Below are 55954 nucleotides of genomic sequence, written 5' to 3' on the forward strand. Positions count from 1 at the left end.
TTTACCACCTACGCGATTTTTGGCATCAATGATGGTGATATTTTTATATCCAAGATCATGTAATTCTTCGGCAGCTGTTAAACCAGCGCATCCAGCACCAATGATACCAATACGGATTGAAGGTTTATAGGTTAAACGATTAATTCGCATGAAACTGTAGTGAGAATTTCAGTCCAGCAATTCTCATTATGAGAATGATTGTCACTATCACTGTCATCTATGCAAAGTTTTCAGTTAAAGGTATGGTTTTTATATCCTTTAACTCGTAAGTGCAGGGGCTTTTTTGAATCAGCCAGGAATTTTTGATGAAATAGTGCAATACTTTCACTCAATCCTGAAAGATTTACCTGATAAACGAACAGGTAAAAACAAGTATTATCAGATGAGCGATGCAGCATTAAGCGCATTTTCAGTATTTTTTACTCAAAGTCCTTCATTTCTGGCTCATCAAAAGTCAATGGCACAGAAAAAAGGGCATAACAATGCTCAAAGCTTATTTGGAGTACATCAGATTCCCACAGATAACCATATCAGAGACTTGCTGGATGATGTGGAACCATCTGTAGTATTTCCGGTGTTTTATGAGATTTTTAGAGCATTGGAGCAAGGTAAAAACCTGGAAGCGTTTCGCTCTTTGAAAAATAATTTATTGATAGCCTTGGATGGGACAGAATATTTCTGCTCTAATCAAATTCAATGTCAACATTGTTCAAGTAGAACTTTTAGAAACGGAACAATACAGTATTTTCATGCAGTGGTAACGCCAGTAATTGTTTGTTCTGGTAATTCCAAAGTCATCCCCTTGATACCAGAATTTGTAGTGCCTCAAGATGGATACCAAAAGCAAGATTGTGAAAATGCAGCTGCAAAGCGTTGGATTAAAAAATATGGTCAACAGTATGCATCTCTTGACATTACCATCTTAGGAGATGATCTTTATTGTCATCAACCATTGTGCGAACTACTTTTACAAGAAAAGCTAAATTTCATTTTGGTGTGCCAGCCAAAATCTCATAAAACACTCTATGAATGGTTAGAAGGAATGCCTCTTGATACATTCAGTATCAAACATTGGAAAGGCAAAATCTATGAGATTCATAACTACCGCTACGTCAATCAAATTCCCTTACTGGATGGAGAAGATGCTTTATTCGTCAACTGGTGCGAGTTAACTATCACTCGTGATGATGGTACGCTAATTTACAAAAATAGCTTTGCCACAAATCATCAAATTACTGATATTAACGTCGAGGAAATTGTATCGGCTGGCCGCACAAGATGGAAGGTTGAAAACGAAAATAACAATACACTAAAGACTAAGGGTTATAACTTAGAACACAACTTCGGACATGGTAAAAACCATTTATCTTCTCTATTAGCAACCTTTAATATTCTGGCATTTCTATTTCATACTCTACTTGACCTCACTTCGGAAAAATATCAATTTATTCGCCAGCATTTACCAACGCGCAAGACTTTTTTTGATGATTTACGAGCTTTAACTCGTTATCTTTACTTTGATAGTTGGGATAATCTACTCGATTTTATGATCCAAGGACTGGAGTTGAAGTTTCATCCCAACACAAGCTGAAAATATTATTTTTTGAGAATATTCACAATTTTGTGTAATACATGGAATCAGGTAGATTTCCATATATTACATGGTAAATTCTTGTACCTATTAATTTGTTTTAAATAGCCACACATACTTTCAATTTATTATTTAGCAATATTTTCAATAGATATCAGCTTCTATCAGTTAGTTTTACACTTAAAATTTTGAGAATCATTGTCATAATGAGAATTGCTGTGGAGCGCCAGTTGTGTTTTGGAATTGTTTTGTTCTATGGTATCATCTTTTATCCTAGTGATTAATGTAACCTTCTGGACTGCTGCAAGTAAATCTACGGCAGTCAGGAGGGGTTTTTTTGAGATGCGATCGCTGATCTAAATAACCTCAAAGCGATCGCAATCAACACCACTAAGTTATCAGGAAGGGAATTAAAGATAAAAATTCACTCCTCCAGAATACATCCGTCATAATAGTCAAGCGATTTTAGTTCAGCTAATAGGTTGGTTGTCTTAAGTCAAAAGGATTATTCAAATGTGCATCTAAGTACAAACTAGTAATCACCTGACCTCCGAAAGCATTGATATAGACAGTTGCACCAAATTTAAATCATTTGAAATTCTCGGTGGTCAGTTGGTGGTAAGAGTAAAAAGGTAGAGGAATTGCCACTTTAGCCACCAAACACTTAATGAACCTTGAATCTTTACTTAGACTCAATCGTACTATTCGCGTTATCGGTTTTGATGATGCTCCTTTCATTCGGGGTGCTGGTGGCAATGTTTCTATAGCTGGGGTAGTGTGTGCGGGAACCCGATTTGAAGGTATGGTGTGGGGTCAAGTACAACAAGATGGTTTTGATGCCACAGAAGTGATCTGCAAGTTGTTGATCGGAAGAAAGTTTTTACCGCAACTACATATTTTGCTCTTAGATAGAATTGGCTTTGGTGGGTTTAATCTTGGCAATCTTCCAGAACTAGCCAATAACCTGCAATTACCTTGCGTTACTGTCATGCGTCGCCAACCTGATTTAGCTGCTGTTGAAGAGGCGATGAGTCGTCTGCCAAACTTCAAGGAGCGACACAAACTTTTACAGCAAGCTGGCCCAATTTATAACTATTCACCGTTTTTCTTCCAAGTTAGCGGTGAAGAACCTGATGTCATAGCTGGAGTGCTTCAACGCTTAACTGACTGTGGCAAAGTACCAGAAGCTTTACGTCTGGCACATTTAATTGCAGCTGCTGTCATAACTGGAGAAAGCTCAAGCTCGGCATAGAACAAAGAAAAACCAATCAGGCGATCGCTCCTGGCTTACCTTCTCCTGATTACCCCCGCCCTTCCCAAGATTTCAGTTGAGCCTTCCGCGTCCTCCAGTCTGGCATGACGCACCAGACGGCTTGCCAAAAAGCATCGCCATGATTGCAGTGCAGATTTAGCCATGTATCAGCTTATATTTGTCCAATACTTTCAAGTTGCATCTGAGTTGCATATGAGTTGCAATTGAGTATCTCTCCAGATAAAATGATGTCCATAAATCAAAACTGCCAATCAACAAACAGTTGAAATTGGTAGACTCGTGATGCATAAATCCCCCGTAATTTATGCGGGCGATACAAGCAAATAGCCGAATAGATTGAGCTTAATCCACGAGACCTTAACACAAGGAATAGCTAATTGATTGGTTGATTATTAACAATAAGGGGGTGATTTATTTGTACGGTTGTCAACAAGTATTGATTTATGCTGACAAAGACTTAAAATCAATTTTAGAATTTATTTGTTCAGAATCAAATAAATTATCAAATTACGCTATCTACTACGCTCGTCAAATATGGTTCAAGGCGAAACGCTATATAACCAAATTTGAGCTAGATAGTGAGATGAAATCAACCCGTCACTTTCAAACCCTGTACTCTCAAGCAGCACAACAGTTATGCCGTGCTGTGTATGAGTCGTTTGCATCTTTTAAGCAGCTTAATGCTTCTTATAGAATCCATTTGACATCTTTACGGGACTGAATTAAGGTACACACAACCCTTTAATCCATCCACGATGACGTATTCCAGCAGCCTCACTGATGCAGAATGGGAAATCCTTGAACCACTGTTGCCTCAGATATTACCGACCAAGAAGCGGACACGACCAAGTAATTGGACAAAGCGAGAGATCCTTGATGGTATTTTCTATCAACTCAAGAATGGTTGCAATTGGGAAGACTTGCCCTTCATACTTACCTCCCTACTCAACAGTGTATTGGCACTACAAACAGTGGCGAAGTGCAGGCGTAATTGAGCAACTCATGAACACTTTACATGAACAAGTACGTGAGCAGGTAAAAAAAAGCCCAAGTGGACGACGTTAATCATCATTGACTCCCAAGCTGTGAAAAATACCTGCAATGCGAGTGTGGAGCCGAAAGGATTTTGTTTCTACAAAGCAACAAATGGGATTAAAAGGCATCTAGCCGTTGATACCCTTGGGTTTCCCTTCTTTACTCACTGCACAAAAGCCAATGTTTCAGATGATGCGGGATTGATTGAGATGTTGACGCTCAACATCGATTATTTCAAATCAAAACCCGTTACTATTCCCAAGATTACTATTCTCCTAGACCATGGTTATCACATTGACTATTTGATTGAAGCATTGGAGAAGGTTTATCTTCAGATCATGACAAAAATCAGGTTTGAGTTTTCGACAAAGCCCTCGAAACAAGAGAAGACAGCCCAAGGAAAATCTGGATTTGTGCCAGCGGTGGCTCGATGGGTAATAGAACGCTCGAATGCTTGGATGGAGCGTTGCAAAAGTCTAGTAAAGAACTTTGAGCGAACTCTATCTCATGCAACAACTAAGATTAACCTCTACTTTGTTAGGCTAATGCTTAAGCGGCTTGCAGCCGCTTCTTGATATCTCAAATGGGTTCTATAGACGTGGTGAACTGGCAAACAAACCAAAACCACCAAAATATAGAAAAAAAGGTTTTAACATAGTCAGCTACCAGGGCGAACGCACGCAAAACCTGAAACCCTTGGTGCATAAGGATATTGATGAAAAAATAGGCTAAATTATAAAACGCCCAAACCCTTGCTATTAAAGGATTTTTATACTTTAGATGCGTTTGCCCTGTTTTCCCCTCTGCTCCATCAAACGCCTGAAGCTTGTGAAAAATGCGGGTGATGCATTACCACCAGATCAAATTTATCCTTTCTATCGATTTCCTGCTAAGGTACGGCTGGAACAACAATCAATTTCTATTAATGGTCGTAAAGTATTTCTACAATCTGGGATGTCAGTTAATGGTAATATTAAGCTACGAGAGCGAACGGTAATGAGCATCTTCACTGATATGTTTACTTCTAGCGTCGAAAGCCTTAAATTTGTTCGTTGAAACACTAGCTTATACTTAATAAGTCAGCTTTCGTTTTATATATGACAAGCCTTTTTAAATGTGTTTTCCACATTGGAAAAGACTCGCCAGAATCTCAAAATAATTCCAATATTTTTATTACCTAATCAAGGTAATTTTCAATTGTAATTCTTTGAAAAGAGGAAATAAAATGGCAGTTTTTGATTTAACTAAATTTAACTTTACACAAAAGTCTGATGATGTTTATAACAAATATATTGGGAACATTAATGAGAGTCCCATCGTAGCTATTTCTAATACAGGTACAGTAGATGCAAAGGCTGGAAATGACGAGATTATTGGCATCGCTAAAGCTACTAATGGTACTGCCTATGGCATTGATAACAGAGGCACGATACTTGCAGGTACAGGAAATGATGAAATAAAAGGCATTGCTATTGTTAATAATGAGACTTCGATAGATACTGCCTATGGCATTTTTAACGATGGTCTGATAGATGGGGGTGCTGGAAATGACAAAATTACTGGCATTGCTACTGCTACTAACGATTTTGCCTTTGGCATTTTAAACAATGATCTGATAGATGGGGGTGCTGGAAATGACAAGATTACTGGCATTGCTAAAGCTACTAATGATACTGCCATAGGCATTTATAACAACGACACGATAGACGCAAAGGCTGGCAATGACAAGATTATTGGTATTGTTGAAGCTACTAATGGTACTGCCTTTGGCATTGATAACAGAGGTACGATACTTGCAGGTACAGGAAATGATGAAATAAAAGGCATTGCTATTGTTAATAATGAGACTTCAATAGATACTGCCTATGGCATTTTTAACGATGGTCTGATAGATGGGGGCGCTGGAAATGACAAGATTACTGGCATTGCTAAAGCTACTAATGATACTGCCATAGGCATTTATAACAACGGCACGATAGACGCAAAGGCTGGAAATGACGAGATTATTGGTATTGCTGAAGCTGCTAATGGTACTGCGTATGGCATTGATAACAAAGACACGATACTTGCAGGTGCTGGAAATGATAAGATTACCGGTTCTGCCAACAGTTTAGGAGCAGGCAGCACTGCCTATGGTATTTTCAATAACGGGGTGATTGACACAGATGAGGGTCATGACACCCTAACTGGACAGGCAACAACAAAAGTTGGTGGTGTAATATACGGTATTTTTGGAGACGGAACCATCAACACTGGTGATGGCAATGACAGAGTTGTTGCTACTAGTGACATCAATGGAGTTCAACAAAGAGTTACTATCGGTGGCGGAGGGATATTTAATTTGGGTAGTGGAAATGACTACTTCAAAGGGTTTGGTGATGCAACTGTTAATGCTGGAAGCGGTTTTGACACTCTTGATTTGAGCGATTTTCGTGCCATTGAATTCACGTTTTCTGGTATTATCCCAGGCGGAAATAACCCAACTTCCATCATTTTCAATAACAACGGAGACTTAATCACAATGACCATAACTGGCTTTGAAAAAATCATCTTTGCCGATGGGATAGCCTCTTGACACATGGAGCAGATACCCTGACTGTCTTATTAGTATATAACTACTGATTTAAAAGCTTGAATCCTACTAAAATTGTTAGTGCATAAGCTTACATGTACTGATTAGACAGTCCGGGTGCAGATAGCGTAGGCGAAATATTTCTTAACGTTGGAAATCTTTGTACTATCGTGGGAACTGCTCAACAAAAATTTTCAAAAACCCCCTTTTAATGAATTCGACAACGGTATTTTTGCTACTTTCCGCCAAAATTAATAATTGCCAAATTGGCTACCATGCAACCTGTAATTAATACATAATAATTTAGCCAAATTGACTAATTAAAGATTTGTTAGCTTTCATTTTATATATAGGAATCGTACTTAAATCTTGCTAAGTATACTGAGAAACAAAACTCTGTATAGTAAGTTTCTAGCCAATTTGGTTTTCAGAAATCAAATATGAGTCCTATATAACAAGTCTTTTCAAAGGTGTTTTCCACATTTGAAAAGGCTCGCCAGAATCTCAAAATAATTTCAATATTTTTATTACCTAATCAAGGTAATTTTCAACTGACATTCTTTGAAAAATAAGAGGATATACGATTATGACCACTTATGTAGGAACACTTGGTAACGATAGGAAACCTCAAGACTTTACCCCAACTCTACCCCCTTTCCCCAGTGCCATTAGTGATTCTCGGGTTTATGGAGATACTGATGGTGAGCTAAATGACAATCAAAGAGGTGGGAACGACCGCATAGAGATTGCTGGAGATGATAACTTTCTCTACGGCGATACTGTTTTTATGTACGACAACACCAGAGGTGGCAACGATAAGCTCACTGCTACCGGGAATTTTAACGAACTCTACGGCGATACTGTTTTTATGTACGACAACACCAGAGGTGGCAATGATAACCTCACTGCTACCGGGAATAATAACTTTCTCTTCGGCGATGCTAGAGGTAGAATGTTAGACAACGCCAGAGGTGGTAACGATACACTCACCGCTACCGGGAATGATAACTTTTCCTCCGGCGATACTTTCGATATGTTCGACAACACCAGAGGTGGCAACGATACACTCACCGCTACCGGGAATGATAACTCTCTCTACGGCGATGCTGCTTTTATGCGCGACAACGCCAGAGGTGGCAACGATCAGCTCACTGCTATCGGGAATGATAACTTTTCCTCCGGCGATACTTTAGAAATGTCGGGAAAAGCCAGAGGTGGCAACGATCAGCTCACTGCTACCGGGAATTTTAACTCTCTCTACGGCGATACTCTTTTGATGTACGACAACGCCATAGGAGGAGATGATAAGCTCACTGCTACTGGGAATGATAACAGACTCTCCGGCGATGCTAGTCTTATGACGAACAACACCAGAGGTGGCAACGATCAGCTCAGGGCTACTGGGAATAATAACAGACTCTACGGCGATGCTGGAACCATGCGCGATAACACCAGAGGTGGAGATGATATATTAATCGCCTCTGGTGGGGTCAACACCATGTGGGGGGACGCAGAGTTTCTAGGGACTGGGGTAATCACAGGGCGTGATATCTTCGTTGTGCAGAAAGGTGTGATCCCAAGCCCAAGTGGTGACATGGACTACAACATCATTAAAGATTTTCGACCAGGAGAAGATCGGATTGGTCTTTCTTGTGGTTTATTTTTCCATAAACTCTACTTTGGTGTAGACCCTGCTAACAATACTACTTTAAATATTTTTAGTGACTCGACTCAAACTGACTTATTGGCAAAAGTAGAGAATGTCACAAGCCTCTCACGTAATGATTTTGTTTATTTTTTCGCTTAGATAGTTCAAAAATCTAACGCAAAGCCTCAATTCCCTACCCACTATACCAGAGGTTGATGGGTGGGGAATTGAGGAAAAGATTCTGTAACTGAACAAAGTGAATTAGGGTAGAGTGATCCGGCACTGCTAGCTCAATCCCCATAAGCATAAACAGCGATTCTAAAAACCCCTCGGCAAGCCACCCAGCTAAATGAAATACCGATTGAATTGTCCCCATTGTGGCGATTGCCACATCACTGTAATAATTCGATGCTCCTTTTTTCCCAGTTTTCTGCTGGTTGCGCCACTGCTCTATTATCTCTTCGTTTACCCAGAAGGTTATACTGCCTCGAAGCTTTAATGCTGCATCGTAAGCGTTCCAATTCCTAACTTTGTACTGAGCTTTCGTCTTCATCGTTGGACTAGGCAGTGAGAGAACATAGGCGATAGGTAAAATTTACCATTTTCCATATTCACGCAACAACGCCAACCAAAGATACTAACTAATTGAGAGGATTTCAATTATGCCTAGACTTACTGTTCCACCCAATATTATCGGCACTCCCTTTCGTGACACCATAGTTGGCGAAGAGTCAAATGCAAATGACGCAATTGGGATTGATATTTTACCTGGAGGCTTCATTCGTACACTTTCAGGAAAAGACACTATTGCTGGTACTGGTATTAGTACTGGTACTGGCGCTTTTAGTGGAATCGGTATCAGCAATTTAAATGGCGAACTAAATACAGGTTCGGAAAAAGACACTATTATTGGTACTGGTATTGGTACTGGTACTGGTAACGGCAGTGATGGGACTGAGGGTATTAGTGGAATCGGTATCAGTAATTTCGATGGCGAAATAAATACAGGTTCGGAAAAAGACACTATTATTGGTACTGGTATTGGTATTGGTAACGGCAGTGATGGGACTGGTATTTTCAATTCCGGTGGACTGGTGAATACAGGCGATGGAAATGATACTATCACTGGTACTGGTACGGGTGGTAACAGCACTGATAGTTCCGCCGGTAGTGGAATCGGTATTGGAACAGAAGAAAAATTTAATACAGGGTATGGAAATGATACTATCACTGGTACTGGTACGGGTGGTAACAGCACTGATAGTTTCGGCGGTAATGGAGCCGGTATTGACATCCGTATTGGAACAGAGGAAATTTTAAATACAGGCGATGGAAATGATACTATCACTGGTACTGGTACGGGTGGTAACAGCACTGATAGTTTCGGCGGTAATGGAGCCGGTATTACACTTGTAATTGCATCTTCTAATCTAGAGGAAATTTTAAATACAGGCGATGGAAATGATACTATCACTGGTACTGGTACGGGTGGTAACAGCACTGATGGTGGAGGCGGTGAGGGAATCGGTATTGGCATTAGAAGTCTTAGTGGAGGGGAAAATCCAAGGGAAATTTTAAATACAGGCGATGGAAATGATACTATCACTGGTACTGGTACGGGTGGTAACAGCACTGACGGTTTCGGCGGTGATGGAACCGGTATTGGCATTGGAAATAGAAATGCAGAGGAAAATGCATACGAATTTCTTGATACAGGTGATGGAAATGATACTATCACTGGTACTGGTACGGGTGGTAACAGCACTAACGGTTTAGGCGGTAGTGGAATCGGTATTGGCATTAGAAATAGAAATCTTAGTGTGGAAAATGCAGAGGTAAGTTTTAATACAGGGTATGGAAATGATACTATCACTGGTACTGGTACGGGTGGTAACAGCACTAACGGTTTAGGCGGTGATGGAACCGGTATTTTCAATGCGGGTGTACTGGTGGATACAGGGGATGGAAATGACACTATCACTGGTACTGGTACGGGTGGTAACGGCGGTGATGGAACCGGTATTTTCAATTCGGATGACGCGGCGGGTACAGGGAGTGGACTGGTGGATACAGGGGATGGAAATGACACTATCACTGGTACTGGTACGGGTGGTAATTCTGCAAATGGTATCTACAACACAGGGGTAATTGACACAGGTAATGGTCATGACACCCTAACTGGACAGGCAACAACAACAGTTGGTGGTGTAATATACGGTATTTTTGGAGATGGAACCATCAACACTGGTGATGGCAATGACAGAGTTGTTGCTACTAGTGACATCAATGGAGTTCAACAGCAAGTCACTATCAACGGAGGTGGTATCTTTGATTTAAGTACGGGAAATGATTACTTCAAAGGGTTTGGTGATGCAACTGTTGGTGCAGGGGAAGGTTTTGACACTCTTGACTTGAGGGCTTTTAATCGTTCTGAATTGATTGTATCTGGTGTTACACCTGGCAATCCTCTTGAACCTGCCAACTTTACCTTCAACGACAATGGAAACTTAATTACATTGTCCACAACTGGCTTTGAGAGCTTTATCTTTGCTGATAGCCTTTTCTCTTACAACACTTTGACTAACGGAGCATAAGTTTGTATTAATCAGCACCCCATCAACAATCGCAACCCCCCACTGCGGAGACTTCACCAGCAACTTCTTGATCACAATCTGCAAAGCCGGGTCATCACTCCAACAATCTTGCAAGAACTCAAACCCCGGATTCTGCCCCGAATTCGCCGCAAGTTTGAGTTTCTGCATACGCCCTGGTCGCATATTTGCCCTTGCAATAATTGCCTCATGTGACCACTTTTCAGGACTGGGTACAGGTGCGCCGGAACTTTCACCCTCATCAACTGCTTTGATTTCTACACCCGAAACTGAATTTTCAGTTCTCAACTCAGCAGAGAGGCAACTCGGTTCTATTTTCTGATCTGCGATCGCAGAATTTAAAGATTTCTCATTTTGAGCAACGGGCGCGGCGGAACAAATACCCTCATGAGGGAATATCGCTTCAACACCACAATCCTGGCCTTCTCCTATCAACAAAGCAGATTCACCCTGTGTACCGTCCACAAGCGCCAGCGATGTACAGTCCGTTACCGCAGGTAACTCTTCCTCCTTCTCTGACACGCTTTCAACAATCTGAGGCGACGCGCCCCCCAAGGGCGCGTGAGCCGTCTCCTCCTCACGCGAAATCTGTGTAAGCGTGTCAGAGACACAGCTAACGAACTCTTTTGAAGAGTTCGTTAGCTGTTCCTGAACAGTTCGTGAGAGCTTTTGAAACCTTTGCTCTGACTGACTTTCACTTAAAATAGATGCTTGATTTAAAGCACCCATTTCTTCACAGCCAGCATCTTTCTCTGAATCCCCAGCATTTGGTTCTCGTTTTTTAGCATCTGGTTGCTGATTAAGAGAATTAGCTTTCTCCCAGAACTCCTTTATCCGACTGCCATGCAAATTCTGCACCATCCACTTCACTGTCTCCCGGCCATCCTGAATTGACTTGTCAGGTTTGAAAATGAATAGCCCACTGTCGGAGAGAATTTTCTTTGCAGAGATAAAAGTACTGTACCCCAAAGCAGAGGTCAAAGGCATCCACCGAGAACCATAGGGGTCAGCTGTCCAGCACTCCTGCCATAGCTGATTAACTGAAGGCTTTTGCTGCGATGCCCATAACATATCCTCTATAGGAATAATCACATGAAGCCGCTTATATGGTGACTGTGGTTTAGCGGCAGCCTTTTTGGGCTTGGGTCTTGTAATAGTTGCAGTCATTCTACAATCTCCTGTTTATGTTGACGCACGGAAATTTCCCCACTGTGATGTAGGGCTTGCTACTTCTATTTGGTTATGTAAAAAGTTACCGATTCATTAGAAGCCTATTCAGGCTGCCAAAAGCGCAACTCGTCTCGGAAATACCTATCAGCCTTTTTCGATTGCTCCCTCCAACAATCCCAGGCAACGATTACCTCATCTCCCAAATCCTGAATCACCTCGCCTCTAGCAACATACAAAGTACGGTAAGGATCAGCATGGGCAACAATAGAACCAAGCCCGATTGTGTCTGGTTGAGAGGATGCTTTCTGGAGTGCGGTAATTAACTCTGTTTCTTCACTGGTCAATTCCGCCCAGTAGTCCTGTTTGATTACCTCATACTCTTGGGCAACACTACAAAACTCTTGCCAAGTACACCCAGGCTGGGAGCGATGCGATTTTGTTAGATCCCACTTTAATTCTCAGTTACAGAGCTATATTCTCAATAAAAACAGTTATTTGGCTGCGATCGCACCCTTAAATAGGTGATTTAGAACCTTAATTTTAAGCACCTCACAAAATCGCATTGCTCCCACCCAGGCTTTGCAAGTACTTGCCGAATCTCACTAACCGCTTGGGGTAGCATTTCCAGTTGCTCGGCTCGATATGCGATCGCAGTTGGTGTCGGCTCACTTCCCAGAATTATTGCCGCAGCTTCAAGCGCTTGGGTGTTGTTCATCGCACTGGCTAAGTTTTTCAAAGCCATGCCCATGAGCCGTAAGCATTCCTGAGCATTTTCCTTGGGGGGTTCAACTGCTAGCGATCGCAAATCAATAGTTTTCTCTAACGCCTGTTTTACCTGCTTGTTCAAAGCTTTGGTCGCTTGCTGGGTCATCGTATTTCCCCATTCTTGAGAAGGGCGCTGTTCAACCGCACGTTCCAATTCCTGAATACGTTGTTGAAGTTGCTGATTTTCAATCTCCAGTTTTCGTAACCCCTCCATCTCATCCAAACGCTGCTGTAACTGAACGTTTTGCTCCTTCTGCTGCCTGTACAAGTTTTGCAAGGATTGGATTTGCTCTTGTACCTGAGCTTCGGCTCTAGCCCCTGCCTCTGCTTGCAAACCAATTCTCAATTCCTGGGAAAGTTGCTCTAACTCCTGTTTATGCTGTTCTTCAAGTGCTGCGATCGCTTCCGTATATTCTGCGGGGTAAGTGCGCTCTCTGGGAAAGGGAACGCTTGGGGCATCTAAATCAGCATTGTTAATCAGCAGCCTCTCACCATCCACAAAGGTAACAATCTGCTGCCAGCGATTTGGTGCGTCTGCCTCAATGGTTCCTTCTTCTCCATATCGTGGATGGGACTGTTGTAAAACTGTGACAATGGCTTTTTGAGGAACCACTGGTTCCTGAATAGATTGTTTTTTGCGTGGAAGTTGAGGAACCACTTTTTGGGCGGCAGCAGCAAAATCTGAAACACTTGGGTCAGGATTATCTTTCAGAGCGATCGCTACAGCTTGTTTTAGTTTCTCTGGTTCCTTGACTAAACGAAGTAAAGGACGGGCTTGGCGCTCGTTTTTGATGTGTCCCCCCAATTCGCCAACTGTGTCTATGACTTTCTTTGCCCCTAGCAGTTGGTTGATTCGTCGGTATCCACCCCAGGCGTATAATTCACGCTGGCAGTATTCTTCAAAGTTTTTATAGCCAGCTTGCAGGTAAAGCTGCTGTTCCCTCATCTGAAGGATTTCATCTACCGCTTGCCATTCAAATCGATCGATGGCGGTAAAGGTTTCCTGAATGCTGATGTTGAGGTTGCTGTAATCGAGTGCTGATGTTGTCTCGGAACGGTTTAGTGTCAGCATGGTTTTACCTATATGTGCTGCATACACCCGTAAAAAACTGCTTATATGGGCGAACAAAATTAGCCACTGTAGATGGTACAGGGCGATTTGATATTGTTTTATTGATCATGAACTGTGCAATTTGTGAGACTGACCAAAGAGCAATGTTTTTGAGGCACTAACTCAAGGGTTTAGTTTTCTCCAAATTTTGAAAGGCACAAAACATATTTTGAGGTGTATGGGAACTAGCTATACCCCCTGTTTACTGCCTGTAGCCAACTGTTCTCACAGATGGTACAGATGCGCCACTTCCATGTGGGATGTGACACTTTTACAGAATACGCTTGTTATCCCAAATGGTAGCACAGTATCATCACAAAAGATGCAACACCTTTAAAGCAGTAAACCCGCCTATTGGTTGGCGGGTTTTTCCTTGAGCATTTCTTTTAGTTTTTCTAGTAATTGCCTGAGAGATTCGTTCTCTTCTCTCAGGCGGCAGTTTCCCCCAATACTAACTCTTCTAATTTTGCGACTCTGTGCTTTAGCTCCACAATATCGCCAGACTCAGCTTTGTTACCCAGGTATTGCTCAATTAAATCAAGCAGGACATCGGTAGCGTTCTTACCTTCTTCCTTGACCTTTTGGTAAAAAGCATCCTTCTTTTCTGGTGAAATCCTGATATTTAGCCTTGATTCAGTCATAGTACTTTCCTCTTTTCTTGATCAACGCTATCAGCGAAACCCTTGTATTAACAAGTGTACTCCCAGGTATTTATATTTTGTTATCCCAGCGTGTTGACAAATGGGATAACAAACACTATACTATATTTATAAGCCTAAACAAAAGACGACCGCCGCAGTCTGGACAACGAAGCGATCGCCCTTTGTGAAAACCTAACCCAAAGCATGAGTCAGGAATATAATTATGACGCATTCAACCTATACAGAGCAAGCACCTCCAAGCTTCAATCTCAACACACTAATCACATTTGCTAATGCTCCCTTCAAAGACGAGCAAGCCCTAGCCCAAGCAGAACTGTACACCCATCTCGAAACCCAAGCCGAAGCTGTAGCCCCAACCCAAGACCCCCTGACTACTCGTGATCGTCGGATTATTGGCGAGATTATCGAAGTGGAACCCGAATCCGTCCGTACCATCTGGATAGAAGGCGGAATCACAGTATGGGTGCAGTTAATTAGTGGCGGACGGCTTCCCTTTGATAGAGACTGGTTTGCAAAAAGAGTTGCAGAGGTGAAAGCGACTTTACCAGAAACAGCACTGGAACGTAACGAACGTTTAAGCGATGAACTAGAAAAAGCCTGCACTGTTTTTGGTCTATATCACGGCGAAGTTGACTGGTTATCTTTCAGCACCAAACTCTACCAAGATGGGCGTTTTGTCGGCTTCGTCGGGTGCAATCAACAAGGTTGGTACACTCGACCAAGACAGTACGGGGTAAATCGGGTTGCTGGCAGTGCCAAAGATGTGATTGCGTTGTTGGGAGTCCGAGCGGCAGTAGCAGCGTAAGTTGCTGCAAGTGAGAAAGGGCGATTGTAGTCTAAGACAATTGCAATCGCCGATAGCTTTAGTCAAGAACAAACACAATGATGGCATAAAGTACAGCAGATAACCTCATACTTCAAGATCCGGCTTTCGATAACTATCAACTGAGAATCATGCGCCCTCCAGCAGATGCAAATGCAGAGGTGTAAGAAATCTTGAAGTGAGAAAGGCGGTTGCAGTCCAAGAGAAAAGTAATCGCCACGACAACGGAATGTAGACAATCCAAATCATCATGGCACAGAATATGATTACAACATTTTCTCTTCAAGAAGCCCAGTTAGATGAGCCAACAGAGAAAATACTCCTACCTCCAACCGACCCCAACGCAGAGGTGCAAGAGATTTCTGGCTACAAACTTGTATATGTGAATGGAGCTTGCCCCAGAACTTATCGAGTCTACACAGATGATTCAATGTTGGGAGTGATATTTCAACATATTACGCACTGGTCAAACGCTGTAGATAAGATTCGATACGCCGAGTCGGTTGATGCAGCAGTCGGGTTAGACAACTTCATGAAGGTGGCAAGGGTATCAACAACGGCTACGGGAGAACCACCCACGGAAGAGGAATTGTTCGATAAAGAATTTGACGCACTGACGAGTGACGAGTGGGAACGGCTAAGGAAGTACGTTCCACAAGCAAAACATTTGGTTACAGCGTAAAGAAAGGGGTGGGCGTTGCTGCCCACTTCCTCAATAAGACTGTTTTACTTACATCACAAATATAACAATGTCACCCATAGAAATACTACAAGAGTTCAACTCGTGCTACGTAAAGATTCAGACGATCGCTCAAGATGAAAACTGGCTTTTGTTAATTGCGGACAAGAAGATTGACCCAGAAGCAGCGACTCATTTGGGCGATGTTCTGCACTATTTGACTGAGGCAATGGGTTGTGTAGAAGAAATTGTTGAGGTCAAGTTTAATCAGGAGGTAAAATAATGCAACCAACAATCACCATTCCACACGGTTGGAAATACCCCCGCTTCACTTTGAGCCAACGTGCAGAACAAGGGCTGATTATCGGCATCAAGTATTATCCAATCGACAGTTTTTTAGCATACGAATATGGCGAAGGCTGGCTGTACATCGTCATGCCTGATATTAATTCTATTGATGAAGGAAATCACTTAGAGAACGAGATTAAATTACTGACACCGCAGGAATTAAGAGCAGAGATTCAAGCTGAAATAGAAAAATGTCTACGCCAACTTGAACTGCTTAAGTACGAGTTAAAAACAATCCCTGGCATTGTCATAAATAACTAAGTCGAACACTATCCAGTATTAACACAATTTTTAGCAACAACAACGAAATTATGGAAACCATCAAAATCAACAACAGCGTCTTTCTCATCCCACCCAGCCAACCGAAACTACAAGCGAATTGCGCTAAAGAGTACGGGCAATTTCTTCTCGATTGTCCCCCAAAATTGACAATTCTAGAAGCACAAGCAGGAGGATATCTCAAAGGTAACAAGGCTGATTTTGCGATCGCTATTTCTCGCCCTGACCGTGCCTTGACTATCAACGAGAATTTCACCAACGAACCGTTTACCGAGTTGTGGGTAATTCCTGTTGCTGGCGGACTAAAAGACCAGTTCAAGGGGCCAGCGTCGATGCTGCTTAGTTTTCTGATCCACCGCCGCAGTAAAGACAATTTTGCTGGATTGTACAACCACTTCGCCCATCGTGCCTTCCAGCAGTGGTGCGAAGAGGGGATGCCGGGAGATCCAAAAGAATTCTGTTATCAGGCGATCGCTAGCGTACTCAAAAACTACATTTTCTGTGCGGAGTTCCAGAAAGTGGAAGGGACGCTAGGAACATACTGGTTCATTCAGTGGAGCTATCGCAATCCTCAGTCTGATTTTGAGCATGATGCGCTCGAAGTAGCCGAGATGATTCGCTCTGGTGCGGAATCTGGGGCGACACTGCATTGGGTTACAAACGAAACTTACGAGCGATGGGCTAGTAATGCTGTCACTGCACCAGCATTACCCCCGGTTTCGGAAACTGAGGCACGGCTATCTCTGCAAAGACAGAATCAGACAGCAATGGCGCAAGGGAAAAAGCGGTAATTAGATACGAAAAAGGCGATTCACCTCTGAGTCGCCACTACAAAAATTATCAGTAAAATCAACCAATGAAAATCGGTACTGTCTCAGTTAGTTATTCGAGAAAATTTAATTTGGGCAACTATGAATCAATCGAATTAGGTTGTTCTTTATGGGCGCAGGTTGAGGATGAAGAAGATGCAGACGGCGTAGTTCAATTTCTCTATCATCAGGCAAAAGCAGCAGTCAAAGAGGCTGCAATGCCTGTAATTAAAGCTAACGAATTCCAAATTACCAAAGCCAAATCTCAACGAAAAGTGGCAACTGATGAAGGTGTTGCAGAACTAGATAATTTTTGAGCCAATGAAACATGAAACAACTAACAGGTTTTATTCCCATCGCTGCACTACCACCATCTACTGCGGCTTCTGCTAAACAACACCTAATAGAAACAATTGAATGGCTTTACAAAGAAGGTGCTGCTACTGAAACTAACCTCAAACTCTTGACTGCAATCGTCGAATCAATTCTTTGTTCGGAAGAATCATATACCAGATTTTTGCAGTGTGGTTTTGATGCAGCCATTGAGTTTTTTGATACCAATTCTCAGAACTGGGAATTTGAAGAGTCAATCTCATCACCTTATAATCCCAGGAATTGGGATGAATACAAGCAGCTACAACAAACACCGATTTTATCACAGTCATAGTTTCAAGAAAATGAAAAAACCAATTTCTACACTTCTACGCCTAAAAGGAGTTAACAAAGGTGCTAGTCCGATGGAACTTTAAGTTAAAACCCTGTCAGCTTCAACAAGCAAAAATGTCGCAGTGGTTAATCACTCTCAGGAAGCATAGAAACTATGCACTTAGAGAACGAGAGATTGGATACAATACTAATAATCAGAATGCTGACCAACCAGTTAATTATGCTTTGGGTAGTTACTGCGATCTGAAAACCAGAGTCGAATATGGTGGGTATTGTCCACTAACTTGTCCCGTGCTGAAACATGGTGTTATTCCAACTGATTTAAATATTGCCCTGAAAACATCGTCATCTGTTATCAAGTGGGATAGTGCTTCTAATATTCAGATAAAAGTAACAACGAGGTTAAGACATAAACTCAAACATTTTAGTGAGATTAGTACTGTTGTTTTGCAGGGGAACATCCTAAAGTTAGATACTGCATTTACAAATTTTTGGCGGCATGGTAAAGGATTCCCACGTTATTTCCGAACTTTAAATAGTTTCAATTACTCACCAGGACACGTTAAAATTAAGACAATTAAAAATAATTATGCCACTGTCTATCTTCCAGGGATTGGCAATGTCAAAATGCACAATAGTCGAGATTTAACCAGTATTCAATCCGTGAGGACTTGTACTGTTAAAAGGGCAGGTGGTTACTGGTTTTTATCGATGTTAGTTCAAATACCCCAAGAACTACCAAAAAAAAAGCCAATATCTCAAATCAAATCAGTAGTCGGGATTGATGTTGGTGTGAATAAGCTTGTAGCCTTGTCAGATGGTAGTTTTGTCGAAAATATTAGAGTTACAACTAACATCAAAACATCTAGACGTTTAACTATGCGTCAACGTGCCATAAGCCGCAAGTGTCAGGGTTCTCAAAACAAAAACAAGGCATACGCTAGAATTGCTAGAACACAACATAAACTAGCACAACATCGAGACGGCTACAATTGGCAAGCAGCCAGTAAGATTGTCAAAACTGCTGATGCTGTTGGGCGTGAAGACCTGAACATCAAGAACATGGTTAAGCGTGCCAAACCAAAACGTGATGGCAAAGGTGGATATAAGAGAAATGGTGCTAGTCGCAAGACTGGTTTAAACAAGGCTATCCTTGATTGTGCTTGGGGTGATTTATTCGCCAAAATTGCTTGGTTAGCTGCTAAATCTGGTAAACCAGTTATCCTAGTTAATCCCAAGCATAGCAGTCAGGAATGTCCACAGTGCAGACATACTGAAAAGAGTAATCGCAGTGGAGAAAAATTTCTCTGTACTAACTGCGGATACACACAACACGCTGACACAAAAGCTTCTCGAACAATTGCAAAACGTGTGGGATTAGTCTTCCCCAAAAACATCAAAAAGACTCTACCGGGGGACTCTCGGAAAGTTATGCCTGTGAAGATATCGCTGCCGATGGGTGGGGAGTCCAGGAACCATGCCTATGAGTCATTGAATATTCAGTTAAGTTTATTTGATTTAACCCAGTATACAGTGGCTGACAATCGGATATCTAAGAGATACGGCAAAAACTCTTAGAGAATCTGTGTGTCTTTAGACCACAGAGCGTCAACGACCGCACCATAGAAACAATTGCAATTATCTCTCTGCTTTTTACCGGATTTGCAGGAGTAGGGGCGATAGGGTGCTGGGGAATAGAGATTGCCACAAGTTCTCGAAATTGGCAGCAACAGAAAAATATTTGCCTGGGGGGAATGTTGGTAAGCTTTTCAGCTTTCTTGGGCAGTGCTTTGATTGGAGCGAGTTTTAGTGTTCACCGGGACAAATTTTAGGAGGAGCAACGATGGAAATTAAATTAACTACACAAGAAATCCGAGTCATCTTACAAGGATGTCAATATACGTTGCGGCTTGTGGGGAGTAGTCGAGATTATCGTAAAATTCAATCGTCAGAGCATTTTTCTACCTTAAATGATGTGGTGCTAAATGATGCTTTTAATATTTTGGGAGAAGTAGTAGACGCAATTGTTCAGGTGGAGCAAGTTAATCAACAAGGAGAATCTAAACATGGAGCAGGAAATTAAAAATGCAGTTGGGTTGGGCAGTCCTGAACTCGTGATAGAGTCGAAACCAAAACCTGAACCTGAACCAAAACCAACAGTAACGATTTACGACTTTAGCGCTTTGTTATCCAAACACGAACCGCTAAAAAAACAGAGATGAACACAAAACAATTAATTCTTAAATCTGCCATTGGAGTTTTCGCATTTTTCACTATTTTGAGTGGCTGTGTTATAGTTTTCGGGCAAAAGAAACCGAACTATTTCAACATCACAATACCTGCAAGCGCAGCGAGGTTGGCTTTCTGTTTCAGCACGATGGGAACTGGATTGACCATGTTTATCAGTAGTCGGATTGAAACAGCGCAATTTGAAGAATCACTAAAACCCAGACCTGTGCCTCTTCCGTGCCGAGGTTGCAGGCATTTTCACGGGGTTGTCTACAACGGTGTGCTTCTCAATTGCGCTGTTCATCCCAAAGGCTGCTTCGGTGATAAATGCCCTGATTGGCAAACATTTAAAAAATCTTTAGAGGAGCAACAAAATGACATTAACTTTAAATAATCGCTCTCAAAACAAAGAATCGTCTTTAACTCAAGCATTACGGCAGATACAACAGCTAAACTCCAAGATTGCTGTGTTGGAGCAGCAGCATCAAGATTACGTGCAGAAGCAACAGAATTTAATTCCAGCGATCGCTGAGATTTGTATTTCTCCGATCCAGGAAGTAGAGGCGCTGCGGATTCTGATTTATCGGGGAGAAGCAGCTTGTCGGCATTACTTGCGATCGGTGCTAGTCAAACAAAAGAAGGATTCATAATCTCTATAAAGAAAAAGAATTTAAATTATGAAACGGAATCAAGCACGAGTAATTGTTGTAAGTCTGGCCAGCACATTAGCGGCCATATCTATCGGGTATTTAGGAGTGCATTTTTTTGGCAAGAATGCAATGTACATGATTGCGACAGGAATGTTGGGGCTGGGTACTGGGGGAGCTATCGGTCAGGTTTTGGTAGAGAAAAGGCAGCAGCGAGTAGTACAAACACAGTTAAAACAACAATAATTGAAATCGCATGGAAACTTCAAAAGTTGTCATATCATCTTGTACAAAACTTTGTTGTTCACAAACAAAATCATTCATTTTTTTTGAAAATATAAATTATGCTGAGATTTTTTCACTAACAGCTTGATGTATAATTTCTTTCTTTAACGAATCTGCTGCGACTGCTGCAATGGTTTCCCAATCTTCTTGTTTTAATAACAACCCAAGCAGTTCGCGCAGTATCTCTCGATTAGAAATGAATTCTTCACCATAAAGCTGATCATTTTCCAGAGTAGCAAGTATGTATTCTCTTACCTCTGGTGTCGGCAGTCTAAAATTTTCAAGTATTCTTTCTCTTGCAGTTTTTACAGCAATTTTCGTAGCTGTACCTAAATTCCAATTATTTAGCAGCAATCGCACTTCTCTATTTAGAGAAATACGCAACGTCGTGAAACGTCCCAACAGTTCTAGATTGCCCATTAAAGAACCAAATGCTGACCCCCAATCTAATCCAGCCCCAATGTTGCCACCAACTTTATCCTCAGCTTCAACAGCTTTTCTTAAGCATTCTTCATCAAATAATTGACTCATTTAGCTTTACTACCTCATACAGAAGAACGGCGAACTCCATACTCAAAGTAAACTAGATCGTCATAATCTTCATCTTCTCCCACATCAATCATTCCTTGGTTGTCATAAAATTCTTCTACTCCCGGTAGTGAATGCAATCCTACTCTACCTTCATACCCTAATTCCATACTGCGTGTTCTGGCAAATGCCAAGAATGCAGTGCCAACACCTTTTAATTTGGGGGGACGTTGAATATATGCCCGATTCCAAGGCGCGGTAGCTATACCATCAATGTATACCAAGCGTTTACCCTCTAATAGGCGAGAACCGTGCATTTGGGTTTCAATCAGCATTAAGCCTTGAGTTTCACCTTCGTACTCAATTGCATAGCCTTCGCGGTTTGGTTGTCTGCTAATGACAAACTCAAGTTTAAACTCCCAGTCCCAAAACTTGTCTGATTGCCCATGCAATTTTAATTGTTCTTTCCAGTTGTTAGCGTAATCATCGACGTGCTTTTGCGCTAGCTCCACTAAATCTGCTTCCACAATCGTGTTATCTTGACCGCGAATTAGTTCTACTTTTGTTCGCATAGCACCAAAATTACCCATGAACCAATTTTATCAATCCGATCAATCAGCATCATGCTCTGTTTCTTGCAACCAACTTAAAATAGTCAGCGCTAACTCCCAGGATTCGCGCCGCTCCCAATTAGGTAAGTGATTCAGTACTTGTACAAGGAATATTGCTGGGTTTTCCAATTCTCCGCCACGAGCCGCAACACCATCCCTAACGAGCGCCCCCAAAGTGGCAGCTTGATTCCCTTTATAGTCAGGCTGTCTCTTAATTTCATCAACAATCCAGTCCGGTACTGTGATTGTTTTAAATCCTGATTTCGGCATACATAACAGAGAAATAATATAAAGATAGTACGGCAGTTTGCGTTATGTTTGCAAATTCTTGTGCGGTATGGTACGTTAAAGAATGGAATACTCCCACAATAGCTTCACAAATAGTAGGAGCAATCGTAATGAAAAATATTGGTATTAAGCCAATACATCCTAAAGAATTTAAAAAAGTCCATAATTTCTCGACTTACCAAATGAGTCGTTTGTCAGGTTACTCAGTCGAGGCGCTAAAAAACTGGTTAGCTGATGAAAATAGCTCCAGATTTGTCGAACCAAAGCCGTATGTACTTAATCATTTTGGAGCGATTCATAATTACTTATTAAGAAGTTAGTGTTTCCCAAACACTAAGCCATTAGAAAAACCCTCCCCACCAGTCGGTGGTTTTTTTATTATTAGTATTATCAGTACCGGAATTCAATCGGAACTCAACCGGAATTCAATCGGAACTCAACCGGAATTCAATCGGAACTCAATCGGAATTCAACCGGAACTCAGTCGGAACTCTAGGAGCCGAAACCATTGCTAATTCAGGGAAGCTGTGTAGTTGAACAATTGTTAACACGAGAGGAGGCAGCTAAGAAATTGGAGCCATCAGTTGGAATTAGACAGTTCCAAAAGTATCTAGACTTAGCTTCTTTATACTTGCCAGAATTTGAAGATTTTCGGGACGAAGATAACGGAGGGCTAAACGGACGAGCAAAGTTGACAAACTGGCATTTACCTGTGCTTCAAAGAATTAGAAGTTACGTTTTAGCCAAAGGTTCTTTAAAGAAGGTAGCTATTGAATTAAAAAATCACCCCGAAAAGTTTTTAGGAGCCTAAATCATGATTGTTAAAGAATTTGCACAAGCTCTCAACAAAGTACCAGGAAAAGTAGTTGATGAGCTGCGCCGTCAATATCCAGAGCAAAAATGGACGGTCGATTCACTAGTTCCAGAGGAGATTTTAGCTAGATTCCAAGATATTACCAATAGTGAGAGATTACAGCCTCAACAATCACCTGTAGCAGATATACCCGAAGCCACAATCACCAAAGCTGATGAAGCAATTCAACAAGCCTCATACAAGTTAACTGCGGCTGATAAAGAGACTATTTCTGGTGCTATAGCTGTTCAAAATGAGCAATCTAAGATTTTGGGTGCATCAACTGGTGTCACCGGAGCTTTATTGTTCATGGAATCCTTGATTGGAGCCAAGGGGACGGTATTGGATGCCTTTGCCGAGCAATCTATGTTGGAAGTTGATAACCAGATTACCGAGATAGATCAGAGTTTGATTAATTTGGCAGAAGAAGCCTCAACAAGGCTGGGGAAGTCGATTCAAAAAAAAGAACAACTCAAGGCGCGACTCAATTTGTTGCGGGAGAGAGTTTCTTCAATGGGGACACAGATCCGATTTTAGAAGCTTATAAAACAGTGGCGGCATTGTTACAAATCCAAAATGAAACTGTCGCCACTGTTGCCGAAATCCGACTGCTTCAAAAACTATTAACTCATCAAAGGAAAAATCAAGTTATGGATATTCTGAGTACGGGATTGTTTGCTACTTCAGTTGTTGGCGCTTTAGGTGGCAGTGCATATCTCGTTGGTAGCGTTGTTGCTACTGGATTAATTGGTAGTGGGATGTTCATTCCCTTGGGATTACTTGTTGGTGCAGGATTGACTTTTCTGGGACGGGCATCAAAGTAAGAGTGATGGCCGGGAGTGTTTCATAAACTGTTTCACAGCACTGTTTCATGAAACTGTTTCAACGGTTTCATCAGTGTTTCAGGGCGTGAAACACCATGAAACAGCATTCCCCCGGCGTGAAACATGAAACGTGAAACGTGAAACACCAGCTAATTCCCTACTCGAAAGCCTTTATGGGCGGGATTGTTTCACGAAGCTGTTTCACAGCACTGTTTCATGAAACAGTTTCAACGGTTTCATCAGTGTTTCACGGTGTTTCACGACCCTGAAACAGCATTTCCCAGCGTGAAACATGAAACACCAGACAACTCCTTGCTTGAAAGCCGTTATGAAGGCTAATGTTTCATCCAACTGTTTCACAGCACTGTTTCATGAAACGTTTCAACGGTTTCATCAGTGTTTCAGACTCGTGAAACAGTATTCCCCCGTGTGAAACATGAAACGTGAAACATGAAACACCAGACAATCCCTTGTTTGAAAGCCATTATGAGCCGTAGTGTTTCATCCAACTGTTTCACAACACTGTTTCATGAAACGTTTCAACGGTTTCATCAATGTTTCACGGTGTTTCACGACCCTGAAACAGCATTTCCAGCGTGAAACAGGGGAAAAATTTGTACTAAGAACGCGCTATAGCACAGCAGTCTCATGTATAAGAAACAACTGTACTTAGCTTTGGCAGGTGTTGGCATTTGCATATTGCCTGTAATCATCCCCTTAGTACCCAAGTTGGGGGCTTATGTAGAGCTTCAACGGCTAAAAGCTTCAGAAGAATTAGAACGTTCCCGCATAGAAGAACGGGCTAAAACCAGTGATGCCTTGTATGAGGCGGGAGTGATGCCCACAAGTCGCAAGTTGAGAATTACCAATTACTTTGATAGCGCTAAACGCAATCCCAGACCAGACACAACCCTATATCTTGATGATGAGATTGTTGATGTTTTTGATGCGACGGGCAGGTGTATTGGACGAATTGAAGAAGGAATTTGGAAGTGGAAATACAAAGCCCAAGGTATTTGTAAAAGCGTTCAAAATATCAAACCAGTGAGGAAAAAGTAATGGCTAATAGTTCATCAAGTGCAGAAACTAATAGTACTGGCAACAGCGATAGTAAGCCTAAAGGTAAGAAGCGATCGCTTGGTGAAATCATTGATTTTTGTGCCAAGGCTGTTGTGATGATTGTTGGCTTACCCATTCGGGCTGCGGCTGCTATAGTCAATCAGTTTGTTGCTAATGGAGGTGCAGGTCGCGCGTTAGTTGGCGGGATTTTATTTATCGGCGGTTCCATGATTAGTGCTGATTCAACTTGGCAATTAATCTTTACTGGGCCCCCTGTTCTTCCCTGGTTTGAGCCGACTTGGAATTGGCTAAATGTGCCGTTTGCACTTTTCAACCCGTTTTTTTACCTGGCATTCATAATTTCTGTGGGTGTTCAGGTAATTGAAGCCCATGCCTTACGCGGTAAAAACCCAGATTCAGCACGACGGGAACTTCAAGATCACATGGTTTATGACCTTGAAACCAAGCCTAGTGGCAAGATTGACTTGGTAGGCCAACTCTGGGCGGACTACAAGACCGCAGGTATACGCGATCGCTCTAGCGCAGGGCTGGTTGTGATTGCGGTTTGGGTGTTCGATATTGTCACCACCTTTGCGGCTCGTAACCCATTTGAATTTACAGCCCCATTCATGATTTTGGGCTGTATTTTGTTTAACATCGGCACAATGATGGCGGGTGAAATTGGGTTCGCTATTTGGCGACTGACAAAGGATTAGAACGGAATGGCACTAAGTTAAGCACAAACCCCTGATATAACTGGCTTTTGGGTGTGGGGTGTGGGGTGGTGCGACTCGTTTGCGGTGAATTCATAACCCGCAGTGAGAACGTCAAGGCAGAACCTTGAAAATCTTATAACTGTTCCCAGGATGGAGGTGCAATCCCTCCCCTTCAAGGTTAGAAGTGACTCCCTATCTGTCCACACCGAGGCTAATCACCAGAGTGAAGCTGGAAGCAGGGCGGAATCAGTGCTAAATCAGATTAGGCACACTGCCGCTAATGGGGGGATACTACGGTGAACTTAATGTGAAGCTCCTAAAAAAGCGTCTTACACCCATAGCAGGAATCTGACTATATCCTGACTATCACCATCTACAAACCCGCAGCATCTCACCCCGGTAGCTGCATAACCTCTGGGTTGATGGTAGGCGAAATGGAGACACCTACGGTATCAAAACAATCTAAGGAACGGAACGAGGAAAAACGTCATCAACTCCATAAGGTTGACAACTTATGTGGGAAGCCGTGATTAAGCTTCTACCGGAAGATGATGGGTAGGATGGAGGCGGAAATTGCCTCCGGCAACCAAGAAATCTAGAAATGGATTAGACCATGCGTAGACAAACGGACTGCATTCCAGGGCTAGTAACTGGATAATAACATAGGGAATGTTAGCAGATCGCATTGACGCGGACGGGCACGCTCCCAAACCCCAATGAACGGCTAAGAATAGATGTGATGGAACATAGACCGACAATTTAAGGAAAACGTTGGTTATGCGAACAAGCCAGAAAGATTGAAGCTGTAATTGCCCAGCTTAAAGGGGATTGCAACACCCCTTCAGGTCTGGAAGGCTCAAGACGGTAAGTAACGGAGGTCAATACCTGAAAACGGGCTATGAATGGGATTTTGGGCTTTTACCCAGTTACCCGTAGGTTGCTAGGAGCCGTGATGCGTCTAAAGGTGCATGTCCGGTTCTGAAGGAGAGGTGCGCCGTAGCAATACGGACATCGACTCTAACTAGGGTGTGGGGAATCAAGAAAATGTTGAACTCCTTGACACAACTAAAGGTTAATTGTCTTAAACACTACACCCAACACCCTACCCCCAACACCCTGCCAAGCGCGAGGTTTCACATTTTCTTAGTGACAAAGGATTAGAACGGAAACCGCCCAAGAAACCAATCACTGTAAAAAAGGGCGGCAACGTTTCACCAAGGGAGGCATTTATGCAAAGTAACAATATCCCAAAAATCACAACTAAAGAAACTGAACATTTACGCGAATCATATCCTAGCTTGTCTCACTTAGAAGCTGGCAATATCGCCCAATGGCTGCAAGAGAGAAAAGATGGATTATTTGAAATGGCACGGGCATCTGAGAATGAAGCAGATATGACCCGTGTACTTGGTTTGTTGGCTTCTGGGATCGGAGCGGTTTGTTATGCGGTCAACCCTTTGGCGCTAGTTGGTGGTTTAGTCGGTGGTGCTGCGTGGCTATGGTTTGTTGTCGAACACTCCAACCGCACCAAAGAAATTGCGCCTTTGCCTTTTGTACGTGGTAATTTTGTAGACGCTCTAGCTCGTGCCGGGGATTATGATGCGAGGAGCAATTATCAAGCGGATCATCTTGCTAATACCGTTAAATTCCTAGAACGACAATCAGCACAAGAGTACGCCTTTCTTCATGCTGAGTTTGAAAATATTGTCCAGTATTTAACCCAAGTTGAACCAGGAAAACGTTTTTATGCTTATCGCTGGATGTTTGGCTGGTTTGGCAAGCTCAAGGGTCGTCAGCTACCGACTTATGAAAGCATGGCTCTCCATTTACAGGATGTGACGATTGACAGCCGGGTGAATCGGTCGGAGGTAAATGCCATCGCACAAGCTCAAGCCCAGTTACCACCTACCGTAGATATCAAACAGTTTCAATCGCCACAGGTAGATATTGGGAAGATGAACCAAGCTGCGGAGCTTTGTAGACCTACAGAGTTACAACCATCTTCCTCTGATGGGCTTGTACCAGAGACTATAATTAATATCCCTCTGACTAATAGGGCAAACGCACTGATCGCTGCTTTAACGAAAAGTGGATTCCAAGTAGAGAATATGATGAGTTCTCAAGTCATTGCGATCGCTGGTACTCAACGAGGTGGCAAGGGAACCTTAGCAGCAATCTTAGCAACATTATCTACTGCACTTGACCCCGGATTGAATACCCAATACTTTACTGCTGGGGTGGACGTTTACCCCTTTGCCTGCAACTTGACCTCTGCTCTTAAATACCCAGATATTGATGCAGATGGGGCTGATCAACTCGTCGCTCGTGATTTATTGAAATTTCTCAAGGGTTTAGATGGAAGCGAACCTTACTCCCATAAAAATTTACTGCTAGTAATTGATGAGGCAATGCGGTTGCTGTCATTGTTGGAGGAGAGCGATCGCACCTGGGCGATTCAATATTTACTTTCTCGCTTCGCTAAGTCTGGTGGTACATTAATTATCGTCTTGCATGGCTCTAACCTGACAAGCGTAGTCGGTAAAGCTACGGCTGGGCTGGCAGATACCTTTAAGCAATCGGTTAACTTTATTGGCTGTGTAGCTCAAGCGGTTAGCGCTGGTGGTCTACGCAAAATGAATGTTGCTAGTGGAGAATATTTCAAAGCCAACCCTAACAACTTTGGAGAACCTGTTAGTGGTGGCAATCTGGGCATGATTCCCGAATGGCTAAAGACCCACAAACACCCAGGCAATGGGCAACCAGATCCAGCAAGAACATTACTTCAGTTCTTCCCGGAATTAGTTCAACAGCATGAAAGGACAGTCATACCAAGAGGGGAGAAAATTGCGCCATCAGACGCAGTTAATCATCTGGAGTCCATTTTTTCAAAGCCTTATCAAGAAGTGGAATTTCTGGAAGTAGAAGAGAGTAGTATTTCTGAGGCTGATTTAGAACAGATTGTGGCGATCGTTGCAGCTACTGCTAATCCTCCAGCTTCTTTTGCTGCTATCAGAAACAGCCGCAAGTGGGGCGAAGAGAAAAAGAGTGTTCTTTACTTGAGAAATGCCCTATCACAATTAATTGACACTAACCGATTGTGCGGAAATGAAAAAGATGGTTTCAGCGTAATTAATGTTAATTAGTAATATTGGTCACACTTCCTGTTGAGTTCCTGTTGAGTTCCAGTCAAGTTCCGGTATTCTCACATCTCCAAGTACGACTTAAAAATAGAGCATTTTTGTCTCTTCAGCAAGTTTTAATTTTTTCTAAATATTTTCCAGAGTGTGGAAGCATCGGGAAGTTTAAAAATGAGCGATAAATTAACCACAGCATTACAAAAATTAGCCATAAGTCCAGTTAAAGCAGACAGGCTGGCCATTTGTAGATTGGAAAAAGAGTACGGCGCTTCTTTATCAGAAATCGTTGGTGAACTCAAAGATTATGCCATCGTTTACCAATCTATTCAAGACGAAAGAGCTAAACCCAGAAATCAGTTGATTATCGTTTGCTGCTATGGCTGTCTTTGGGGTGCAGTTATCGGAATTGCGACTTTGTTTATTAAGCCCAGCGTTACTGTAGCGGCAATTGAGTTGGGTTTTACGGCTGGGGTATCTGGGAAATTATTGGTTCAAAAAGGGGAATAAATCGAAGTAGGTGAAGATAGGTTTTAATTTAATTATTTAGCTATAGTTAGTGGAGACGGGTTGTTTGAACAGTTTGATTTAGAGTACGTAGGTTTCCATTAATTCGCCTCCACATAGTTAGTGGAGACAGCTGGGGGCTAGAAGCCAGAAAATAAAGGGCTTACAGCGCCCATTTTCGTGAATCTGATCCAAAAGTACTGTTTCGCAAATTAAAGTACTGGCTGCTGATAAAGGTTACGACTCAAAGCAAAAACGTGCTGACTTACGCAAACGAGGTATTCGTCCTCAAATCCCAAAACGAGTTTGGAAAACCAAGAAAAACAGAGAAAGACCAATCAAAATCTCTGTTCCTAGACTTCAGCAAGAGCGGTGTTTTGCTTGGTATCAGCGCAAATACCACCGTCTCGTTGTTAGATGGGAACGTCAAAAAGTTTACTTCGACACATTCATTGACCTTGCTACAATCCACATCTGGATTAACAAAATATTATTAGTGGGATAGGTTCTTGAATCTTAATATCTAAGTCTAGTAAGGAGCGGTAGAATACTGAGGCAAATCACTAAGGTATCAACTTATTCTAAGTAGTTAATCTCATCTCATTTCATCATCAGGTTTCTAAAGCATTTCAGTACGTATCTAATCCTATACGGCTGCTAAGTAGTTTCTGTTGGAGACGGAGAATTTGGGTGTGTCATGCTGCGAGTTCTTCATAGAGATTTTCGGGCGTTGGTAAATTCAGAGATCAACTCAGCCTGAAAGCCTTTTGAGATGGTTCGGGTTCATCTGTAAATTTACCAACGCCGATTTTCGTGTCCGCTTTACTGCTGTTGAACGTACCCAGAGTCCTTTTGGTACGTCTCCCAGCTAACAGGAGGGAATGTGCCTTTTGAGCTTTCACTAATTGACTTAGTATCTCCCTATGTTCTTCAAGGAGATACGTTTGGGCAGTGGCACGCGGTGTTATCGATACTCCGTGTTGCGGAGCATGAGATTGCGATCGATGAAAACGGAATCACGATTCGAGGAACTGTCGAGTTTGAGGGGAACCTCACGCTCGATCTGATCAATATGTCCATCACTGTAGCGAATGCAGAGAACCATCCGCAAAATGATGCATCACGTCGCGATCCGTGGATTGATATTCGCGATGCAAAACTCGATTTTCAGTTGTTAGTCCCGCGTGTTGCCGCGCAGAAGGTTTCAACCGCAGTTGCAGCGATCGGAAGTGGCGGAAGCTTTGCTAATGCTGCCGCTGTGATCAATGCGTATGATACGAACCCGAACGATGCACCCCCTTCGGACTATCCGACAACTGGATTCACGCTTGATCTATTGTTGACAACCGTTGTGTTGCGCCCTCCGTTTCTACAAGGAGCAAAACGGGAAGCAAACGGACAACTCGTGCCTGATCCACAACGGGAGAAGGTGACATTTACTCTGCCTCGGTTGAAGTTTCGGCTACAGCAGGGATCGATGAACAATGACCCGATCGTTGCAGGACTGCTATCAGCAGGAGCAACCGGGTTAGATGATCCAGGCGACATTGCCGTTGCTGAATTGATCAAGATGGAGCCACCCTATGCGTTCATTGGGTCGTCACAGGTCGTGGGATTTGGATTTCGATCGGGTACGCTGGATCTTGCAGAGGGCTCCACACCTCCAGATGTGCTATCACAGTTCGGGTTTGATGAGTCGTGGACAGGACTCTATCTGCCAGAGATTCGGTTGTTTATTGCACCGCATGGAGCGCAGGACTTCGCGATCGATGCCGGGGTGGAAAACCTGCTGATTGGGATTGGTGCATCGTCGGGCATTACAGGAGACTTCTCGCTGCAAGTGCTAGATCAAGGCGGCGGAGCGCTGAAGTTAGGCGCGCGATTTTATGATGCAGACCAACGGGGCTATGGCTTAGTCCGCACCTCAAACACAGCCGGGACAGTGCTGTTACCTGAGCGATCGCGCATGGTCGTTGACATTGAAGGCGGACGAACTCCGATTACCACGACAGTCACGGTGCAAGGTAGCCCAGCACAGAACAATCGGGTCGTTGACATTGATCTGTCGAGTGCCGCAGACCGAACAATTACGATCAATGTTGCGGATTCAAGTTCCCCACAGCGAACGGGCACGCTGACAATCACAGCAACGCGACGACCTGCTGCGATCGTGATTCCAGGTGTGACTTCACTGGGCCCTGTTCCAGCAGCCGTACTAACGACAACATCGATCACACAAGGAGCAGCTTCGCCCCAAGAGCCACGACTGATTTTAGTCTCTGAAACCCCAAATACAGCAACGATTGCGCTCGATACTTCTCCTGCCCGACAAGCACAGACGCAATGGACGGTCAACGGCACGCCACGGGGGGGCACAAGTGCAACTTTAACAATAGATATCTCCCCCGGAACGGATGTAACGATTCGGGCAGACTTGCCGGGAGAAACTGCAATTGGCAACTTCACGGGGTATTTTCGTTTTGATAATCCGCCGTATCGAGTCGGCGATCGTGTGCAGACAGATGACGATACTCGAAACTTTGCGCGGCAGCCGGGTAACACTCGGACGACTACAGCAGCCGATGAAGGGACGACATCTAACTGGTTGGGCGGTAGTGAGGTTCGTGTGGCGTTGCTGCCTTTGTTACAAGGATTGCCGACTGGAGCTGCGATCGCAGTGGATGGTTTCGCAAGCTATGAGGGAACTCCGCCTCCAAATACCGACAACACAAAGAGAGCCTATAACGAAGACTTGGCGCGGCGACGAGCATTAGGATTGCGAACAATCATTGAGGACTTGATTGCGATTCCCTCCAACGGGCTTCAGAGCAAGAATCTGATCGTCACTCATGCGTCTAACATGACGAATTGGCAAAACCAAGGCTTCCCCCAGGTTGAAACGCGGCGAATTTGGTGGAAGGCAGTTGCTGCTTGGAGCGGGTCAAACCCAGTAGGACTTGTGGTGGAAGGAACACTACACCGCGATCCGCAGACGAGTTCGACAACTAATCCTGTAATTGTCGATCCGCCCCCTCCAGAGAACCAGCAACCGCCGCCTCCGCCCCGATGGTTCCGACAGATGGGCGGCAAGGTGCGGATTGTTCGGAATCAATTTGTTGCCTGCGAAATTACTGCCAAGATTGATATCCAGACCGCAGCCGAAGATAGACTACAAGGGAGTATGCCGCCGGGGAATTCTGGTACGCTTCCCGCAGGTGCGCCACTCGGCGCAAATCCGGCAAATGGATTGATCGATTTTCGTCTGGTGATTCAGATTGACGATGCGACAGATACCGTGTCGATCATTGGTTACTATGGCGCTGATCCAGCAGATATTGACGGGCTGTGGCTGTTAGGAACACGACCGGGACAGACACCCGCAGCAAATCCAGGCTTTGGGCTAAATTTCTTTGGAACCACGATCGTACTGATGCCGCTGATCGATGCAGGGGTGGGTGCGGTTGCCAATGAGGGCGCTCTTGCTGAACTCGCAATGACAGCAGGAATGCTAGCCATTCCTGCCGGAATCGCAGGTCTAGCAAAGATTAATAGCAGTCCAGTCAAGGTGTTGTGTGAACGGGTTATTTGGTACGGGGGCGAAGTGCAGTTTCGATCGCGACCCACAGGGGTAGAAAGCGTGATCCTGTTCGACATGGAAGCAGCGCTGAGTATTGATGTTGCAGTCGGCGGCAAGACGCTTTTGAAGATCGATCGCAATGCTCCTCTGGCGATTCGATATAAAGCTGTGGGCGTTCGGATTGGAGATAACCCAGCATTGGGACGGTTTCAATTCAAGCCCGTTTTTGATGCGTCGAAAGGGTACACAATCGATGTATCGCGACCGGGCGCAATCACTGTCGCTTCCCCACTCGATCAGATTCTGACTGTGCTAGGAGCGCGAATTGCTCGAAACAACCCGCTGATTTTTGAGATTGATCTAGGCTTTGCTGTGGATTTAGGTGTCGTTACGATCGAGCGGGCGCGAGTGCGATTGAAGTTTGATCCGGTTAGTCCACCAGAGTTAACAGCGTTCGCGGCGAGTATTGATATTCCGGCGACGTTGAGCGGACGCGGCTACATGGAGATGAACGAGAACGAGATCAAGGGACAACTCGATCTTACCCTGATTCCATTTCAAGTGCGAATTGCAGCAGGCGTTGGTGTCGCGAATATCACGGAAGGGACTAGGAAGGCAACGGGCGTGATTGTCACACTGGAAATAGAGTTTCCAGTCGCCATTCCTTTGGGTGCTTCTGGTCTAGGGATCTATGGATTCTTGGGCTTGTTCGCGATGCACTATACGCGCAAAGAGCCACCTGCCGGATCAATGGCTCCCGCACTCGCCTGGTTAAAGAATGTCGCCCAGGGGAACCCGGCAGACATTGCAGCTTGGAAACCGAAGATCAATACCTGGGCATTTGGGGTCGGCGCGATTCTCGGCACGATGGGTTCCAGTGTGATCTTCAATATGAAGGGGGTTGTACTACTGGAGTTGCCCGGACCTCGACTCTTGCTGATGATGAAAGCGAATCTGCTAGCGGTCATGCCGCAGTTACAGGGCACAGCAGAAGGCACATTCCTAGCCGTGATTGATCTCGATATGGGGCGCGGAACGCTGACGATCGGCATTTCGGTAGACTTCAATATCCAACCCTTGCTAGAAATTAAGATTCCGGTCGAGGCATTCTTCAATTTCAATAATCGCAAAGACTGGTACTTGTACTTGGGACGGTACGCGGATCAGATTCACGCGAAAATCTTGGAAGTGTTTGAAGGCTCAGGCTATCTGATGCTGTCAGGCAAAGGATTTAAATCGGGTGATCTCAAGAGTGATTTACCCATTCCGGTCAAGGGCTTTGCAATCGCAGCGGGATTGCATGTCTCCTTCGTTTGGGGCAGCAAGAGCGTTGGGCTGTATGCAGAGTTAGCTGCCGGATTTGATGCGGTGTTAGGCTTTGATCCGTTCCGTCTGACAGGCATTCTCTACGTCCGTGGCACGCTGCACCTCTTCATCATCGACATTAGCGCTTGGGCAAACTTAACAGTAGACATTGGTGAACTACTAGACGGGTCGCGAGTGGCGAGAGTTTGGGGCGAGATATGTGGTCGGGTCGAGTTCTTATTCTTCTCAGTCGAAGGCTGTGTTGATTTTGCATTTGGGGTCAGTTCCACGTCAGAAACTAACCCCCCCAAATTGTTCCAGTCTTTGAAGCTGATTAGTCGATCACCCGCACTTGCGGTTGGAACGGGGGTCGATAAACCGATTGATGGCATGATCGCGGAAGGGGTTGAGGCAGCATCAGCACCGAGTTCGCCTCCCGATCCACCCCCCTCTGCTCCAGTCGGACAGCCGCAACCACAGATTCCGATGACCCAGCGGCGGGTTGAGATCGATGCGATTCCGCTCGTGATGCTAGCGATGCCGCCTATAACCGACAATATACAATACTTTTTCCGAGGAGCAGCAGCAGCTAACCTATCACCCGGCACACCCGCAGCACCCGCAGACGGTTGGAACCAGCGAGGTAACGATGTCTTCCAGTACACGCTCAAGAAAGTGGAGTTGATTGGCGAGTTACTAGACGGTTCGACTCCCGCAGTCTGGTTTCCCCAGAAGGCAGGAGATGAAGCAGTAGAAGCACAACTTGCTCTGTTGAATTGGGTTCCCGATCCAACCCCGAAAGCACTGGAGCGTAGTAAATTCCTAGAGGAAACCATTGAAGAAACTTGGGGTACTGTTTGTGATCCCGCTGCTCCTCCTACATCTGTCCTATGGACTTTCCTAGAAGAGCCGTTTGGTGTTTCACTTTATGGCTGGATGTTAGATGGCGAGGCCTATCCAGATCCACCAAATACAGTGAGATCTGCTCCGCCGCCTTTGAAGTTAAAAGTGACTGAACGATGGCGCACAGGGGTCTATGAAATCGATACACTGACAGGCATAATTCCAGCCGAAGTGGTCGGCGTACCTGTGATTTGCCCACCGAAACAAGAGAAGTTGATCGCACCCGGAACTTCTACCCTAGATCTCACCACGATTCCAGTCAGTATGGGCGATTTGACTCAGCTCACAATTCCAAATCGTCCAAGGCTAGGCAGTCCAGAATTTCCGAACCCAATTATAACTGCTCGTGGTCAAAAGCGTCCTGATGTGTTGGCAGCAGGAAAAGTGACGGTCGGCGACATGGTACGGATGGTGAATTCGGGTCAGCCAATTTCTCGATCAATGATGACTAGCTTACAGGTGACGGCTGCTACAACCTCAACTGTTCCTAAGCAGTGTATAAGTCGAGTACTCGCTTCACCGATGATGGATTCGCGCAAGCTGCAACCGTTTGGCGGACGCGATCGTCTTCAACAAATCGAAGCAGACTGGAAACGCCTGAAGTTCAGACCGGGAGTATTGGATGATGCAGTCGTCTTCCATACGGGTGAGGTCGTCACTGCAACGTTCTATCTGTTCGTCTCGCGGGAGCTTTTAGCTTTGCAGCAAATCATTGTTGCGATCACGAATGCAGAGGATCAGATATTTGAGCAAGTGCCGCTTGATGTCTCGATGATGATGCCACCTGTGACATTTCCTCCGACTTGGACAACGGCATCCAGTCCTTGGCTCAACGAAATCATCCTCTTAGCTCAACACCAGCAAGTGGCGCAGCCGCTTGGTTATGTGGGCGTTATTGTGAAAATCAAGGGCAATCCCCAGGGCGATCGCATTCAAATTGGACTGCGCCCTCAAGCTCCCGAATGGCATCGCAAATTTACTCATCGTCCCTTCTTTGTCGCTGCGATCGAGGTGCTACACGCCGCCGAATTCAAACGACACGAGTACGACACCAAGGAGCAGAAAAAGAAACAAGGGGTACTAGAAGCGGCTCTATCCGCAAGTAGTTCTAGCTACGCATTGCTCAAGCCGAATATGGCTTACGGCGTGAAAGTCACCTATGATGCTAAACACGGCAAGCGACCGCCGGGAGCAGGTGTTTCTGATGACAAGAGCTTGACAAATCTGGATCAAACATTCTGGTTCTACACGAACAAAGATGCTCCGAAGCGGCTCACTCCTTGGATGATGTGTTCCACACCCGAAGACGGTGAACTCCACTTCTTTGGTGAGATGCCGTTGCGGATTGTGTTTAACACGGAAGATGTCGGTCGTATCTTCGGTGCTTATCGGAAAGAGCTACGGGTGAAACTGCGATCGTCCTCATTCCGACCCTTGCCTTCGACTCCACAAGTTCCGCACCCGTTACCCTTAAACGCAGCGACCTTAGAACCTGTAATTGGCAGCGTGTTCTCACCGTGGGAAGCAGTCATGCAGGATCAATTGATGAAATCCTGTGTGCCCATTGATGGTAAGCGTACCCGACATTCGATGGTGAAGATGCCGATTCCGCTAGAGCCATTCACAGATTATGTCCTCGATATCGAGTCAGTCGATCAGGGGGTGGCACCAGATGCAGTCGGTGTGTCAGTCTGGCGCATCGGATTCTCGACGGGGCGGTTTGCAACAGTGACAGAGTTTGCGACTTCCTTCCAACTCGATCGAGTCCTACATCGATTCTCGAAACCGGGAGCCTTGCAAGCGATCGCAACCCAACTTTGGGCAAGCAATCCTCAAGGCAACCAACTAGATGATGCAATGATCAAAGCAGGATTGGAACCGATGGGTGTGCCTTCAGCACCAAGAATCATGGTGTTCTGGGAAACCGTAGGCACAACGCCGCAACCCGCAGCCGTGCTAGTCGATGCGTCGGAACCGATGTGGCGCAGCCGCAAAATTCCGCAGCTCTCGATCGATCCGACCCCGCCGAATCTACAGCGCTACGAGATGACCGACATGCAATGGCTGAAGTTAGAGCAGCAAGCAGGCGGCGATGCGATCGTAGACACGATTCTCAAGTCACCCGGCGCACAGCGAGCATTGATTACGCTGAAACCGAACTCGCGAGGCAAGAAACTGAAACTTGCTCTGCGGCACATTGCCCTCAAAGCAGAATACCTGGACGGTGCATCGGCAACCGATCAGTTCTATACCGTCGTTGAAACTATCTTGAACCGTGCGCCTTGGGAAGAGGAGGAAGACTAATGCCATATCTTGTCGATAGCACTAAATTTCAGGCAGAAGGGGCATATCTGCGTTGGTCGATCATAGCGCGGCGATTAGGCTTGCTTGGGAACGCTACAACCGTTCCGAAGGAATTGCCCCAGGTCTTACAGTTACGGTGGACACTCAATCCGAAGCTTGGTTTTCCGACGGAGCAGTTTATTGTCTGGCGACGACACAAGAAAGAAAGAAAGCCGACAAAGATCAATGCAGAAATCTCGACATTAGCGGTATTTGGCAACGCTGATTTGCTTGATCTGAAAGGGTCATATTCCATTGTTGAGTTAACCCTTTCAGGCAACGTGGCGGGTTCTGCGGTCGCATTCGTCGGCGCACCGCTATTTAGCACGATCGTGGCAGTGGCGACGGTCGCGGCTGGCAATAATGTCGTTGTGCAGTTGACAGCCCCCTCAATGGAAGGCTTGCTGATCTCAGCAGGCTTGACGATCAATAGCATCATTGGTGTGAAGACGGATGATCTGTCGGAAGCAGCAGGGTGGGAGAAGTATGAACGAGTTGGGATTCCGGTCAAGCAAACCGAATGGTCGAGCTTTGGTTTACATGGAGCTAGCCAAGGCATGTTCGGAGCGTTTGCCTCAGCCCAGCTTGCCGCAATCGATCGCTTGAAGCGCGGCGCACCTCCGATCGGTTGGGCCCCGACGATCGATGGCGCAATTCCTGCACCTGCTTGGTCGCCTCCAATTCCCGCACCGCTAGTCGCCGAATTGAATCAGACCGTGCTAGCAGACCTCCGCCAGATTGCAGCATTGCCACCTGTTGCCCACCCCAGCGCGACCATTGACAAACTGATTCCGCCACCAAAGAACTCATCGGGTCAGTCCATGTCACAGCCCGGAAGCACAGCGAAAATCTTGCCGCTGAATATGCTGTATATGTGCGCGGGTACCGATTGCTTTGCCTGTTTAGCACTTGGATTTGGCACGGCTTATCCCGTCACGCTCTCAGCCAACGAATCGTCGCTGTTGGACTATGACTTCATGGTAACGGTGCGCTATGAGAAAGGACTTTCAGGAAACAGTGCGCCTGTGGAGTACGCCGCGATCGTCCCTGCTCCAGCCCAAGCCAATGCACCACCCATCCCCACGAATCTCGCAGAGGAAATGATGGGACATCTGCGCCCCCTAGCCCGGAATACGAACTGGCGCGGCTCGGTCCGTGTGTCTTGGGATAAGCCGATTCCAATTCCGTTGTTTCGGGCACGATCGTTCGCCTTTGTTCAAGCGGGAGTTTTGCCCATTACACCCGCAACGTTGATTATGAATCAACGGGACTCTGGAGGACCACTGCCGATTGCGGTGAACTATTTCACGAGTCCAGAAGATCCCGAACCAAACCGTTTGAGTGCAATCGATCGCGAGATTCTGATCCCAAGCAATCCGGCTCCGGGTGCGCGAACGATGAAGTATGCCGTTGCTCATCAAGACATCTACGGGCAGTGGAGTGGCTGGAGTACCATCAACTCGACCATTGTGCAGCCCCCTGCTGACAAGGTGCGAATCGTCTCAGCAGAATTGAAGTACACAAACATTCCTACGCCACCGAATGCGAAATGTGCCGCAAACTTAGTGGTTGAGTTTTTGTGGGACTGGCGGCTGCGATCGCCACTCACGATTAGTTTTCGGGGCAGGCTCCATGCAGCGAGCTATCCAGGAGAGCCACCGCCGAACATTACGCTGCCCGTTGCCCTAGAAACGGCATTAAGCGGACTATTCACCAAGACATTCACCTTAAACTTCAATGTGTTGGCTCCCGATGACCCACCGACCTCCACTTGGATCGGCTATGACCCGACGATCCACTGTATCGCGCTCAATTCGTCAGGTGAGCAAGCGGTTACGTTCGGCAGCGCCCAAGGACAGGAAGTACGGCGCTATCGCGTCACGATTCCAGGGTTTGAGTTGAACTTTGCATCAACGGGGCACATCGGACTAGCACTGTGGGCACAGGGACAAGAAGCAATTCCATTCAATCGCACAGGGGCGTGGAGCGATCAACCGAGCTTGATTGCAACGTCCGATCCACGCCCCCCTGTGATTACCCCCGACATTGTGACGCTAGCAAGTTTACCGGATGCAGCAGGAGAGGCGCACGCGGTCTTGAAATGGTCGGCATCCGCTGGCGCAGAAGGCTACTTTATCTATGAGACAACAGAGACGAAACTCCAAAGAGCCGTCGGAGATCCAGAACCCGACCCCGATCAAACGCTGAGTGATCGACTGAAGCAATTGTTGAAAATCTTTGATGCCAACCCAATCGCACGACGGTCTGAGTTTGTACGGCGTAACAGTCGGCTAATCAAAGATACCAGTGCAGACGTGACACTGCCTCGCGGTTCCACTGCCATTCATCTGTTTGTTGTCTTGGGAGTCAGTGCTGGACAAGTCGAAGCGCAGTGGATTACGAGTTCGACTGCCCTCTATGCCTTTGCAGTTCCAAGAGTGCCAAAACCTGCAACTCCAATGATCGAAGTGGTGCCATTCTTGGACTCAAACCTGAATCTGTACCGGGCTAAAGTACGAGTGACCACGCGAAAAGGAACGATAGTCAGCCGGATCGATTTGCATCGGGTGCGCGTGGACGATGCAGCCAAGGAACTCGACACAATGGGACCACCTGTGATGACGATCGATGCACTCAATTCAGGCTGGACACCGAAGGCTGAACCAGACCCGCACATTGTCGCAGAAGTCCAAGAAACGCCCACTGGATCTTGGAAGCGGGTATGGTATCGAGCCGTTGCTTGGTCAGATGAAGATCCATTGAGGGGAAATCTAGCTGCGCGATCGCCCGCCAGCACAGCAGCATGGGCTGTGATTCCGCCTGCAACCCCTCCTAACCTCACGCCATTGATTCTAGAGTGGGCTGGAGGAGGGCTGGGAGATGTGCTAGTCAAATGGACAAGTACGACTCCGTTGAAGAAAACGCCACTCGGATCACACAAGCTCTCAATCAACGCCAAGCGCGTCGGAGCACCCCCAGACGAGATACCGCTAATCGCCTTTGAAAACGACTTAAATCGGTTGGGAACAACACAACCTATGACAGGAAGCGGAGCATGGCGGATTGAGGGTACAAAGCCGAGGGAGTATCGAGCGATTGTGCGGCGTGCCAATGTAACCGATGCGGTGCAATTAGCAATCAGAATAACTGATCCACTGGGACGAACTAGTGAGGCACTAGCTACGATTCAACCGGGTTCAATCTTGCCAGATCCAGTATTGTCAGGCTTTGTTTTAAAGAATAGTGTCACGCCATCAGGTCGGATATTAGAGTGGGTAAGTCCGACCCCCTTGAACATTGGTTCCTACAGTTTGCGAGTGCGAGTGATCCGACCGTCGATCGTACTATTCCCAAATTCACCCCCGATTCTGCAACCGCCTATCACGATTGAGATGGCACTGGCAGACATCCTCCTGGATGAACCAGGACCCGTGCCCTCCGGGACTGATCCATTGAGAGTTCGACGGATGCCAGGAGCAGGTCCGCAGTTTAGCTATTACGCCTTTGTCCGTGTGCCCTTCACGCAAATCATTGTGCGGCTGACTTCACCAGACGGTCGCGTTGCCCAGTACATTCAGTTGCCGAGTTAATCTTATGGTTTTTGTCCCAATTACGACGCTTACCTCCAATCAGGTACAGCAGAGTCTGCAAAACAATGGTCTAGCGGCTCTGGGTCTAACGACAGTTTCTCTAAACCGACGCTGGGCAGATGTGACTCCTAGCTTGAGCGACTATCAAGCAGACCAGATGACGCTCGCGATCGCAGGAACTATCTACGCCCCGTTTCTAGGAGTGCGCGAAAACGGATTCCGGGATGTGTCGTCTACCCTCGCTAGCAATGTTGGAGCAGACGATACCTCGATTACACTCAGCACAGGAAGCGGAACTGACTTCCCTTCGCCTGTAGCACCAGGGCGGATTCTATTGACCCTTACAAATGGATCGAGTAGCAAACTAGAAATTGTCGAATGTACGCAGCAATCGGGTGACATACTCACTGTAGAGCGTGGGGCGCTGGGCACTGCAAAGCAAACGTTTAATGCTGGCGATCGCGTTATTTTACGGCTCACACCCGCTCAACGCTCAAACGAGTTTTACGAGGCGGACGGTTCATCCGTCAATGTAAATTGCACGATTTTCCGATTCCATCCACAAGCATTGCTGCGTCTGAAGACCCTCGCAACCGCTCAGTATGGACAACCCTTGATTCTGCCGATTCCAGTCGCTATGATCGTGCGCGGGGCAGAAGGGTTTCGAGCCGTTCGTTGGTATCGACCGGACGAGATTTTGGACAATGTGACCGGAACTCTGTCCTTTCACGATCATCGCGGCATGATTATCGATCCACTCTATGTAGCAGGGTTGTTTGCGGACTTGCAGACAGCATTGCCAGGACTTGTGCCCTCCTCGATTACTGCACTCATAAATGGAGCAGGAGGGGTGGAATCGATCGCAAACCTAGCAGGTACAGCGATTCGAGTGCATTTGATCGATCCGCACGGCAATCCAGTGCGAATTGCTTCGCTAGGGGCACAGATGATCACCACAGACAACAACGGCAATTCGACAGGACAAGTTACGACGAATACGATTACTCTGGCAGCAAATAACCGCATTGCTGCTAATGTGGCGAATACCCCATTGCGTTGGGGATGGGCGACCAATGGAACAATGGGTAAAGCTCCTCTAGTCCCTCTGAACTTGGCAAATAGCAAGATCACGCGGCAGTTTTATCGCGTTATGGTGGTCGATACACCTTGGTATCTGCTAGGCAACCGTACTGCGACTCAGGTGATGGGTGTGCGGGCAGATGATGGGCGGATTCCAGCAGACTTGCTGCCCGTTGTGCGCGACCTAGTAGACATCAATTACATGGTTGACGGCCCAGACACGCTGGGCGAAGCGACTCGGATCTTGACGCGATCGCAACAAAACATGATTCTGGCAGTGTCGCCCTTCATTGATCAAACCTTAATCACTCCAACTGCTCCAGGTGCAACCGCTCACTGGGCAGCATTTCCAACTCCCAACACGAACACAGGCTTCCCAAATCCACCGATCACACTTTCAGCCACAAATGTGACAGCACAGTTTACAGCAGGCAACGATGTTGTAGTGACGATCGCGGCAAATGCTGCACCAGATGGCGCTCACATCCGCATCTATCCGCAGCATTTCATTGAAATCACTTCGATCAATGGTCAGGAGCCATCGTTTATGCGGGGCGATGGGGGAGCTAATATTGTCAGCGGCATGGCACCAACCTTGATCCTTCTGCGAAATCCATTCAACTTACAAGGCGCTCAACCCAAGCCAAATCCAGCCGTCTTGACGATGGACATTGTAGTAACACCACGAATTGGTCGGCGGCGATTGACAGGTGCAGTTTCCGTCACTGTGACAGCAGGATCTGCTCCCGTGATCCCAACTGATCCATTCTTTGGAGCGCCCGCCGCAACGATCATGGGAATTCTACCCATCGCAAACCAAGGTGTTTCAGAACAACCGCTATTTGGCATTCCAAAAACGATCGCGCCACCTGCAAATCTTCCAGCCAGTTTCCTAGACCTAGTGGTCAGTCTTATGGCGGAAGAATCACCTCGGCAGGCAGCGCGACTCCCGACGATGGCTCGCCTAGAAACCGTTGCCGTAACTGGAACAACTGGTGCAGGAGCACAGCCTAATGGCACATTGCTGTGGGAAGCAATTTTGAGTGGCGCACGTTGGTCTGCTGAGTCACGATCGGCATTGCATGAGAGCGGAAATCCTGGAAATCCTGCGGCTCCAGATGTCCATGCGCCAGGGGTGAGCGTAACAGGTGCACTCGCCTATGACTTAGCACTCCATGCCATTCGGCGAACTAGCTCGATCATTCCGCGACCGACTGGGCAAGGCATCGTGAATCCGGGATGGGTAGTTGCAACTGGCGGAAATAATTTCAACGAGCCTTCGGATGCCGCGAATACAACCAACACTGGAACGGGCGTTTTGCTTCAAAGTATTGCAGCAGGATGTGAGACACCGTGGTTGAGCAGTTTGACACCTCCAGCACTCGGAAATACTGTCAATCAAATGATTCAAGATGCAGCGAAGGCGATCGGAGTGCCGCCCCCTAACATCACCGTGGACATCGATAACGAGCCACGAATTCAGCAGCAGATCCGCCGAGAGTTTTTTGCTGCAAAGCATGGTTTCCGAGATGCCCAATGGTCACTGCTGCGTGCTTTTTCCGAAGCGAGAGAGCTAGTTTATATCGAGTCGCCGCAGGTTGCTCGAACGGCATATTCAAGCAATCCAAATGCACCACAATCCTTTGAGGTGGATCTGGTGAAGGTTCTCAAAGATCGTCTGAGCGCTCATCCAAATTTACGAGTCATCATCTGTACCCCACGATTCTCAGACTTTGCAGAAAATTTCCGCACGTTCCATCGCCAGCACTACAATGCGCGAATGGCAGCTTTCACAGAACTTTTGACCATTGCTAAAGATCGAGTGCTCCTGTTTCATCCGGTTGGATTTCCGGGACGAGTGGCGTACATCCGAACGACCTCGATCGTGATCGATGATGTCTGGTGTCTCGTCGGCGCAACTCATTTTCGACGGCGTGGGATGACCTTTGACGGCAGTGCGGCGATCGCATCCTTCGATCGACAGATCACCGACGGCTACTCAACCAAAGTTCGCAACTATCGACGAGCGCTCATGGCCGCAAAGATGAACATTTCACCTCCAGCATCGGGGCAACCCCTGAGCGGCGAATGGGTTCGACTAGGCTCTCCTGCATCAGCGTTTGATGTGGTAGCAGATCTGCTCACACAAGGCGGCTTTGGAAGAATTCAGAGTATCTGGTCGGGTCCGCCAGCGAGTGATGCTAGTGTCGAGGCGGCTCAACCAGAAGTGGGAGATCCAGAGGGATCTGGGGGATCGAATTTGTTTACGACTCTTTCGGGAATGTTGAACGAGTTGGGGACGTGAACAGCGAAAAGAAGCGATGATATGTTGCATCAGCTTGATCAGAGGAGTAATCAATTTTAGGTAGCAATACCTCTGCCAAATTAAGAGGGTTCAACGCCTGTAGAAACGTTATGAATACGTCCTAAAGAAGTAAGCTTGGCAAAAATCTGGGTTAATAAAATAGGCTCAGGGATTTATGGAAGCATTTTTAAGATTTCATGGACATATCGAAAGCCACGATAAATGCCCCCTGGTCAATAATGCCGGAGTCGGGATTAAGGGTGCGGAAATCAGCGAGAAGATGATGAGATAAATTAACCATCGGCACGGTGGTGCCCTCTATACTTCATGCCCTATTCGGTAAAAAACTATTTGGGAACAGTAGTTGCGTTGAGTTCATCCCTTTTCCCTTTTCCACTCTTTTTTGTACCTTGTGTCACCTTCGCTTCTGACTCTGACTTGCCGGACTTAACCATTTTCACCAAATGCTGATTTAGATAACTCTGCGCTGAGATATACAAACTTTCCCAAATCTCTTGATTACGGCTGATTTTTGTGCCGACTGTATTTCCTGCTGTTTTCTCCGACACCAAATATTTGCGGAAATAATTCGTCCACAAGTGTTGGAGAAAATCTTCAGCAAATTCGTTAAACGGCAGAATCCATTTATAGTCCTTGTCTAGAAATACCCGATAGGACGCAATTATCGGTAGTGCGAGGTCAGTTGGCGCACCAAACCCGAAAGAATACTTGCTGTCCGGCAACAACGTCGTTTTACGTATATCTATTGATGCTAAATCGTTGGCACCCTTTCTTCTGGGGTTGCTGATATGTTCTTGGATTATTTCGTACAGCCTTTGCTCTATCCACAAAGCATGAGTCAAGAGAGGCAGCAAGGCGGTTAATCTTTCCCTTTCTGCGTCTGTGATGTTACTTGGAAGACTCATCCCTGCTGGGTGTTTGGTTCGTTTATTGCCGTCTGGGTTGTATTTATTTCTGTCGAGGCAGTAAAGCAGCTTGAGCAAATGGGTGACATTGCACTGGGCATTTCTGGGAGCGCCGCTTTGGTTTTGGTAATAGGCGATGCGGAATTTTCTATCTTCCTTCTGCTCTAACTGGGCTAAATACTGCTTGATGAATTTGTAATCACCCCTGGCGTTGACTTTGGAGCGAGAATCTACTGGCGTTGTGGTGTTTGAAGCTAGAGCTATATCTTTGGCTGATTCTTCAGTCAGCCCGATGTGAATCGTAACTTTTACTCTGGCTTCGGTTAGGTCATATTTGTAATTTTTCGCTTGCTCAAAAGCTAAAACTGTATGCCCTCCGTTGATAATACCGTCGCTACCGCCCTCGTTAGCTTCTAAGACTTCTAGCTCCAGTTCAGTTTTGTTCTTGACAGGTTTAGTTTTATTGGCTGACAGAACGATTCCACTGTGGCGGGAGAAGAATTTTTCGGGTTCGGTGGTCAGTGAGTCGAAAACTTGTCTGTAGGTCGCGCTTTTGCGGTTTGGTTCGCGGATGTTCGGTTCTAGCGGCAGGTCTATAGGGAACGAGTCTACATGGGCGGTGGCGATGATGCAATTGGGGTTGGCTTGAATATAGTTATCTATCTTGATGTTCCAAGTTTTGGGCATACTTTATTTCTTGATGGAATTAAATTCTATGTTAGCGCTGCTGTAACCTTAATTATTCTCTTTCTTCACGACCAATAAGCTACCAAACTAGCCAAATTATAAACATTTCTAATCTAGCTGTATTAAACCTGTTATTTACTAGCATGAAAATTTTATCTAATTTTGCTTATTTTAGAGATAAGATACCTTCTTTGGCTCTTAGTACAGGAACTTATCCATCTATTTCAATAATTCGGTTGCTTCTTTTAATACTTGAATAATTTCTGGTTTCTGAGAACTAATCACATCATTTGGTAAATGCTTGTGATGCGGAAAGGTAGAGATATCAGGAAAATGCGGCGTACTATCATAACGAAAAACCAGGCAATTTCGTTCATCCTGAAAATGGTAGCGATAATCAAGAAATTTCAACTGATTGTCTGTAATTACTATAGCTTCGTTAATTTCTAATAAGTGTGTTTGACCGAAACGCAATCTAATTCTTAAATTAGCCCGAAGGGATGTTAAAATTTCTTCTTCATAACGTTCCACATAAAGATTTGGACATTGAACAATTGCTTGTTCTACTTGATTTAAATAATCAGATAGAAGGTTAGGCAGCATAGTTCAATCTTTGCTCTATTTCTTGACGCAAAACCAGATAATGGCGGTAATCGTTTGCCCATTCTATAAATAGAACATCATCTGGTAATGTTCCCTGATTGTACTGGTAAAAAAAATCTTCAGAGCCCATCTTTTGGTGGTTTTCATACACACTGAGTCGCTTGGCAATGGCAACCAAAGCATCTAAAGATGATGTATATTGAATGGTCTGTTTACGCATTTTATCTCTACTTCAAAATCATCATATTTTGATTATAAGTGAGCGCCACTCCATAATTTCCTCATCGAGCGCTATTAAATTTAGGCAAATTCTCATTAAATAGTAGCTATTGTGGCGTTCCTGTATCGTCACTACTGCTTCCACACAAGGTTGTACCCCCTTTCAACAGTTGCCAGTAGTTTCGATTGCTTGGATGACAGATACGGTGGGAGCAAAATCCCCAACCCCTGCAACAGCCGATCCACAGAAGAGTCACGGCGGGCCACTTCATGCAACTGCCGTAACTTTACACATAACTACTGCTTCATTCACTTTTGTGCGATAGCGTAACCGCTTTTTTCCGGTGGCGTTCGTCGAATGCGAGTGCGTCTCGTAGAGAAGACGTGCCAAACGCGAGTGCGTTCCGCAGGAAAGGCATTGCCGATAGAACGCGAGTGCGTCTCTGAAAGAGAAGGTATCGCTCAAAACCATGAGACAATAACTTACCCAGCTATATCCTTCCCACTCTTATAGTTCATCGCTCTAGGTTTCCTCTTGCCTATAGGGACTAATTTCGATTGCTTGGGAGGTTGAGGCGGACGGCATTGCTCACAGTAGAGTGGTCGCACACCAAAAGTTTCTCGTTGTGTGGGTTGTTCGCACTGCTTACATACGAAGTTGAAAACGCGAGTATGAATTTCCCGCTTGTGCGCTCTGACAGTGTACTCTCGGACTTGGATTTCTTTGCTTGCCATTGCTTATTGCAATTAGTAACTTTTTGGATCTTAGCCTTTGCTAAGAAGATTTCAATGCTCTGGGTAAACATAATCACCCGTTTTGTGAATGCGAATATGGCTACGCCAAAACCAGAGTGAGAGTTGCAACGACCAAACCCAACTGCAACGCCTCACTACATTGAAAAATCACAAACATTTGGAGTGAATCATGGATATCCAAGCTATTCTCACCCTCACGATCCAAGCAGTCGTTATGAGCTTTGTTGCGCTGATGGTTTTTGACTTCATAGATGGTTTGTGGGTTGTACCCTTGCCGCCAATCGGATGGGAGCCATCGGTTATTGAACAGCCCACAGTTTCTGCAACTTCCCCACAACCTACTCCACAACAGGAAATCCAACCACAAGCCACTCCAAGGGCAATCGCATTTGAGAAGATTTCCCCTGCATTCCTCACAAGTTTGAAATGCAGAGGGGCGGAGGGGAAAGAACTTGGCACATTGAACTCTCCTCTGCTCCCACTAGTGAACCGGCACTTGCACAGGCTTTGAGCAAGGCGTGAGAAATCCGGGTTCAAACGGCTACGCCAAAGCGAAAGTGATGTATTCATATAATAAATATGGTCAGCCTTATAGCCACGCAAGGAACTCTGTTTGACCTAGAAACAGTTCTGGATTATGGACAATCAATCCTCAACGTTGCTCAAGAACTCACCAAATCACTGATTGAGCAACGGACTATCTCCACTAGGACAATCCAAGCTCAGATGAATCGCTACTTTTTAGGCACTGCCGCGTCTGGTGCATGGCAATGGAAAGATGCTTACGAGGCAGTGGAAGTAGCGCAAATATTATATCTGCGTCAAAAAGGTTATAAGCTTTTATTAGAGTCGCCGCTAACAGTATTATTGGAATTGGAGAAGTTAGTAGCCCTCTGCCCAACCCAAACACGGCGCAGTGAAGAGTCAGTACAGCTTCAGCAATTCTCGACACCGTTACCATTGGCTTATCTAGTAGCCAAAGCAGCATTTATAAAGGCTGATGATTTAATGCTGGAGCCATCAGCCGGAACTGGTTTGTTAGCACAAATGGCTAAACTGCACAGTGCAAGTCTGATGCTCAACGAGCTTGCACACGATAGATCGAAGATTCTGCGTCGGTTGTTTCCAGGTACACCGCTATTCTCTGTAAACGCGGAACAGATTAACGACTATTTGGTTGGCAAGACTCAGCCCTCAGTTGTTCTGATGAATCCATCCACCGTTTTCGTCGTCCCCGAAAATCAACAGTCGCAATCCCGACGCAACACCGCAATCCCGACGCAGTGACAATTAGCTACAGGACTGTTCGTCATCTTTTTCCAAGATGGAAATTAATTCAAAGACTCGCATATTTTCTCCCGTCCAAACTTTATCTAGTAACCGCAAATTTTCAAGAGTTAAGTCGCTCTCTTTGACTATCGATACATTTGTTTTGCCCAGTGCCATCAACAAATCTTCAAATACGACTAAGCCATTAAACTCCAAGCCTTGAATCTCAGCTGATGCTAAGGCTGACAATCGCTCACCACAAATCTCAATCATAAACCTGAATAAACGGTGATCGTGAGGCATTGGAGAAGGCAGGAGTTTTATTGTTATCACACGAATCAATCGGAGCGCATCAAGGTGGGGTTAGATCGAGATCCGTGACTTCCCCCTCTTCGAGCGCGACCACCTCGCGGGTGTAAGAATGTTCGGCAAGTTCTTCATCATGGACATGACTGAACAAAAGATAGGGCTGTGAGACAACGCGTGTGACAATACTCTTGTAGGGGATACCCTCCTCCACACCCACCAAAATCCCGCGATATTCAGCGCATAACCGATTCAAGCGGGTTGTTTGTTGGTGAAACGTCATAGGTGTCTCCAACTCGCCAGCGAGAATTTGTTCGGCAGCGGGAGCCAATTGTTCCGCTACAATAGACCATGGGGGTTGCCCCTCACCATAAACCCAGCCTGCCATTGTTGCGAGGTCTCCAAAGATCTGGGTGGGTCTGGAGGCAGGCGCGTCGTATGTTTCCGAAAACGCATCCATCATATCTTCTATGGTGCGGGCTGGTGCCCCCAAGCCACGGCTGGCTAATACATCGGTCAGTATGGTCGTCACATCCCGCCCCGCTTCATCCCGAATGCGAAAGCGCGTCTGGTTCAGCCAAATATCCATGTAGCTCTCGCGGGTGGGCAGGAGTGGGGCCTGTTTGATCAGGCGCAACCTCGCTCGGACATTGGGGTATTCGCGCAACAGTAGTTGGCTCATAGCTCACCTTCTGGTTGCTTCTGGAGCACAGCACTTTCGGCGAGGCGTTTTGTCAATTCCTTAAATTTTACCATATCTTGACCGTATGCGGTCATGTCATAAGACACGGCGTTATCAGGCAAGCCAACTTGGAGGAGGTATTTGAGGTGATTGTTGCCCATGCTAGCGTAGCGCACTCCTCGTTGTGCAGCCTCTTTTACACTATCTTCAAACGTATAATTGCGCCAATCAGCGAACAACTTTTGTTTCTCCTTGTCTGTCGTGTTTCCATCCGCTAACGCCTCCCGTTTTTCTGTGGTCAAGCGGCTGCTTGGGTCTACCGTGGCCATTTCCACAATGGCTTCAGTAAATGCCTTGGCAAAGGTTGCCAAGTCCGGCAGGAAGGCGGCATTTGCAACTTCGGCGAAGGCATCGCCAATGTAGCCATCCAACGGTAGAGAGGTGATGAACGCATCCAGGTGTTCTGTCACTGTGGCATGGACATTCGCCAGCGCTTCTATTTTAGCCGGGATCGGCTGTTCCGCCGCTTGTTTTTGTCTAACCTCTAAGAGATTATCTTTGCTGTAACCCCAAGCGATTTTCAGATAGCGCTGGATAGGCTGCCCCACATAGTGACCGGTTGTGAGATCAGTCATATTCTTCGTGCCGTCGAAGAAAGGCAGCGCTAGCATAAGTCCATAACCCATTTTGGGGAACAACGACTCGGCCCCAAACTGCTTTTTGTTTGGCTCTTGGGCAATGCCAAAGGATTGAAACTGCGCTTGGTTTTCAGCTTCGTAAGCGGTTTTAATGTTTGATTCATTTGCCATCTCATCGGAGGCGAACTGCTCGTAGATAAAATTTGTGCTGCCAACTGCCCTAATCACGTCCTTTAACGTCACTTGTGTGTGGTTTTCGCCCAAGAGATTGATACCATTGGGGGCAAACCTTAGCCAAGTTCCATCGGGCAAGTTGCCTAGATAGTCGGTCTTCTTATTCGCATGTTGCTCAAATTCTTCTTCGCTAAGGTAGTTCCGGACGTTACGATCCAAAACCCACTCGCGTATGTTAGGGGTGAGGTCATCTTTGTTTAGTACCTGTTTTCCGACGATGAAGGCGTAACGCTGAATCACCTTGCCACCGTTTCCACTTACTCGCTGCCGCCCTAGGCTCTGGTTGCCGCCCTCCACTGGTTCACGCACCGCCCCCCCTTTCTGCTGCACCACATGGGTCAACTCATGGGCAATCAACTCCTGCCCCCCTCGACTCCCTGGATTATATTCCCCTTGCCGAAAGAACACATCCTGCCCCGTGGTAAATGCCTTCGCCTGAATCGACTGATTCAACTGATCAGCCTGAGAATCCGCATGAACCTTCACCCCACTGAAATCAGCCCCAAAAGCCTGCTCCATCGGTTTTCTGACATTATCCGCAAGTGGTTGTCCACCGCTCCGTGCCTGTTGTATTGATGTTTCCAAATCCGGTGATGTAGCCATATCTCTGTCTGCTACACGCTGTACCATCGGCTTCATTTGCAGTTCGTCTTCTGACAATGGCAAGGATTCTCTCTGTATCCTGCGCTCCGGTTTCATTTGTAATTCTTCTTTTTCGAGCAACGACTCACGCTGAACTTTTTCGCCCTGTGATTGATGAATTCGTTGCACTACTTGACGTGCTGTTTCATCAGCCTCTTGCTCATACTTATCTCCAGGCTCTCCAATCGTCAGCTTTGCCTGAATTGGAGTTGATGTCTGTGGTCTTCTCAGTGGGATATTGGCAATATTATGACCAAATTGAGTTGCGTGTGATAGTCGAGAATTCAATAATCCGTCCATCTTCGCTTGCAAAACTGTTAGGCGCTCCTGTCCTGCGGACGTAATCGTGCCAGACTTGGCTTGTATAGAAAGTCCAGTTGCCTCCATCTGTTGTTCTGCAAAGGCTTCATTTTCTATATCAGTTGGTGTTTTAGCTGCAACTGATGCTTTTTGGATTTCGCTACCATAAGGTCTATGCGCTAATTGTGGGGATGAATTTAGCGCTGAGGAATTGGAATAGGTAGATGAGTCAGTCTTTGAAGATTTTGTTTTGTGCATTGTTTTTATAAGGTCAATGATTTACGTCAACTTGACATCTCTAATTGATGTCAGGAAAATCTTGAATATCGTGTTATGAGAATCTAGGCAATACTTCTCGCTTTGTGCATTTTTAATTCGAAATCGGGTTTGGGTTAAAGGTTTTTTCTTTCCCTTTCCCCTTTTCCCCTTTTCCAAGAAGTATTGAGAATCTAGGTACTTATAGTTACAAAATGCCAAAAACCAACCATTGGATCACAACAGTCACGAAATTCTGTCCTAACAGGATTTTATAACTGTTTTTACATTCTTTAAAAACAGAGAAAATTTTGCATAGATGACAATGACAGTGATAATTATTCTTATGAGGAGAATTGCTTGCTGTAAGCTTTGTTTCTTTTTTAATCAAAGATGTTTCTAACTTCTGAATCAGATTATAAAGGCATACAGCTAATCTCTAATGTGTAAGCTGATGATTTTTTGACTAAAGACTCGTGGGGTAGGGCTATAGATAAATTTTGTCCATACTGCTGCCACTCCAGTTTACCTCCAACACCCAGCATTGTAATCTTTGCTTTTTTCGGCAAAATTATTCCTGGAATAGTAACCTTCCCAAACGTTGGCTCATCAAGCAATATCGCATATAATTTTCCTTTATTAGTGGTGTAGCGCACGCGAATACGTTCTGGAGTTAAATCTTCTGATCGTATCCAATATCGTGAGCCAAAGATTGCTTTACCATTCACATCTAGCCATTTACCCAAGCCTTCTAATCTTTCAAGCTGTACTTCGGATATTGAACCATCAGCCTTTGGTCCAATGTTCAGCAATAAATTCCCATTTTTACTAACAATATCTACAAATAAGTCAACTAGTTCATCCACCGAAATTATGTTCAAATCAGTATCATTTTGGTTATAGCCGAATGAGTAACCTAAACCCCTTGTACTTTCCCATTTAAGAGGTTCTATTTGTGTAAGCTGGCTGTACTCAGGTGTAGAAAAGTCAAAGTGCAACCCTAACTGACCACTTGAATCAAAACGGTCATTTACCACACCATCGGGTACGCGATTGTAAAAGTAGGCCATAATTTCATTCGCTTGCCCAATAGGGTAGCTAAGATCATTCCATAATATAGATGGCTGATAGCGGTCAATCAATTCGCGCCAATGAGCATTCGCATAATCTGCATAGGCTTTTTCCTGAATAATTGCTACCACTAGCGTATTGAAGTCTGTGATTGTTGTATCTTTGAAAGACCAATCAAGACCACCAGAATAATACACACCCATCCGCATACCTTCTTTGCGAACAGCTTGTGTTAGTTCGCCTACAATATCGCGTGTTGCCACTCGCCCTGGCTGGTTTATAGTTTTACTAGGCCACAACAAAAAGCCATCATGATGCTTCGTTGTTAGTACAACGTACCGCGCACCCACTTTAGAGAATAATTTTGCCCATTCCGAGGGGTTCCAATTTGTTATGGCTGCATTAAATCTGGGAATAAAGTCATCATAGGTGAAGCCTTCACCATAGGTTGTACGATGGTATTTATAGGTTGGACTGCCCTCAAGTTTCATGGAGTTGTAATACCATTCCGAGTAAGGGTTGTTCTCAAACCAGTATTCCCAACCACGCTCTGCAACGACTTTGTTAAGTTCTCCAGTTAGTGGCGCATAGCCAGGTACTGAGTATACCCCCCAGTGGATGAAAATTCCAAGTTTTGCATCCTTAAACCAGTCCGGAACTTTGTGCTTTGATAGGGATTCAGTTGTTGGTTCATAAGTTTTTTGTGCAAGGGCAACAGAAGTGGATAAGTTCAAAAATACGGTTAACGATAATGTAGTAAACAGCGCACGTACTAAAAACTTAATCATTACAAGGTTCCTTCTTGACAATATTCTCAAACTTTAGAACGGAAATATACTTATCCATTTTTAGTTGCTGTTCGTATCAAAAATTACTAAATATTCAGTTTAAGTCTATCAAATAGTTAAACTAACGCTATTTATTACCTGAGTAGTCTCTACTGATATTTAACTTAAACGCTTATGTATGGCTCATTTTGACATTTTTGCCCAAATTTTTGTAGGCTCTTATTTTGGCAAAAGTATTGTTGAGGATACTGTATTTTCAAGCATAGCTGCACTCAATTGATTTTAATTATGCAAAAAATTATAGGCTTCATTAAGTTTGTTGGCTGATTCTTCTAATAAGCCTTGTTCATGAGCATTTCTTGATAACAGCAGTTGGCGCTCAATACCTGTTGAGCCAATGATACATGGAAGTCCAAGCACAACTTCACTGCCAACTCCATAGTTAGAATCTGCTCTGGCCGATACTGGAAAAATCTGCTTTTCATCTCGCAGGATGGTATCAACTAACTGACAAACTACTGTTGATATACCATAGCTTGTATTTCCTTTGCGTTCAAAAATGTTATAGCCTCGTTTACGAGTTAACTGTGTATACTCTTGCTGAATTTGTTCTAGCGTTGCTCCTTGTGGTATGGGAAATTCAGTTAACAGAATTCCCCCAATAAATGCACTAGACCAAACGACAAATTCACTGTCTCCATGCTCTCCAATCACATAAGCATGAATATCTTGTTTTGCAACATTCAGTCGCTTTCCAAGTTGATATCTCAGTCTAGCAGTATCAAGAACGGTTCCCGAACCAAAAATTAGGTTTTCTGCTCTGGTGGAAGTAGCGATCGCAATCCGCGTGAGTACATCTACTGGATTGCTAATGATAATTACGATTGAATTCGGTGCAACTCGATCCAATTCTTTGATTGTCAAACGTATAATCTTTGCATTGTCGCTCAATATATCTAATCGGGTTTGTCCAAGTTTCGGCTGCACCCCAGCAGTCACAATAATGATATCTGAATCAGCTAAATCTTCATACTGATTTGATGGTATGATTTCCATCTCTTTAAGTAGAGGAATGCTGTCTTCAATGTCCCAGACTTCTCCTTCAGCTTTTGATAAAGTTCGGTCAAAAAGGACAACCCTTACACATCTACCGAGTAGAACTAAAGCATTTGCAACATCTGCACCTACATTACCTGCACCAATAATACCGACTTTAGATGTTTTACTCATGATGCTATATCTACTTTTTTCAAGAGAGAAATGTCGTTTGTTTGCTAAGTCCTTGGACTACAATTGCTGTCTTTTTACAACTTGGAAAACAATATATTTAACCCTTCGGTCATCGTGGGATGAGTCAAAATACCATCGCGTATAACGGTGTAGGGCATCTGAGCTTGCATCACCATCTGCACTGTTGAAATCACTTCACCTGCTTCATGACACAACAGGGAACACCCTAGAATACGACCTGTATCTGTATCTACGATCGCCTTCAGAAGTCCATCGGTTTGACCGAGCGTTCTTGCTCTAGGAACGGTTGACGCATCGATTTTCGCCACGCGGATAGCATATCCTTGTTGCTGTGCTTCAGTTTCAGTCAAACCCACATGAGCCAGTTCTGGATCGATGAACAAACAGGATGGCACTAAGCGATCGCCTGTACTACGGTTGCCCCCATCAATTAAATTAGCTTTGATAATGCGATAATCATCGAGTGATATATGAGTGTATTGCTGGCCGCCATTGATATC

65 protein-coding genes and 1 pseudogene are annotated in these 55954 nt (G+C 45.2%); 40 read left to right on the forward strand and 26 right to left on the reverse strand.

Annotated elements, in window-relative coordinates:
- On the reverse strand, nucleotides 1-150 hold a 150-nt coding region (locus tag H6G86_RS28075; protein ID WP_190937062.1), incomplete at its 3' end, for an NAD(P)-binding protein.
- 160 nt (nucleotides 151-310) lie between these two features.
- Here H6G86_RS28075 and H6G86_RS28080 point away from each other — a divergent pair.
- Nucleotides 311-1591, forward strand: coding sequence for a transposase (locus tag H6G86_RS28080; RefSeq protein ID WP_190937107.1), 1281 nt, complete (start codon nucleotides 311-313; stop codon nucleotides 1589-1591).
- Between the two features lie 667 nt (nucleotides 1592-2258).
- Nucleotides 2259-2843 (forward strand): endonuclease dU, encoded by a 585-nt coding sequence (locus tag H6G86_RS28085; protein ID WP_190937063.1) that lies wholly within the window; start codon nucleotides 2259-2261, stop codon nucleotides 2841-2843.
- Nucleotides 2844-2892: 49 nt separating this feature from the next.
- On the opposite strand, the gene H6G86_RS40030 is transcribed toward H6G86_RS28085, so the two are convergent.
- Nucleotides 2893-2997: a YgjP-like metallopeptidase domain-containing protein gene (locus tag H6G86_RS40030; protein ID WP_190937108.1), complete on the reverse strand. Its 105-nt coding sequence runs from the start codon at nucleotides 2995-2997 to the stop codon at nucleotides 2893-2895.
- A gap of 622 nt (nucleotides 2998-3619) precedes the next feature.
- On the opposite strand from H6G86_RS40030, the gene H6G86_RS28095 reads away from it, so the two are divergent.
- From H6G86_RS28095 to H6G86_RS28115, 5 genes are all read left to right on the forward strand, one after another.
- On the forward strand, nucleotides 3620-3859 hold the full coding sequence (locus H6G86_RS28095; RefSeq protein ID WP_199338451.1) for a transposase: 240 nt from the start codon (nucleotides 3620-3622) through the stop codon (nucleotides 3857-3859).
- A 75-nt stretch (nucleotides 3860-3934) separates the two neighbouring features.
- The gene (locus H6G86_RS28100; RefSeq protein WP_313931474.1) at nucleotides 3935-4474 is read left to right on the forward strand and encodes a transposase; all 540 of its coding nucleotides are present in this window, start codon (nucleotides 3935-3937) and stop codon (nucleotides 4472-4474) included.
- 253 nt (nucleotides 4475-4727) lie between these two features.
- Entirely contained in the window at nucleotides 4728-4955 is a 228-nt protein-coding gene (locus H6G86_RS28105) for a hypothetical protein (protein WP_524538518.1), read from the forward strand.
- 169 nt (nucleotides 4956-5124) lie between these two features.
- A complete protein-coding gene (locus tag H6G86_RS28110) occupies nucleotides 5125-6474 on the forward strand; it encodes an autotransporter outer membrane beta-barrel domain-containing protein (RefSeq protein ID WP_190937064.1) in 1350 nt (449 codons plus the stop codon).
- A 583-nt stretch (nucleotides 6475-7057) separates the two neighbouring features.
- A complete protein-coding gene (locus tag H6G86_RS28115) occupies nucleotides 7058-8278 on the forward strand; it encodes a calcium-binding protein (RefSeq protein WP_190937065.1) in 1221 nt (406 codons plus the stop codon).
- A 34-nt stretch (nucleotides 8279-8312) separates the two neighbouring features.
- On the opposite strand, the gene H6G86_RS28120 is transcribed toward H6G86_RS28115, so the two are convergent.
- Nucleotides 8313-8672: a transposase gene (locus tag H6G86_RS28120; RefSeq protein ID WP_190937066.1), complete on the reverse strand. Its 360-nt coding sequence runs from the start codon at nucleotides 8670-8672 to the stop codon at nucleotides 8313-8315.
- A gap of 109 nt (nucleotides 8673-8781) precedes the next feature.
- Between H6G86_RS28120 and H6G86_RS28125 the strand changes: the two genes are divergently transcribed.
- The gene (locus H6G86_RS28125) at nucleotides 8782-10713 is read left to right on the forward strand and encodes a hypothetical protein (RefSeq protein WP_190937067.1); all 1932 of its coding nucleotides are present in this window, start codon (nucleotides 8782-8784) and stop codon (nucleotides 10711-10713) included.
- On the opposite strand, the gene H6G86_RS28130 is transcribed toward H6G86_RS28125, so the two are convergent.
- The 4 genes from H6G86_RS28130 to H6G86_RS28145 all read right to left on the reverse strand — a co-directional run bounded on the left by H6G86_RS28130 (nucleotide 10627) and on the right by H6G86_RS28145 (nucleotide 14418).
- Entirely contained in the window at nucleotides 10627-11898 is a 1272-nt protein-coding gene (locus H6G86_RS28130) for a hypothetical protein (protein ID WP_242065010.1), read from the reverse strand. The genes H6G86_RS28125 and H6G86_RS28130 overlap by 87 nt on opposite strands.
- A 104-nt stretch (nucleotides 11899-12002) precedes the next feature.
- Nucleotides 12003-12245, reverse strand: a complete 243-nt coding sequence (locus H6G86_RS28135) for a hypothetical protein (protein ID WP_313931470.1) — start codon at nucleotides 12243-12245, stop codon at nucleotides 12003-12005.
- 182 nt (nucleotides 12246-12427) lie between these two features.
- Nucleotides 12428-13738: a hypothetical protein gene (locus H6G86_RS28140; protein WP_242065011.1), complete on the reverse strand. Its 1311-nt coding sequence runs from the start codon at nucleotides 13736-13738 to the stop codon at nucleotides 12428-12430.
- Nucleotides 13739-14205: 467 nt separating this feature from the next.
- A complete protein-coding gene (locus H6G86_RS28145) occupies nucleotides 14206-14418 on the reverse strand; it encodes a hypothetical protein (protein WP_100903988.1) in 213 nt (70 codons plus the stop codon).
- A gap of 223 nt (nucleotides 14419-14641) precedes the next feature.
- Between H6G86_RS28145 and H6G86_RS28150 the strand changes: the two genes are divergently transcribed.
- The 13 genes from H6G86_RS28150 (at nucleotide 14642) to H6G86_RS28210 (ending at nucleotide 21165) form a co-directional block, all read left to right on the forward strand.
- On the forward strand, nucleotides 14642-15244 hold the full coding sequence (locus H6G86_RS28150; protein WP_190937068.1) for a hypothetical protein: 603 nt from the start codon (nucleotides 14642-14644) through the stop codon (nucleotides 15242-15244).
- Between the two features lie 268 nt (nucleotides 15245-15512).
- Nucleotides 15513-15944 (forward strand): hypothetical protein, encoded by a 432-nt coding sequence (locus H6G86_RS28155; RefSeq protein WP_190937069.1) that lies wholly within the window; start codon nucleotides 15513-15515, stop codon nucleotides 15942-15944.
- A gap of 67 nt (nucleotides 15945-16011) precedes the next feature.
- On the forward strand, nucleotides 16012-16224 hold the full coding sequence (locus tag H6G86_RS28160; RefSeq protein WP_190937070.1) for a hypothetical protein: 213 nt from the start codon (nucleotides 16012-16014) through the stop codon (nucleotides 16222-16224).
- Nucleotides 16224-16550: a hypothetical protein gene (locus tag H6G86_RS28165; RefSeq protein WP_190937071.1), complete on the forward strand. Its 327-nt coding sequence runs from the start codon at nucleotides 16224-16226 to the stop codon at nucleotides 16548-16550. Before H6G86_RS28160 ends, H6G86_RS28165 begins: the two co-directional genes overlap by 1 nt.
- Nucleotides 16551-16600: 50 nt before the next feature.
- Nucleotides 16601-17359: a hypothetical protein gene (locus H6G86_RS28170; protein ID WP_190937072.1), complete on the forward strand. Its 759-nt coding sequence runs from the start codon at nucleotides 16601-16603 to the stop codon at nucleotides 17357-17359.
- Between the two features lie 65 nt (nucleotides 17360-17424).
- Nucleotides 17425-17694 (forward strand): hypothetical protein, encoded by a 270-nt coding sequence (locus H6G86_RS28175; protein WP_190937073.1) that lies wholly within the window; start codon nucleotides 17425-17427, stop codon nucleotides 17692-17694.
- An 11-nt stretch (nucleotides 17695-17705) separates the two neighbouring features.
- Complete coding sequence (locus H6G86_RS28180) at nucleotides 17706-18044, forward strand: hypothetical protein (protein ID WP_190937074.1); 339 nt, start codon at nucleotides 17706-17708, stop codon at nucleotides 18042-18044.
- A gap of 59 nt (nucleotides 18045-18103) precedes the next feature.
- Entirely contained in the window at nucleotides 18104-19621 is a 1518-nt protein-coding gene (locus H6G86_RS28185; RefSeq protein ID WP_313931471.1) for an RNA-guided endonuclease InsQ/TnpB family protein, read from the forward strand.
- A 265-nt stretch (nucleotides 19622-19886) separates the two neighbouring features.
- Nucleotides 19887-20126 (forward strand): hypothetical protein, encoded by a 240-nt coding sequence (locus tag H6G86_RS28190; RefSeq protein ID WP_190937076.1) that lies wholly within the window; start codon nucleotides 19887-19889, stop codon nucleotides 20124-20126.
- Entirely contained in the window at nucleotides 20110-20265 is a 156-nt protein-coding gene (locus H6G86_RS28195) for a hypothetical protein (RefSeq protein ID WP_190937077.1), read from the forward strand. Before H6G86_RS28190 ends, H6G86_RS28195 begins: the two co-directional genes overlap by 17 nt.
- Nucleotides 20262-20666 (forward strand): hypothetical protein, encoded by a 405-nt coding sequence (locus tag H6G86_RS28200; protein ID WP_190937078.1) that lies wholly within the window; start codon nucleotides 20262-20264, stop codon nucleotides 20664-20666. Before H6G86_RS28195 ends, H6G86_RS28200 begins: the two co-directional genes overlap by 4 nt.
- Entirely contained in the window at nucleotides 20647-20922 is a 276-nt protein-coding gene (locus tag H6G86_RS28205) for a hypothetical protein (RefSeq protein WP_190937079.1), read from the forward strand. The genes H6G86_RS28200 and H6G86_RS28205 overlap by 20 nt, the downstream gene beginning before the upstream one ends.
- A gap of 27 nt (nucleotides 20923-20949) precedes the next feature.
- A complete protein-coding gene (locus H6G86_RS28210) occupies nucleotides 20950-21165 on the forward strand; it encodes a hypothetical protein (RefSeq protein ID WP_190937080.1) in 216 nt (71 codons plus the stop codon).
- A gap of 96 nt (nucleotides 21166-21261) precedes the next feature.
- Here the strand turns inward: H6G86_RS28210 and H6G86_RS28215 are convergent, their stop codons facing one another.
- Genes H6G86_RS28215 through H6G86_RS28225 form a run of 3 tightly spaced genes read right to left on the reverse strand, consistent with a single transcriptional unit; the run spans nucleotide 21262 to nucleotide 22613 of the window.
- Nucleotides 21262-21735 carry a hypothetical protein gene (locus H6G86_RS28215; RefSeq protein ID WP_190937081.1) on the reverse strand — a complete coding sequence of 158 codons (474 nt, stop codon included), beginning with the start codon at nucleotides 21733-21735 and terminating at the stop codon, nucleotides 21262-21264.
- Nucleotides 21736-21749: 14 nt separating this feature from the next.
- On the reverse strand, nucleotides 21750-22304 hold the full coding sequence (locus H6G86_RS28220; protein ID WP_190937110.1) for a GNAT family N-acetyltransferase: 555 nt from the start codon (nucleotides 22302-22304) through the stop codon (nucleotides 21750-21752).
- Nucleotides 22305-22343: 39 nt separating this feature from the next.
- Entirely contained in the window at nucleotides 22344-22613 is a 270-nt protein-coding gene (locus H6G86_RS28225; protein ID WP_190937082.1) for a hypothetical protein, read from the reverse strand.
- A gap of 44 nt (nucleotides 22614-22657) precedes the next feature.
- On the opposite strand from H6G86_RS28225, the gene H6G86_RS28230 reads away from it, so the two are divergent.
- From H6G86_RS28230 to H6G86_RS28255, 7 genes are all read left to right on the forward strand, one after another.
- Nucleotides 22658-22951, forward strand: coding sequence for a hypothetical protein (locus H6G86_RS28230; protein ID WP_190937083.1), 294 nt, complete (start codon nucleotides 22658-22660; stop codon nucleotides 22949-22951).
- A gap of 188 nt (nucleotides 22952-23139) precedes the next feature.
- Nucleotides 23140-23442: a hypothetical protein gene (locus H6G86_RS28235; RefSeq protein ID WP_094346789.1), complete on the forward strand. Its 303-nt coding sequence runs from the start codon at nucleotides 23140-23142 to the stop codon at nucleotides 23440-23442.
- Nucleotides 23443-23445: 3 nt separating this feature from the next.
- Nucleotides 23446-24021, forward strand: a complete 576-nt coding sequence (locus H6G86_RS28240) for a hypothetical protein (protein ID WP_181927373.1) — start codon at nucleotides 23446-23448, stop codon at nucleotides 24019-24021.
- Between the two features lie 14 nt (nucleotides 24022-24035).
- Nucleotides 24036-24308, forward strand: coding sequence for a hypothetical protein (locus tag H6G86_RS28245; protein WP_190937084.1), 273 nt, complete (start codon nucleotides 24036-24038; stop codon nucleotides 24306-24308).
- Between the two features lie 216 nt (nucleotides 24309-24524).
- Entirely contained in the window at nucleotides 24525-24647 is a 123-nt protein-coding gene (locus H6G86_RS39680) for a hypothetical protein (RefSeq protein ID WP_277883679.1), read from the forward strand.
- A 309-nt stretch (nucleotides 24648-24956) separates the two neighbouring features.
- Complete coding sequence (locus tag H6G86_RS28250; RefSeq protein ID WP_190937085.1) at nucleotides 24957-25367, forward strand: hypothetical protein; 411 nt, start codon at nucleotides 24957-24959, stop codon at nucleotides 25365-25367.
- Nucleotides 25367-26083: a hypothetical protein gene (locus tag H6G86_RS28255; protein ID WP_181927370.1), complete on the forward strand. Its 717-nt coding sequence runs from the start codon at nucleotides 25367-25369 to the stop codon at nucleotides 26081-26083. Before H6G86_RS28250 ends, H6G86_RS28255 begins: the two co-directional genes overlap by 1 nt.
- A gap of 530 nt (nucleotides 26084-26613) precedes the next feature.
- Here the strand turns inward: H6G86_RS28255 and H6G86_RS28260 are convergent.
- Nucleotides 26614-26769 (reverse strand): hypothetical protein, encoded by a 156-nt coding sequence (locus H6G86_RS28260; protein ID WP_190937086.1) that lies wholly within the window; start codon nucleotides 26767-26769, stop codon nucleotides 26614-26616.
- 543 nt (nucleotides 26770-27312) lie between these two features.
- On the opposite strand from H6G86_RS28260, the gene H6G86_RS28265 reads away from it, so the two are divergent.
- The 3 genes from H6G86_RS28265 (at nucleotide 27313) to H6G86_RS28275 (ending at nucleotide 30229) form a co-directional block, all read left to right on the forward strand.
- A complete protein-coding gene (locus H6G86_RS28265; RefSeq protein ID WP_190937087.1) occupies nucleotides 27313-29226 on the forward strand; it encodes a hypothetical protein in 1914 nt (637 codons plus the stop codon).
- A gap of 165 nt (nucleotides 29227-29391) precedes the next feature.
- Nucleotides 29392-29727 (forward strand): hypothetical protein, encoded by a 336-nt coding sequence (locus tag H6G86_RS28270; RefSeq protein WP_190937088.1) that lies wholly within the window; start codon nucleotides 29392-29394, stop codon nucleotides 29725-29727.
- Between the two features lie 217 nt (nucleotides 29728-29944).
- Nucleotides 29945-30229 (forward strand): transposase, encoded by a 285-nt coding sequence (locus tag H6G86_RS28275; protein ID WP_242065014.1) that lies wholly within the window; start codon nucleotides 29945-29947, stop codon nucleotides 30227-30229.
- Between the two features lie 1400 nt (nucleotides 30230-31629).
- Here the strand turns inward: H6G86_RS28275 and H6G86_RS28280 are convergent.
- Nucleotides 31630-32190 carry a hypothetical protein gene (locus tag H6G86_RS28280; RefSeq protein WP_190937089.1) on the reverse strand — a complete coding sequence of 187 codons (561 nt, stop codon included), beginning with the start codon at nucleotides 32188-32190 and terminating at the stop codon, nucleotides 31630-31632.
- On the opposite strand from H6G86_RS28280, the gene H6G86_RS28285 reads away from it, so the two are divergent.
- Complete coding sequence (locus H6G86_RS28285; RefSeq protein WP_190937090.1) at nucleotides 32178-32498, forward strand: hypothetical protein; 321 nt, start codon at nucleotides 32178-32180, stop codon at nucleotides 32496-32498. The genes H6G86_RS28280 and H6G86_RS28285 overlap by 13 nt on opposite strands.
- A gap of 73 nt (nucleotides 32499-32571) precedes the next feature.
- On the opposite strand, the gene H6G86_RS28290 is transcribed toward H6G86_RS28285, so the two are convergent.
- Both H6G86_RS28290 and H6G86_RS28295 read right to left on the reverse strand, forming a co-directional pair.
- Entirely contained in the window at nucleotides 32572-32814 is a 243-nt protein-coding gene (locus H6G86_RS28290) for a hypothetical protein (RefSeq protein ID WP_163934429.1), read from the reverse strand.
- 222 nt (nucleotides 32815-33036) lie between these two features.
- Nucleotides 33037-33378 carry a hypothetical protein gene (locus tag H6G86_RS28295; protein ID WP_190937091.1) on the reverse strand — a complete coding sequence of 114 codons (342 nt, stop codon included), beginning with the start codon at nucleotides 33376-33378 and terminating at the stop codon, nucleotides 33037-33039.
- 735 nt (nucleotides 33379-34113) lie between these two features.
- On the opposite strand from H6G86_RS28295, the gene H6G86_RS28300 reads away from it, so the two are divergent.
- From H6G86_RS28300 to H6G86_RS28310, 3 genes are all read left to right on the forward strand, one after another.
- Nucleotides 34114-34317, forward strand: a complete 204-nt coding sequence (locus H6G86_RS28300; protein WP_190937092.1) for a hypothetical protein — start codon at nucleotides 34114-34116, stop codon at nucleotides 34315-34317.
- Between the two features lie 826 nt (nucleotides 34318-35143).
- Nucleotides 35144-37813, forward strand: coding sequence for a hypothetical protein (locus H6G86_RS28305; RefSeq protein WP_190937093.1), 2670 nt, complete (start codon nucleotides 35144-35146; stop codon nucleotides 37811-37813).
- A 52-nt stretch (nucleotides 37814-37865) separates the two neighbouring features.
- Nucleotides 37866-38078 (forward strand): hypothetical protein, encoded by a 213-nt coding sequence (locus H6G86_RS28310; protein WP_190937094.1) that lies wholly within the window; start codon nucleotides 37866-37868, stop codon nucleotides 38076-38078.
- 320 nt (nucleotides 38079-38398) lie between these two features.
- Here the strand turns inward: H6G86_RS28310 and H6G86_RS28315 are convergent, their stop codons facing one another.
- Nucleotides 38399-38680 (reverse strand): hypothetical protein, encoded by a 282-nt coding sequence (locus H6G86_RS28315; protein ID WP_190937095.1) that lies wholly within the window; start codon nucleotides 38678-38680, stop codon nucleotides 38399-38401.
- 44 nt (nucleotides 38681-38724) lie between these two features.
- Here H6G86_RS28315 and H6G86_RS28320 point away from each other — a divergent pair, with 44 nt between their 5' ends.
- Both H6G86_RS28320 and H6G86_RS28325 read left to right on the forward strand, forming a co-directional pair.
- On the forward strand, nucleotides 38725-41442 hold the full coding sequence (locus tag H6G86_RS28320; protein WP_190937096.1) for a hypothetical protein: 2718 nt from the start codon (nucleotides 38725-38727) through the stop codon (nucleotides 41440-41442).
- A gap of 4 nt (nucleotides 41443-41446) precedes the next feature.
- Nucleotides 41447-44827 (forward strand): phospholipase D-like domain-containing protein, encoded by a 3381-nt coding sequence (locus tag H6G86_RS28325; protein ID WP_190937097.1) that lies wholly within the window; start codon nucleotides 41447-41449, stop codon nucleotides 44825-44827.
- An 80-nt stretch (nucleotides 44828-44907) separates the two neighbouring features.
- Here the strand turns inward: H6G86_RS28325 and H6G86_RS28330 are convergent.
- From H6G86_RS28330 to tumA, 4 genes and pseudogenes are all read right to left on the reverse strand, one after another.
- Nucleotides 44908-45128: pseudogene (locus tag H6G86_RS28330) on the reverse strand (IS4 family transposase); the annotation flags it as partial.
- 46 nt (nucleotides 45129-45174) lie between these two features.
- Nucleotides 45175-46440, reverse strand: coding sequence for an AIPR family protein (locus H6G86_RS28335; RefSeq protein WP_190937098.1), 1266 nt, complete (start codon nucleotides 46438-46440; stop codon nucleotides 45175-45177).
- A gap of 219 nt (nucleotides 46441-46659) precedes the next feature.
- Nucleotides 46660-47043 carry a toxin TumE gene (gene tumE / locus H6G86_RS28340; RefSeq protein ID WP_190937099.1) on the reverse strand — a complete coding sequence of 128 codons (384 nt, stop codon included), beginning with the start codon at nucleotides 47041-47043 and terminating at the stop codon, nucleotides 46660-46662.
- Nucleotides 47033-47263 (reverse strand): antitoxin TumA, encoded by a 231-nt coding sequence (tumA, locus tag H6G86_RS28345; RefSeq protein ID WP_190937100.1) that lies wholly within the window; start codon nucleotides 47261-47263, stop codon nucleotides 47033-47035. The genes tumE and tumA overlap by 11 nt, the downstream gene beginning before the upstream one ends.
- Before the next feature lie 109 nt (nucleotides 47264-47372).
- Here tumA and H6G86_RS28350 point away from each other — a divergent pair, with 109 nt between their 5' ends.
- On the forward strand, nucleotides 47373-47588 hold the full coding sequence (locus H6G86_RS28350; RefSeq protein WP_190937101.1) for a hypothetical protein: 216 nt from the start codon (nucleotides 47373-47375) through the stop codon (nucleotides 47586-47588).
- A gap of 157 nt (nucleotides 47589-47745) precedes the next feature.
- On the opposite strand, the gene H6G86_RS28355 is transcribed toward H6G86_RS28350, so the two are convergent.
- Nucleotides 47746-47997 carry a hypothetical protein gene (locus H6G86_RS28355; protein WP_190937102.1) on the reverse strand — a complete coding sequence of 84 codons (252 nt, stop codon included), beginning with the start codon at nucleotides 47995-47997 and terminating at the stop codon, nucleotides 47746-47748.
- A 190-nt stretch (nucleotides 47998-48187) separates the two neighbouring features.
- On the opposite strand from H6G86_RS28355, the gene H6G86_RS28360 reads away from it, so the two are divergent.
- Together H6G86_RS28360 and H6G86_RS28365 are read left to right on the forward strand one after the other, a co-directional pair.
- On the forward strand, nucleotides 48188-48529 hold the full coding sequence (locus tag H6G86_RS28360; RefSeq protein ID WP_190937103.1) for a hypothetical protein: 342 nt from the start codon (nucleotides 48188-48190) through the stop codon (nucleotides 48527-48529).
- Nucleotides 48530-48597: 68 nt separating this feature from the next.
- Nucleotides 48598-49305, forward strand: coding sequence for a hypothetical protein (locus tag H6G86_RS28365; RefSeq protein ID WP_242065012.1), 708 nt, complete (start codon nucleotides 48598-48600; stop codon nucleotides 49303-49305).
- Nucleotides 49306-49308: 3 nt separating this feature from the next.
- Here H6G86_RS28365 and H6G86_RS28370 read toward each other — a convergent pair whose 3' ends face one another.
- The 6 genes from H6G86_RS28370 to H6G86_RS28395 form a co-directional block, all read right to left on the reverse strand.
- The gene (locus H6G86_RS28370) at nucleotides 49309-49590 is read right to left on the reverse strand and encodes a hypothetical protein (RefSeq protein ID WP_190937104.1); all 282 of its coding nucleotides are present in this window, start codon (nucleotides 49588-49590) and stop codon (nucleotides 49309-49311) included.
- Nucleotides 49591-49639: 49 nt separating this feature from the next.
- Nucleotides 49640-50275, reverse strand: a complete 636-nt coding sequence (locus tag H6G86_RS28375) for a hypothetical protein (RefSeq protein WP_190937105.1) — start codon at nucleotides 50273-50275, stop codon at nucleotides 49640-49642.
- Nucleotides 50272-52347 carry an eCIS core domain-containing protein gene (locus tag H6G86_RS28380; protein ID WP_199338452.1) on the reverse strand — a complete coding sequence of 692 codons (2076 nt, stop codon included), beginning with the start codon at nucleotides 52345-52347 and terminating at the stop codon, nucleotides 50272-50274. Before H6G86_RS28380 ends, H6G86_RS28375 begins: the two co-directional genes overlap by 4 nt.
- A gap of 413 nt (nucleotides 52348-52760) precedes the next feature.
- Entirely contained in the window at nucleotides 52761-54203 is a 1443-nt protein-coding gene (locus H6G86_RS28385) for an alpha-L-fucosidase (RefSeq protein WP_190937106.1), read from the reverse strand.
- Nucleotides 54204-54485: 282 nt separating this feature from the next.
- Nucleotides 54486-55433, reverse strand: a complete 948-nt coding sequence (locus H6G86_RS28390; RefSeq protein WP_199338453.1) for an L-lactate dehydrogenase — start codon at nucleotides 55431-55433, stop codon at nucleotides 54486-54488.
- Between the two features lie 74 nt (nucleotides 55434-55507).
- Nucleotides 55508-55954: oxidoreductase dimerization domain-containing protein (locus tag H6G86_RS28395; protein WP_524538519.1), on the reverse strand; the 447-nt coding region annotated here is incomplete at its 5' end.

The organism is Nostoc sp. FACHB-133 (assembly GCF_014698055.1).
In the GTDB taxonomy this organism is placed as follows: Bacteria; Cyanobacteriota; Cyanobacteriia; order Cyanobacteriales; family Nostocaceae; genus Nostoc.

Bases quoted from the DNA above. Each gene is read 5' to 3' on its own strand.
- H6G86_RS28355 (WP_190937102.1), bottom strand. From the start codon at position 47,997: ATGGCAAGCAAAGAAATCCAAGTCCGAGAGTACACTGTCAGAGCGCAC.
- H6G86_RS28255 (WP_181927370.1), top strand. From the start codon at position 25,367: ATGGCTAATAGTTCATCAAGTGCAGAAACTAATAGTACTGGCAACAGC.
- H6G86_RS28360 (WP_190937103.1), top strand. From the start codon at position 48,188: ATGGATATCCAAGCTATTCTCACCCTCACGATCCAAGCAGTCGTTATG.
- H6G86_RS28325 (WP_190937097.1), top strand. From the start codon at position 41,447: ATGGTTTTTGTCCCAATTACGACGCTTACCTCCAATCAGGTACAGCAG.
- H6G86_RS28220 (WP_190937110.1), bottom strand. From the start codon at position 22,304: ATGCGAACAAAAGTAGAACTAATTCGCGGTCAAGATAACACGATTGTG.
- H6G86_RS28365 (WP_242065012.1), top strand. From the start codon at position 48,598: ATGGTCAGCCTTATAGCCACGCAAGGAACTCTGTTTGACCTAGAAACA.
- H6G86_RS28180 (WP_190937074.1), top strand. From the start codon at position 17,706: ATGAAACAACTAACAGGTTTTATTCCCATCGCTGCACTACCACCATCT.
- H6G86_RS28295 (WP_190937091.1), bottom strand. From the start codon at position 33,378: ATGTCGAACAGGATCACGCTTTCTACCCCTGTGGGTCGCGATCGAAAC.
- H6G86_RS28370 (WP_190937104.1), bottom strand. From the start codon at position 49,590: ATGCCTCACGATCACCGTTTATTCAGGTTTATGATTGAGATTTGTGGT.
- H6G86_RS28230 (WP_190937083.1), top strand. From the start codon at position 22,658: ATGTTTGCAAATTCTTGTGCGGTATGGTACGTTAAAGAATGGAATACT.
- H6G86_RS28375 (WP_190937105.1), bottom strand. From the start codon at position 50,275: ATGAGCCAACTACTGTTGCGCGAATACCCCAATGTCCGAGCGAGGTTG.
- H6G86_RS28260 (WP_190937086.1), bottom strand. From the start codon at position 26,769: ATGCGATCTGCTAACATTCCCTATGTTATTATCCAGTTACTAGCCCTG.
- H6G86_RS28305 (WP_190937093.1), top strand. From the start codon at position 35,144: ATGCCGCCTATAACCGACAATATACAATACTTTTTCCGAGGAGCAGCA.
- H6G86_RS28265 (WP_190937087.1), top strand. From the start codon at position 27,313: ATGCAAAGTAACAATATCCCAAAAATCACAACTAAAGAAACTGAACAT.
- H6G86_RS28085 (WP_190937063.1), top strand. From the start codon at position 2,259: ATGAACCTTGAATCTTTACTTAGACTCAATCGTACTATTCGCGTTATC.
- H6G86_RS28225 (WP_190937082.1), bottom strand. From the start codon at position 22,613: ATGCCGAAATCAGGATTTAAAACAATCACAGTACCGGACTGGATTGTT.
- H6G86_RS28140 (WP_242065011.1), bottom strand. From the start codon at position 13,738: ATGCTGACACTAAACCGTTCCGAGACAACATCAGCACTCGATTACAGC.
- tumE (WP_190937099.1), bottom strand. From the start codon at position 47,043: ATGCTGCCTAACCTTCTATCTGATTATTTAAATCAAGTAGAACAAGCA.
- H6G86_RS28095 (WP_199338451.1), top strand. From the start codon at position 3,620: ATGACGTATTCCAGCAGCCTCACTGATGCAGAATGGGAAATCCTTGAA.
- H6G86_RS28150 (WP_190937068.1), top strand. From the start codon at position 14,642: ATGACGCATTCAACCTATACAGAGCAAGCACCTCCAAGCTTCAATCTC.
- H6G86_RS28165 (WP_190937071.1), top strand. From the start codon at position 16,224: ATGCAACCAACAATCACCATTCCACACGGTTGGAAATACCCCCGCTTC.
- H6G86_RS28240 (WP_181927373.1), top strand. From the start codon at position 23,446: ATGATTGTTAAAGAATTTGCACAAGCTCTCAACAAAGTACCAGGAAAA.
- H6G86_RS28320 (WP_190937096.1), top strand. From the start codon at position 38,725: ATGTGCGCGGGTACCGATTGCTTTGCCTGTTTAGCACTTGGATTTGGC.
- H6G86_RS28110 (WP_190937064.1), top strand. From the start codon at position 5,125: ATGGCAGTTTTTGATTTAACTAAATTTAACTTTACACAAAAGTCTGAT.
- tumA (WP_190937100.1), bottom strand. From the start codon at position 47,263: ATGCGTAAACAGACCATTCAATATACATCATCTTTAGATGCTTTGGTT.
- H6G86_RS28190 (WP_190937076.1), top strand. From the start codon at position 19,887: ATGGAAATTAAATTAACTACACAAGAAATCCGAGTCATCTTACAAGGA.
- H6G86_RS28390 (WP_199338453.1), bottom strand. From the start codon at position 55,433: ATGAGTAAAACATCTAAAGTCGGTATTATTGGTGCAGGTAATGTAGGT.
- H6G86_RS28210 (WP_190937080.1), top strand. From the start codon at position 20,950: ATGAAACGGAATCAAGCACGAGTAATTGTTGTAAGTCTGGCCAGCACA.
- H6G86_RS28205 (WP_190937079.1), top strand. From the start codon at position 20,647: ATGACATTAACTTTAAATAATCGCTCTCAAAACAAAGAATCGTCTTTA.
- H6G86_RS28115 (WP_190937065.1), top strand. From the start codon at position 7,058: ATGACCACTTATGTAGGAACACTTGGTAACGATAGGAAACCTCAAGAC.
- H6G86_RS28170 (WP_190937072.1), top strand. From the start codon at position 16,601: ATGGAAACCATCAAAATCAACAACAGCGTCTTTCTCATCCCACCCAGC.
- H6G86_RS28195 (WP_190937077.1), top strand. From the start codon at position 20,110: ATGGAGCAGGAAATTAAAAATGCAGTTGGGTTGGGCAGTCCTGAACTC.
- H6G86_RS28125 (WP_190937067.1), top strand. From the start codon at position 8,782: ATGCCTAGACTTACTGTTCCACCCAATATTATCGGCACTCCCTTTCGT.
- H6G86_RS28380 (WP_199338452.1), bottom strand. From the start codon at position 52,347: ATGCACAAAACAAAATCTTCAAAGACTGACTCATCTACCTATTCCAAT.
- H6G86_RS28250 (WP_190937085.1), top strand. From the start codon at position 24,957: ATGTATAAGAAACAACTGTACTTAGCTTTGGCAGGTGTTGGCATTTGC.
- H6G86_RS28200 (WP_190937078.1), top strand. From the start codon at position 20,262: ATGAACACAAAACAATTAATTCTTAAATCTGCCATTGGAGTTTTCGCA.
- H6G86_RS28335 (WP_190937098.1), bottom strand. From the start codon at position 46,440: ATGCCCAAAACTTGGAACATCAAGATAGATAACTATATTCAAGCCAAC.
- H6G86_RS28145 (WP_100903988.1), bottom strand. From the start codon at position 14,418: ATGACTGAATCAAGGCTAAATATCAGGATTTCACCAGAAAAGAAGGAT.
- H6G86_RS28155 (WP_190937069.1), top strand. From the start codon at position 15,513: ATGGCACAGAATATGATTACAACATTTTCTCTTCAAGAAGCCCAGTTA.
- H6G86_RS28120 (WP_190937066.1), bottom strand. From the start codon at position 8,672: ATGAAGACGAAAGCTCAGTACAAAGTTAGGAATTGGAACGCTTACGAT.
- H6G86_RS28130 (WP_242065010.1), bottom strand. From the start codon at position 11,898: ATGACTGCAACTATTACAAGACCCAAGCCCAAAAAGGCTGCCGCTAAA.
- H6G86_RS28385 (WP_190937106.1), bottom strand. From the start codon at position 54,203: ATGATTAAGTTTTTAGTACGTGCGCTGTTTACTACATTATCGTTAACC.
- H6G86_RS28175 (WP_190937073.1), top strand. From the start codon at position 17,425: ATGAAAATCGGTACTGTCTCAGTTAGTTATTCGAGAAAATTTAATTTG.
- H6G86_RS28215 (WP_190937081.1), bottom strand. From the start codon at position 21,735: ATGAGTCAATTATTTGATGAAGAATGCTTAAGAAAAGCTGTTGAAGCT.
- H6G86_RS39680 (WP_277883679.1), top strand. From the start codon at position 24,525: ATGAAACAGTTTCAACGGTTTCATCAGTGTTTCACGGTGTTTCACGAC.
- H6G86_RS28160 (WP_190937070.1), top strand. From the start codon at position 16,012: ATGTCACCCATAGAAATACTACAAGAGTTCAACTCGTGCTACGTAAAG.
- H6G86_RS28270 (WP_190937088.1), top strand. From the start codon at position 29,392: ATGAGCGATAAATTAACCACAGCATTACAAAAATTAGCCATAAGTCCA.